Here is a 47,427-nt window from a genome sequence, read left to right on the forward strand (position 1 = left end):
GAGAATAATCACGTTGGGTGCGTTTGAACTCAGTCATCATCACGTTCTCCGGATTTAAGTCAGGAACGTGTCAACGCTATTCAGGACGGGTCAAAGAAAATAAAAAAGGCCGCATTAGCGGCCTTTTTTATTTTCACCCGGAGTCGGCGCTACGCGCCTCGTCCGGGTTACTTGAATATTACAGTACGGCGACGATAGCTTCGCACAGCGGCGCCATGTTGTCTGGGGTCATCCCGGCAACGTTAATACGGCCAGAGGCCACAGCATAAACGCCGAACTCTTCGCGCAGACGCAGAACCTGTTCTTTGGTCAGGCCGCTGAAGGAGAACATACCGTTCTGTTTTGTGATAAAGCTGAAGTCACGGTTAGCACCTTTTTCCTGCAGCGTATTCACAAACAGCAGACGCATGCGCTGGATGCGCTGGCGCATATCGGTCAGCTCTTGTTCCCAGATAGCACGCAGAGCGTCGTTGCTAAGGATAGTCGCTACGACGGATGCACCGTGTGCCGGCGGGTTAGAGTAGTTGGCGCGGATAACGGCTTTCATCTGGCTGAAGGCGCGGTCGGCGGTATCGGTGTCGGCGGTCACCAGCGTACAGGCACCCACGCGCTCGTTATAAAGGCCAAAGTTCTTGGAGAAGGAGCTCGCCACAATCAGCTCTTTGTGCAGCGCAGCAAAGGCACGCAAGCCTTCCGCATCTTCTTCCAGACCGCGGGCGAAGCCCTGGTACGCGAAGTCAAACAGTGGCAGCCAGCCTTTCTCAACGGAGAGCTGTGCCAGCTGTTGCCACTGCTCTAGCGTAGGGTCAATGCCGGTTGGGTTATGGCAGCAGCCGTGGAACAGCACCACGTCACCCGCCTGAGCGTCGTTCAGGCTTGCCAGCAGCGCGTCGAAGTCCAGCGCGTGCTTTTCAGCGCTGTAGTAGTTGTATTCTCGTACTTCGAGGCCCGCAGCACCAAAGACGCTTTTGTGGTTCGGCCAGCTTGGATTGCTGACCCAAACGCGCTTCACGTCGGTGTTTTTAGCAAGGAAGTCCGCCGCGACGCGCAGAGCGCCGGTGCCGCCAGGCGTTTGCGCGGTGCGAGCACGCTTATCGCTAACGATAGGGCTACCTTTGCCAAACAGCAGTTCCTGCGTGCAGCGACCGAATTCAGGAATACCATCAATGCCGAGATAGTTTTTGGTGGTCTCATTTTCCAGCAGATACTGTTCAGCTTTTTTTACGCTGGTCAGAACCGGGGTCTTACCGGTTTCATCTTTATATACACCAATCCCGAGATTGATTTTACCCGGGCGGTCGTCGGCGCGAAACAGATCGGCCAGGCCCAGAATCGGGTCGGCAGGGGCGGCTGTAATGTTCTCAAACATGACGAGGTTCCATTTATTAGTTCGGGGGAAATCCGCTATCAGGTTAACGGCAGATTTACAAAATGCCAACCGTTAGAGACTAAAAGCGCGAAGGTTTTCAAAAGTTACGATCTTCATCTTAGGAACGTAAAAAAGCAGGACCGAAGTCCTGCTTTATAGGCATATAACGAGGAGGGTATGCTGATTAGAACTGATAAGTTGCCATCAGTGCCATCATGTCGTCGTTGCCGTTGATACCGCCAACAACTTGCGTGTAGTTGTCGTTTTTGTTCAACAGGTTGAAGTAGTAGTCTACTGCTACGTTGAAGTTTTTGTTGAAGTAGTAGGTTGCGCCCAGCTGGATGAATTTAGCCAGGTCTGCATCGCCACCAGCAAAGGTGCCTTTAGCATTCGTCACAGGACCCAGGTCTTTACCTTTGGTCTGAACGTAGGAGATTGCTGGACGCAGGCCGAAGTCGAACTGGTACTGAGCAACGATTTCGAAGTTCTGGGTTTTGTTAGCAAAACCAGCGTCACCGTCGATACCGGTACGAGTCATGTTACGGGTTTCAGCATAGGTGGTTGCCAGGTAGACGTTGTTCGCGTCGTATTTAGCACCGATACCCCATGCTTCAGCTTTGTCGCCTACGTTGTCCTGCAGTTTCTGGTGACCAGTACGGCCAGAGTTGCTGTAAGAACCGATCAGGCCGAAACCTTCGCCGAAATCATAGCCCAGAGAGTAACCAACGCCTTCGCCGTTAGAAGTTTTAACGTCGTCACGGTCGTTTTTACCCTGGTACTGGATGCCCATGCTCAGGCCGTCAACCAGACCGAAGAAATCGCTGTTGCGGTAGGTCAGCAGACCGGTACCACGGCTGGTCATGTAGTTGTCAACGTAGTTGCCGCCCCAGGTCATACCGGAGAAGGATGGCGCCATATCGGTGAAGGATTCTACGTCGTAAACGATACCGTAGTTACGGCCGTAGCTGATGCTGCCAGCGTCGCCAGCTTTCAGACCTGCGAAGGCCAGACGGTTTTTGTTTGAAGCGGAGGTACCTTCAGCACCGTTCGCCATGAAGCGGTATTCCCACTGACCAAAACCAACCAGTTGGTCATTGATCTGAGTTTCGCCTTTGAAACCGAGCTGAGCATAGGTGCTGTCGGAGTTTTTAGTGTCGCCGCTGGTGACGAAGTCACGCTCAGCGTTCACTTTACCGTACAGATCCAGCTTGTTGCCGTCTTTGTTATAGATTTCGGCTGCGTTTGCTGCGCCAGCTACCAGCAGGGCAGGGATTACCACTGCCAGGATATTACGCTTCATCATTATTTATTACCCTCATTAGGTTTTTTTTATAGACACTCGCCACTGCCGCCAATTACTTCCGTCAATAAAAATTTACGGAACTATTGATGATAGTTTGGTGTCTTTATGTGTCTGAGAGGCATCTTTCCATTCCAAACGCGCTTTAGCCACTCTGAAAATGCTACAAACATCAAGAATGAGTAACTAAAAGAAATAATGTGTAACATAGTGTGAATTTTAAGGAACTTTGTGAACTATCTCAAAATTCTGACATAGGTGCGGGTTAATTGAACGACCACTTATCTATCAATATGAATTTCTTATCTTTTATTTGTATAACGCCTTTTCTTATCGCTAATGCCCCAGAGACAAATTTTTCGCTATGACCTTCTTTAGCCATCCGGATAGCCGTGTGCCTGCTTAAAAAATATGCTATGGAATTAGTGAAATCTGATCTGCAAAAACATTGTGGTTATTTTTTGTACTTAGTTGTTGCGATGAAATGTGCTGTAACAAAGGTCGCGGTGGAGGGGGTTGATGTTTAAGTTTGTTAAATTAAAAAAAAGATTTCTTTACGCTGGCGGAAAAAAAAAGGCCAGCGCTGAGGCTGGCCTTGAAGAGGCGATAAACTTAGAAGGTAGCGTTACGCGGTGTTCTTGGGAACGGGATCACGTCACGGACGTTCTGCACGCCGGTAACGTAAGCGATCAGACGTTCGAAGCCCAGACCAAAACCGGAATGTGGCACGGTGCCGTAACGACGCAGATCGCGATACCACCAGTAGTCTTCTTTATTAAGACCCATTTCCGCCATACGCGCATCCAGAACGTCCAGACGCTCTTCACGCTGGGAGCCGCCGATGATTTCACCAATGCCAGGCGCCAGAACGTCCATTGCGGCAACGGTTTTACCATCTTCGTTAAGACGCATATAGAACGCCTTGATCTCTTTCGGGTAGTTTTTCACAACGACCGGCGCTTTGAAATGCTCTTCGGCCAGGTAGCGTTCGTGTTCAGAAGAGAGATCCACGCCCCAGTAAACTGGGTTTTCGAACTGCTTGCCGCAGTTTTCCAGGATGGTAACGGCGTCGGTGTAATCGACCTGCGCGAAATCAGCGGTCACGAAACGTTCCAGACGATCGATAGCATCTTTATCTACGCGCTCAGCGAAGAACTTCATGTCGTCCGCACGTTCGGTCAGCACGGCTTTGAAGACGTACTTCAGCATAGCTTCTGCCAGACGGGCGTTATCTTCCAGATCGGCAAACGCCACTTCTGGTTCCAGCATCCAGAACTCCGCCAGGTGACGGCTGGTGTTGGAGTTTTCAGCACGGAAGGTTGGGCCGAAGGTGTAGATTTTCGACAGCGCACAGGCATAGGTTTCACCGTTCAGCTGGCCGGAAACGGTCAGGAAGGCTTCTTTGCCGAAGAAATCTTTGTCGTAATCAACTTTGCCCTGATCGTTGCGCGGCAGGTTTTCCATATCCAGCGTGGAAACGCGGAACATTTCACCAGCGCCTTCGGTATCGGAAGCGGTAATCAGCGGGGTAGAAACCCAGAAGAAACCCTGCTCATCGAAGAAACGATGCAGCGCCTGCGCCAGCGTATGACGTACGCGTGCAACCGCACCAATCAGGTTGGTACGTGGACGCATATGCGCTACTTCACGCAGATACTCAATGCTGTGGCGTTTTGCCGCCATCGGGTAGGTGTCCGGATCTTCAACCCAGCCGGTCACTTCAATGCTGGAAGCCTGAATTTCAAAGCTCTGGCCCTGACCTTGAGAGGCGACGATCTTACCGGTGACAATCACGGAGCAGCCGGTGGTCAGACGCAGCACTTCCTGATTGTAATTGGGCAGAGAATTATTAATAACGGCCTGTACAGGATCAAAGCAGGAACCGTCATAGACGGCGAGGAAGGAAAAGCCAGCTTTTGAATCTCGGCGGGTACGTACCCAGCCGCGCACGGTGACTTCGCTGTCAACGGCTACGCGGCCCTGGAGTACGTCGGCTACAGGCACAACGCTCATAATAGTCTCTCTATTCGTAGTCCAATAAAAAAATCGTTTCCCCGGAACGGCGGGGGATATCTATGTTACCTGTCATCTTCTATCAGACAAGCAGAATTAGCATGGAGAAGGGGTGTTTTAAGAAATAATTAAATAAGAAGGGAGCCATTTGGCTCCCTTTGGTGATTAACTGGCCTTTTTGATCTGCGGAAGATCAAATGCTTTACGTAAAGCGCGAACAAACGCTTTATCGTGACAGATAGTTTTACCCGGGCTGTCGGAGAGTTTTGCTACCGGCTTACCGTTACACTCAACCAGCTTGATAACGATATTCAGCGGTTTAACCTGCGGAATATCGCAGGTTAAACGCGTACCGATACCGAAGCTCAAATTAATGCGCGACGAGAAGTGACGATAAAGCTCAACGGCTTTCGTTAAGTCGAGGTTATCGGAGAACACCAGTACTTTACTCAGCGGGTTGATGCCCAGCTTTTTATAGTGGTTGATGGCTTTCTCGCCCCATTCAAACGGGTCGCCCGAGTCATGGCGCAATCCCTGATAGCGGTTAGCGAATTCGGGACCAAAATCACGCAGGAAGGCATCCATGGTAATACAGTCGGTCAACGCAATGCCGAGCTGTTCTGGATACTCTTCAAGCCACGCGGCCAACGCAGCGCGCTGGCTGGTGGCAAGATCGGGGCTGATTTGCTGATGTGCCTGGAACCATTCGTGCGCCTGTGTCCCCATTGGGGTGAGCGACAAACGGCGCGCCAGATCGTAATTGCTGGTACCGGTAAACCAGGGCTCCTGCTGCAGTCGGCTAACAATCGCCTCCTGTACTTCGCGGGAAAAGCGGCGACGGGTACCAAAATCCATCAACTTGAAAGCGGACATATCGATGTCGGCGGTCAACTGGTTAAAGTCGACCAGCTTACGCTCCAGCATGTCCAGCGCCTGCGGCACACCGTTTTCCGGCGAACGGTAGCGATGAACCAGTTCGCTAATTACCGCCAGCAGCGGAACTTCCCACATGATCACTTCGCGCCACGGGCCTTCAAGGCGAATATTGAGCTTGCCCTTATCGTTGGTGACGGTGACCTGCTGCGGGTCGTAGCGAAAATCGCGCAGCCAGTTCAGGTAATCTTGTTTAAAGAAAGGAAGGCCGGAGAGCCAGTGGTACTCGTCATCCTGCAGGGTGAGTGAACGCATGGCTTCGACTTGTTCGCGAATAGCGTCAGCATAAATGCCCAGCAGATCGTCCCCACGGCAGCGGAATTCAGCCGCTACGTTTACGTCGTAGTAGTGGTGAAACACGGCCTGCTGCATATGCAGTTTGTAGGCATCTGTGTCTAGCAGCGAGTGCAGCACAGGAGAAGCGAATTGTGTCATGGTGAGCAGTAGCATCCTCTCACAGGAGCGTTTAGTACAATAAACAACAGGGGAGAATCGCTGGAGTATACCTTGTTTATCGATTTATTGAACCCCGATCACACCATAAGGCACGAAGAGTCACCATGGCGTTTTGTGCGGTGTGTTACGCAAATGTATCATTTTTCCCTATTTGACTGGAAAAGATGAAGATTCTGCGTAGCGCGTTTAACACAACAGGAATAGACTGGAGGTGACATTTACAAAAGATGCTAAAGGTTTTTTATGACACAACAGCCCCAAGCCAAGTACCGCCACGACTACCGTGCGCCGGACTACCTGATTAGTGATATTGACCTGGCCTTTGACCTGGATGCCGCAAAAACCATCGTGACCGCGGAAAGCCAGGTTTCCCGCCACGCAGCGTCTGATGTACCGCTACGTCTGAACGGTGAAGATTTAACCCTTATCTCTCTTCACGTTAACGGCGAGCCGTGGGACAACTATAAAGAAGAAGAGAACTATCTGGTTATTGCTGGCCTGCCAGAACGTTTCACCCTGAAGATTGTGAATGAAATCAGCCCAGCGGCGAATACGGCGTTAGAAGGGCTGTATCAGTCCGGCGAAGCGCTCTGCACTCAGTGTGAAGCGGAAGGCTTCCGTCACATTACCTGGTATCTTGACCGCCCGGACGTGCTGGCCCGCTTCACCACCAAAATTACCGCTGATAAAACCAAATATCCGTTCCTGCTCTCTAACGGCAACCGCATTGCCGAGGGTGAGCTGGAAAATGGTCGTCACTGGGTACAGTGGCAGGACCCATTCCCGAAACCATGTTACCTGTTTGCGCTGGTCGCCGGTGATTTCGACGTCCTGCGTGATACCTTCAAAACCCGCTCCGGCCGTGAAGTAGCGCTGGAACTGTTCGTTGACCGCGGCAACCTTGACCGCGCGCCGTGGGCGATGACTTCGCTAAAAAACTCGATGAAGTGGGACGAAGATCGTTTCGGCCTCGAGTACGACCTCGACATCTATATGATTGTCGCCGTCGACTTCTTCAATATGGGCGCGATGGAGAACAAAGGACTGAACGTCTTTAACTCCAAATACGTGCTGGCCCGTACCGATACCGCCACGGATAAAGACTATCTCGACATTGAGCGCGTGATTGGCCACGAGTATTTCCATAACTGGACCGGTAACCGCGTCACCTGCCGCGACTGGTTCCAGTTGAGCCTGAAAGAGGGCTTAACCGTTTTCCGTGACCAGGAGTTCAGCTCTGATTTAGGCTCGCGCGCCGTAAACCGCATCAGCAACGTGCGTACCATGCGCGGCCTGCAGTTTGCGGAAGATGCAAGCCCAATGGCACACCCTATCCGTCCGGATAAAGTTATTGAAATGAATAACTTCTATACCTTGACGGTGTACGAGAAAGGGGCGGAAGTTATCCGCATGCTGCACACTCTGCTGGGTGAAACCAACTTCCAGAAAGGCATGCAGCTGTACTTCGAACGTCATGACGGCAGCGCTGCGACCTGCGATGATTTTGTGCAGGCGATGGAAGATGCGTCCAACGTTGACCTGTCCCATTTCCGCCGCTGGTATAGCCAGGCCGGTACGCCGATTGTCAGTGTGCATGACGACTACAACCCGGAAACCGAGCAGTACACCTTAACCATTCGTCAGCGTACGCCGGCGACTGCCGAGCAGGATGAAAAATTCCCGCTGCATATTCCGTTCGACATCGAGCTGTACGATAACGAAGGTAAGGTGATCCCGCTGCAGAAAGACGGGCATCCGGTGCATCATGTGCTGAACGTGACCCAGGCAGAGCAGACCTTTGTTTTCGATAACGTCTACTTCCAGCCGGTACCGTCGCTGCTGCGCGAGTTCTCGGCGCCGGTGAAGCTGGAATATAAATGGAGCGACCAGCAACTGACGTTCCTGATGCGTCACGCGCGCAATGACTTCTCTCGCTGGGATGCGGCGCAAAGCCTGCTGGCGACCTATATCAAGCTGAACGTTGCGCGTCATCAGCAGGGCCAACCGCTGTCGCTACCGGTCCACGTGGCCGATGCGTTCCGCGCGATCCTGCTGGATGAGCACATCGACCCGGCGCTGGCGGCTGAGATCCTGACGCTGCCATCAGCGAGCGAAATTGCTGAGCTGTTTGAGATTATCGATCCTATCGCTATCGCTGCGGTGCGTGAAGCGCTGACCCGTACGCTGGCGACTGAACTGGCCGACGAATGTCTGGCGGTTTATAACGCCAACAAGCTCGATAGCTATCGCGTAGAGCATGCCGACATTGGTAAGCGTTCGCTGCGTAATACCTGCCTGCGTTACCTGGCGTTTGGCGACCGTGAGCTTGGCGATAAGCTGGTGAGCGATCAGTACCATCATGCCGATAACATGACGGATGCGCTGGCGGCGCTGTCTGCTGCCGTGGCGGCTGAACTGCCATGCCGCGACGCGCTGATGCAAGAGTACGATGACAAATGGCATCATGACGGCCTGGTGATGGATAAATGGCTGATTCTGCAAGCGACAAGCCCGGCAGATGACGTGCTGGCAACGGTACGTAAGCTGTTGAACCACCGTTCATTTAGCATGAATAACCCGAACCGTATTCGCTCGCTGATTGGCGCCTTTGCCGGCAGCAACCCGGCGGCGTTCCATGCGGCAGATGGCAGCGGCTATCAGTTCCTGGTAGAAATGCTCACCGTACTGAACAGCAAAAACCCGCAGGTGGCTTCGCGTCTGATTGAGCCGCTGATCCGTCTGAAACGCTATGATGTTAAGCGTCAGGCATTAATGCGTGCCGCGCTGGAGCAACTGAAAGGGCTGGAAAATCTCTCTGGCGATCTGTACGAGAAGATTGCTAAAGCATTAGCTTAACCAGTAGCCCGGACGAGGCGTAAGCCGACTCCGGGAAATTCGGTAGCAATCCCGGCGTCGCGTTTGTACGGCCGGGTTACATTGATGCAAACAAAAACGCCGCTGGGTCTTCCCTGCGGCGTTTTTTTTATCAAACATGTTCGGTGATTCGCACGGAACTGAACGTGGGAACCTGGATATCCCGCCGATGCAGCGCCTGCCAGAATGTCTCCAGCGCGCTGTCCAGACGGTTGTGCAGATTCGGGCTGAACTGCGGCTTATGTTGATAATCGGTCACCTGGCTATCGTCGGCAAACACGCCCTGCAGGATCTCCTGGGCCTTCAGCGCATTCAACACCGGTTTCAGTGCGTAATCCACTGCCAGCATATGCGCCACCGTGCCGCCGGTTGCTAGCGGCAGTACGACTTTGCCTTCCAGCGCACGCTCGGGCAGCAGATCCAGTAGTGCTTTTAATGCGCCAGCGAAAGAGGCTTTATAGACCGGCGTGGCGATAATCAAGCCGTCGGCGTGTGCCAACTGCTCGGTCAAGGTTTGCAGCGCAGGGCTGTCGAAGCGGGCGTGAAACAGATCTTCGGGGTCGAAGTTCTGCAAATGCCAATGGAAAACTTCAACGTCGGCGGCAGAGAGTTTTTCCCGAGCGTACTCCAGCAGGGCGCTGGAGCGAGAAGGAAAACGGGGGCTGCCTGCTAAAGTAATGACGCGCATGGTCTCTCCTTATAACTAAAAACAAACATTAATCTAAAATTGATAACATTTGCATCAGTGTGTCAGAGAGGAATCCGCGGGCGAAATACTTTTTCTGATGATGGATTACCAGAAAATGCATATGCGGAGTGCGGGGGAGGTTGAATAGAAGGAAAACGATTGCGCTTTTTTTGCCACAGGTCAATTCCATTTCTGAGCGTTATCGCACATAATACGCCCCCGGTTTGCACACCGGGAATCCAGGAGAGTTCATGTACTATCCCTTCGTTCGTAAAGCACTTTTTCAGCTCGATCCAGAGCGCGCTCATGAATTAACGTTTCAACAATTACGTCGCGTCACCGGCACTCCGCTGGAAGCACTCGTGCGTCAAAAAGTGCCGGAAAAACCGGTCACCTGCATGGGGCTGACGTTTAAAAATCCACTGGGTCTGGCCGCCGGTCTGGATAAAGACGGCGAATGCATCGATGCCTTAGGGGCGATGGGATTCGGCTCTATTGAGATTGGCACCGTCACGCCGCGTCCGCAGCCGGGTAACGACAAGCCGCGCTTGTTCCGCCTGGTCGATGCCGAAGGGTTGATCAACCGTATGGGCTTCAATAACCATGGCGTTGATAACCTGGTCGAGAACGTAAAAAAAGCGCATTTCGACGGGATCCTGGGGATTAATATCGGTAAAAATAAAGATACCCCGGTTGAGCAGGGAAAAGATGACTATCTGATTTGTATGGAAAAAATCTACGCCTATGCCGGTTATATTGCGATTAATATCTCCTCGCCAAATACCCCAGGCCTGCGTACGTTGCAATATGGCGATGCGTTAGACGATCTCCTTTCCGGTATTAAAAATAAACAATCTGAACTTCAAGAAAAGCACCATAAATATGTTCCAGTGGCGGTGAAGATCGCTCCGGATCTATCTCATGAAGAGTTGATCCAGGTTGCCGACAGTTTAGTTCGCCATAATATTGATGGGGTGATTGCGACCAATACCACATTGGATCGTTCTCTGGTTCAGGGGATGAAAAATTGCGATGAAATGGGTGGCTTAAGCGGTCGTCCATTACAATTAAAAAGCACCGAAATTATTCGTATGCTGTCAGCCGAATTAAAAGGTCAATTACCGATTATTGGCGTTGGCGGTATCGACTCGGTGATTGCGGCGCGTGAAAAGATGGCAGCTGGTGCCTCTCTGGTGCAGATCTATTCCGGGTTTATTTTTAAAGGCCCGCCGCTGATTAAAGAAATCGTTACCCACATCTAGTATTTTTCCTGATAATGTGATCCAGGGCTTTATTTCCAGCCCTGGTTGCATTATATTCCCGTATTGTTGCTTATTTAAACATATTGGTCTTTTATTATTTAAGGCTAAGTAACGCAACGGAAGAATGGGCAATGCATTGGATGCGAATATGACGGGGGAGTAAAATGCGAATTAAACCTGATGATAACTGGCGTTGGTATTATGATGAAGAGCACGATCGAATGATGCTCGATTTAGCCAATGGTATGTTGTTTCGTTCGCGTTTTGCTCGCCGAATGTTAACCCCTGATGCTTTTGCGCCAACCGGGTTTTGCGTTGACGATGCCGCGCTTTATTTCTCTTTTGAAGAGAAATGTCGTGATCTTGTGCTTTCAAAAGAACATCGTGCTGAGCTGATTCTTAACGCCCTTGTCGCCATTCGCTTCCTCAAACCGCAAATGCCGAAAAGCTGGCATTTCCGCGCGCACGAAGAGAGCTGGTCTCCGGTAACCGGCGATGCGGCGGCCGTGTGGCTGAGCGACGATGATAGCCAGGTTAATTTGCTGGTAGTAGAGCCGGGTGAAAATGCAGCCCTTTGCCTGCTGGCTCAGCCGGGTTTGGTATTGGCCGGGCGCACTATGCAGCTTGGCGATCCTATCAAAGTGATGAACGACAGGCTGCAACCTCAGCCGGGGCTGGACGGTTACAGCCTTGAGCAGGCGGTTTAAAGCTTCAGCTTTAGCGCCGTTTTCGGAACGCAGCTACAGCTGAGAATCGTACCATCGTCAGCTATCGCACTCTTTTTCAGCGGGCTCACTTCACCATCCAATAGCGTCACACGACAGCTGCCGCAGATGCCTGCACGGCAGGAGTAGGGAACGCGAATGCCTTGCTGCTCCAGCTGTTCCAGCAAAATCTGCTGATTATTCCCGGTAAAGCGACTGCCTTCCCAGTCAATTTCTACGAGCGCATCCTGCTGTGTTTGCGGAGCCAGCGCTTCGTCGGTTTTCCCCGCACCGTACATGATGGCCGGGCCGATGGTAAGAATTTCTACTTCATCACCCACGCGAACCACGCCGCTATTGCGGGCAATCAGGTTCTGACCGAAATCCACGTCGCCGTTGGCGGGGTTGGTACGAAACGACTGTAGCGTGCTCAGCGGTTCTGCCGCCGGATGCTTTTGCCCTTTTTCCGGGCTGATGGTTGTAAAGATGCAGCGGCTGCACGGCTTTACGACATCGAAGATGACGTCGCCAATGCGCAGCGTTTTCCAGCTGTCTTCTTCCCAGGCTTGTGCACCGGTCACCACCAGGTTAGGGCGGAACTGCTCCATGCGAACGCTGGCGCGGCAGCGCTGCTGTAGGTCGCGCAGCGAGGCTTCGTTGGTCAGCAGGAAGGGAAAACCATCGGCGAATGAGAGCGGCACCGCGTCGTGACGCTTAACGCGGCGGGTAAGATCATCACCCAGCCAGCGAAGTTGAACGTCGCGCTTAAAGAACGGCGTCAGCCACTGATTGATGGCGTCGGGTGCGATACGCGAGGTAAAATGGTTGCCCCATACTTCGGTTGGCGACGGCTGACCGACGAAATCCGCAAAACGGACTAACGCACTGCTGCCGTCGGGCGCGGTGAGGTGTAAACCATCGTGAAGGACCGCAGGGGTAAAACGCACCATCGCCGGGAACTGTCGGGCGGTAATAAAGGTGCCATCAGGCTCGGTGATCATGAAAATGCGGTCAAATGCCATCCCGCTAATATCGGCAAAGGCGTGCGTAAGCCCGATGCCGCGCATGGATTTCACCGGATGTATAAAAAGCCGCGATAATGTAGCCACAACGCTGTCCCTGAGTCGAAAATAAGCCTTTAACTTTATGACATGGGGCGCAGATTGGCTATAATGCGCAACAATTTTCTGCGAGTAAAAGTGACGATATGAATTCTCTGTTTGCCAGTACGGCCCGTGGGCTGGAAGAGCTGTTAAAAACTGAACTGGAAGGCCTGGGCGCCCAAGAGTGCCAGATTGCCCAGGGCGGCGTCCATTTCCAGGGCGACACGCAGCTTCTGTACAAAAGCCTGATGTGGAGCCGCCTGGCGTCGCGCATCATGATGCCGCTGGGAGAATGTAGCGTCTGGAGCGATCTCGATCTTTATCTCGGCGTGCAGGCTATCGACTGGACCTCGATCTTCACCCCTGATGCCACCTTTGCGGTTAGCTTTGGCGGCCTGAACGATAGCATCCGTAACAGCCAGTACGGTGCGTTGAAGGTAAAAGATGCGATCGTCGATGCCTTTACGCGTAAAAATCTGCCGCGTCCAAACGTCGATCGTGACAATCCGGATCTGCGCATTAACGTCCGTCTCAACAAAGAGACCGCCTATATTTCTCTCGATCTGAGCGGCGAAGGCCTGCACCTGCGCGGCTACCGCGATCGTACCGGTATGGCGCCAATCAAAGAGAACCTGGCGGCGGCTATCGTCATGCGTTCCGGCTGGGTGCCGGGCACGCCGCTGCTCGACCCTATGTGTGGTTCCGGCACGCTGCTGATTGAAGCGGCAATGTGGGCCACCGACCGTGCACCAGGGCTGCACCGCGGCCACTGGGGCTTCAGCGGCTGGGCGCAGCATGACGATGCAGTATGGAAAGAAGTCAAAGCCGACGCGCAGACCCGCGCTCGTGCTGGTCTTGCCGCCTATGAATCCCGCTTCTTTGGCTCTGACGTCGACAGCCGAGTGGTTGAGCTGGCGCGCAGTAACGCCCGTCGTGCAGGTATTGGCGAACTTATCACCTTCGAGGTGAAAGACGTGGCGCAGCTGACCAACCCGCTGCCGAAAGGTCCTTACGGTACCGTTATCAGCAACCCGCCGTACGGCGAACGTCTGGAAAGCGAACCGGCGTTGATTGCAATGCACAGCCTGCTCGGCCGCAATATGAAAAACCAGTTTGGCGGCTGGAATTTGTCGCTGTTTAGCGCCTCTCCGGAGCTGTTAAGCTGCTTGCAGCTGCGCGCCGAGCGTCAGTTTAAAGCGAAAAACGGCCCGCTGGACTGCGTACAGAAAAACTATCATCTGGCTGAAACCACCGGCGAGAAACCTGCTTCTCTGGCAGAAGATTTCGCCAACCGTCTGCGTAAGAATCTGAAGAAATTCGAGAAATGGGCCAAACAGGAAGGGATTGAATGTTACCGTCTGTACGACGCTGACCTGCCGGAATACAACGTGGCCGTTGACCGCTACGCCGACTGGGTCGTGGTGCAGGAATATGCGCCGCCGAAAACCGTTGATGCTAATAAAGCACGTCAGCGTCTGTTTGATATTATCGCCGCGACCATCGCCGTACTCGGTATTGCACCGAACAAGCTGGTGCTGAAAACCCGTGAGCGTCAGAAGGGCAAAAACCAGTATCAGAAAATGAACGAGAAGGGCGACTTCATGGAAGTGAGCGAATACAACGCACGCCTGTGGGTCAACCTGACCGATTACCTCGATACCGGCCTGTTCCTTGACCACCGCATCGCCCGTCGTATGCTGGGTGAGATGAGCAAAGGCAAAGACTTCCTGAACCTGTTCTCCTACACCGGCAGCGCCAGCGTGCACGCGGGCTTGGGCGGCGCGCGTTCGACCACCACCGTGGATATGTCACGTACCTATCTGGAGTGGGCGGAACGTAACCTGCGCCTTAACGGCTTAACCGGCCGCGCGCATCGCCTGATGCAGGCGGACGTGCTGGCATGGCTGCGCGATACCGACGAACAGTTCGATGTGATCTTTATCGATCCGCCAACTTTCTCGAACTCCAAGCGTATGGAAGATGCGTTTGACGTTCAGCGCGATCACCTGCGTCTGATGAAAGATCTGAAACGCCTGCTGCGTAAAGGCGGCACCATCATGTTCTCCAACAACAAACGCGGTTTCCGTATGGACCACGACGGCCTGGCTGAACTGGGACTGAAAGCACAAGATATTACCCAAAAAACACAGTCTCAGGATTTTGCCCGTAACCGTCAGATCCACAACTGCTGGCTGATTACCGCAGCCTGAAAGGAATAAAGAATGTCATTAATTAGTATGCACGGTGCCTGGCTGTCGTTCAGCGATGCGCCGCTTCTTGATAATGCAGAACTGCATATTGAGGATAACGAGCGCGTCTGTCTGGTCGGCCGTAACGGCGCGGGCAAATCGACGCTGATGAAGATCCTCAACCGTGAGCAGGGTCTCGACGACGGTCGCATTATTTACGAACAGGATCTGGTTGTGGCGCGTCTGCAGCAGGATCCACCGCGTAACGTGCAGGGCAGCGTCTACGATTTCGTGGCGGAAGGTATCGAAGAGCAGGCGGTTTATCTCAAACGCTATCACGATATCTCGCACCTGGTGATGACCGACCCAAGCGATAAAAATCTGCAGGAGCTGGCGAAGGTTCAGGAACAGCTGGATCACCACGGCCTGTGGCAGCTGGAAAACCGTATCAACGAAGTACTGGCGCAGCTGGGTCTGGAGCCGGATATGGAGCTGGCGGCGCTGTCCGGCGGTTGGCTGCGTAAAGCGGCGCTGGGTCGTGCGCTGGTGAGCGCGCCGCGCGTGCTGCTGCTCGACGAACCGACGAACCACCTGGATATTGAAACGATCGACTGGCTGGAAGGTTTCCTGAAAACCTTCAAAGGCACGATTATCTTTATCTCCCACGACCGTTCCTTCATCCGCAATATGGCGACCCGTATTGTCGACCTCGACCGCGGCAAGCTGGTGACCTATCCGGGTAACTACGACCAGTACCTGCTGGAGAAAGAAGAAGCGCTGCGCGTGGAAGATCTGCAAAACGCCGAGTTTGACCGCAAGCTGGCACAGGAAGAGGTCTGGATCCGTCAGGGCATCAAAGCGCGTCGTACCCGTAACGAAGGCCGTGTTCGCGCCCTGAAAGCGATGCGTAATGAACGCAGCGCTCGCCGTGAAGTGATGGGCAGCGCGAAGATGCAGGTAGAAGAAGCATCCCGCTCCGGCAAAATCGTCTTTGAGATGGAAGACGTTAACTACCAGGTTAACGGCAAAGTGCTGGTGAAAGACTTCTCCGCGCAGGTTCAGCGTGGTGACAAGATTGCGCTGATCGGCGCTAACGGCTGCGGTAAAACCACGCTGCTGAAGCTGATGTTAGGTCAACTGGAAGCGGACAGTGGGCGTATCCACGTCGGCACCAAGCTGGAAGTGGCCTACTTCGATCAGCACCGCGCTGAACTGGACCCGGACAAAACGGTGATGGACAACCTCGCCGAAGGGAAGCAGGAAGTGATGGTTAACGGTAAGCCGCGCCACGTGCTGGGCTATCTGCAGGACTTCTTGTTCCATCCGAAGCGCGCAATGACTCCGGTTCGCGCGCTGTCCGGCGGGGAACGTAACCGTCTGCTGCTGGCAAGACTGTTCCTGAAACCAAGTAACCTGTTGATTCTCGATGAACCAACCAATGACCTGGATGTCGAAACGCTCGAGTTGCTTGAAGAGCTCATCGACGGCTATCAGGGCACCGTGATGTTGGTCAGCCACGATCGTCAGTTTGTTGATAACACCGTCACTGAATGCTGGATCTTCGAAGGCGAAGGGCGCATTGGTCAATATGTCGGTGGCTATCACGACGCGCGCGGCCAACAATCGCAGTCGCGGGCGCAAAAACAGACAAATGATAAAAAAACTGCGGAAGTGGTTCAGCCAAAAGCAGAAACTGTCAAACGAGCAAGCGGCAAACTAAGCTATAACCTGCAGCGCGAACTGGAGCAGTTGCCGCAGAAGCTGGAAACGCTGGAAGCGAATCTGGAAATGTTACAGGCTCAGGTTGCCGATGCATCGTTCTTCAGCCAGCCTCACGACCATACGCAAAAGGTGCTGGCCGATTTGGCTCAGGCTGAGCAGGCGCTGGAAGAAGCGTTTGAACGGTGGGAATATCTGGAAGCGTTAAAAAACGGCGCCTGATTGAGGAGTTTTCATGTGCGAACAACATCATGCTGCACAGCATATCCTATGTCCACAATGTGACATGCTGGTGGCGTTGCCGCACCTGGAGCACCGACATAAGGCCACCTGCCCACGCTGTGGTACAACGCTGACCACCGCGTGGGACGAGCCTCGGCGGCGTCCGACGGCCTATGTGCTGGTTGCGCTCTTTATGCTGCTGCTGGCCAATCTGTTTCCGTTTATCAGCATGAACGTAGCGGGGGTTAACAGTGAGATTGAGCTGCTGGAAATCCCGAGCGTCATGTTTTCTGAAAACTACGCTAGCCTCGGCACCTTCTTCCTGCTGTTTGTACAGCTGGTGCCGGCATTCTGTCTGATTACCATTCTGCTGTTGGTTAACCAGGTGCGCATGCCGCACCGGCTTAAGGCGATTCTGGCGCGTATTCTCTTTACCCTGAAAACCTGGGGCATGGCGGAAATCTTCCTTGCCGGGGTGCTGGTAAGCTTTGTGAAGCTGATGGCGTACGGCGATATCGGCGTTGGCAGCAGCTTCCTGCCCTGGTGTCTTTTCTGTCTATTGCAACTGCGAACCTTCCAGTGCGTGGACCGTCGCTGGCTGTGGGACGACATCGCGCCGATGCCCAAACTTGAACAGCCGCTGAAACCTGGCGTCACCGGTATTCGTCAGGGGTTGCGCTCCTGCGCCTGCTGTACGGCGATTTTACCTGCTGACCAGCTTGAGTGTCCGCGTTGTCACAGCAAAGGTCATGTCCGACGTAAAAACAGTCTGCAGTGGACGATGGCGCTGCTGGTGACGTCAATCATGCTTTATCTTCCGGCCAATATCCTGCCAATCATGATAACCGACCTGCTAGGCGACAAAATGCCGTCGACTATCCTGGCTGGGGTGGTATTGCTCTGGAGCGAAGGGTCGTATCCAGTGGCGATGGTCATTTTCCTCGCCAGTATTATGGTGCCGACGCTGAAGATGATCGCCATCGCCTGGCTGTGCCTGGATGCCAACGGCATGAAACGCAAACACCGGGACAGCGAACGTATGCACCTGATCTACGAAGTGGTGGAATTTGTTGGCCGCTGGTCGATGATCGACGTCTTTGTTATTGCGGTACTTTCGGCCCTGGTGCGTATTGGGGGCCTAATGAATATCTATCCGGCGATTGGCGCGCTGATGTTTGCGCTGGTCGTCATAATGACCATGTTCTCGGCAATGACGTTTGATCCGCGACTTTCGTGGGATCGGGAACCTGAATCAAACCATGAGGAGTCGTAAAAGCATGGAAACCAAGAGTGGGGAGGCGAAGGTGCAGAAAGTGAAAAACTGGTCTCCCGTTTGGATCTTCCCGATCGTAACGGCGCTGATTGGTGCCTGGATCTTATTTTACCACTACAGCCATCAGGGGCCGGAGGTGACGCTTATCACCACCAACGCTGAAGGTATTGAGGGTGGTAAAACGACGATCAAAAGCCGCAGCGTTGACGTTGGGATTGTCGAAAGCACTACGCTGACCGACGATCTAACGCACGTGGAAATTAAAGCGCGACTGAATTCCGGCATGGAAAAGCTGCTGCATAAAGACTCGGTATTCTGGGTCGTGAAGCCGCAGATTGGCCGTGAAGGCATCAGCGGGCTAGGTACGCTGCTGTCGGGCGCCTATATCGAACTGCAGCCGGGTTCTAAAGGTTCTGAACTGAACAGCTATCAGTTACTGGATTCACCGCCGCTGGCACCACCTGATGCGAAGGGCATTCGTGTGCTGCTTGATAGTAAGAAAGCAGGGCAGCTCAGTCCGGGCGACCCGGTGCTGTTCCGTGGCTACCGCGTGGGGTCCGTTGAGACGAGTACTTTTGATCCGCAGAGCCGCACTATCAGTTATCAGTTGTTTATCAGCGCGCCAAACGATCGACTGGTGACCAGCAACGTACGTTTCTGGAAGGACAGCGGTGTAGCGGTTGATCTGACCTCCGCTGGGATGCGCGTAGAAATGGGCTCGCTGTCGACGCTTTTTAGCGGTGGCGTCAGCTTTGACGTTCCGGAAGGTGTGGAACTGGGCCAGCCGATAGCCGAGAAAACGGAATTTAAGCTGTATGACGATCAAAAGAGTATTCAGGACTCGCTCTATACTCAGCACATCGACTATCTGATGTTCTTCAAAGATTCTGTACGTGGGCTGCAGCCCGGTGCTCCGGTCGAATTCCGCGGCATTCGCCTTGGTACCGTAGCGCAGGTACCTTATTTTGTGCCGGGTCTACGCCAGGCATTGAACGATGACTATCGTATCCCCGTGATGATCCGCATTGAACCAGAGCGTCTGGCGAGCGAACTCGGAGAAAAACCTGACGTAGGGGCCCATTTAACTGGCCTTATTCAACGTGGCCTGCGTGGTGCGTTAAAAACGGGTAACCTGGTAACCGGTGCACTTTACGTGGATCTTGATTTCTATCCAAAAGAGAAACCGGTTAAAGAGATGCCTGAGTTTGGTGGTCATCAGATTATCCCAACCGTCAGCGGTGGCCTGGCGCAGATCCAGCAGCGACTGATGGATACGCTCGATAAGATCAACAATCTGCCGCTAACGCCGATGGTTGAACAGGCAACGAACACGCTGAGTGAAAGCCAGAACACGATGCGACGCCTGCAGACGACGCTGGATAATCTGAACAAGATAACCGCCAGCCAGTCCGCTCAGCAGCTACCTGCCGATATGCAGAAAACGCTGCGTGAGCTAAACCGCAGCATGCAGGGCTTCCAGCCGGGTTCCGCTGCCTACAACAAGATGGTGGGCGACATGCAGCGTCTGGATCAGGTTCTGCGTGAGTTGCAGCCGGTGCTGAAAACGTTGAATGAGAAGAGTAACGCGCTGGTGTTCGAAGCGAAGGATAAAAAAGATCCAGAGCCTAAGAGGGCGAAATAATGAAAAAGTGGTTAGTACTGGCTGCAGTCTGCCTGTTGGCAGCCTGCAGCAGCACGGAAAATAAAACCTACTACCAACTGCCGCAGGCAACGGGCACGGTACAGAACAGCGCCAGCGCAAATCAGCGCCTGCTGTGGGTGGAACAGGTCAGTATCCCTGACTTTCTCGCCGGCAGCGGCGTGGTCTACCAGACCAGCGACGTACAGTATGTGATTGCCAGCAATAACCTGTGGGCGAGCCCGCTGGACCAGCAGCTACGCACAACGCTGGTGGCGAACCTCAGTAACCAGCTGCCGGACTGGGTGGTCTCCTCTCAGCCACTAGGCAGTGACCAGGATACGCTTAATGTCTCGGTAAATGGTTTCCACGGTCGTTACGATGGCAAAGTTATCGTAAGTGGGGAATGGCTGCTTAATCATCAGGGCCAGCTGACTAAGCGTCCGTTCCATATCGAACTGGCGCAGCAGCAGGACGGCTATGACGCCATGGTGAAAGTGCTGGCGCAGGCCTGGAGCCAGGAAGCGACCTCGATAGCGCAGACCATCAATCGGTAACCATAAGTAGAATTAATTGTTCTAAAGACCGCCGACGGTGCAAAACCTCGGCGGTTTTTTTATCTCTACGCTCAATTGCTTACTTAACCCACTTCACATTTTTTGTACAAATGTTCTTCTGAGTAGCTCACAAATATGACATTGGTATGAATTCTGCGCATTGACGGGGGAATGGTTTAGCGGTATTCGTATTATGTGGCTGCACACTTTGTAACCACTGTTTTCTTTTCCACCAGACCAAGATATGAGGGAAACGAGGCATGAAGAGACAAAAACGAGATCGCCTGGAGCGGGCACATCAGCGTGGGTATCAGGCCGGGATTACCGGACGACCAAAAGAAATGTGTCCATACCAGACCATTAACCAGAGGTCTTACTGGCTGGGAGGCTGGCGAGAAGCCATGGAGGACAGGGCGGTAGTCGCCTGACACTGTCTCTTTAAAAAGAAACCTCCGCACTGCGGAGGTTTCGCCTTTAGATTCACAACGCTACTCTATCGTCAGTTCCTTCTGACGACAAACAGCATCAGAATGCAGAAGTGTCCTGGAACAGGCCCACTTTCAGGTCGTTAGCGGTATAGATCAGACGACCATCAACCAGCACTTCACCATCCGCCAGACCCATGATCAGACGACGGTTAACAATACGCTTGAAGTGAATACGGTAGGTCACTTTCTTCGCGGTTGGCAGAACCTGACCGGTGAATTTAACTTCACCCACACCGAGCGCACGGCCTTTGCCTTCGCCACCCAGCCAGCCGAGGTAGAAACCAACTAACTGCCACATTGCATCCAGACCCAGGCAGCCTGGCATCACTGGATCGCCGATAAAGTGGCAACCAAAGAACCACAGGTCAGGATTGATATCGAGCTCAGCTTCAACATAACCCTTGTCAAAGTTGCCGCCGGTTTCGGTCATTGAAATGACACGATCCATCATCAGCATGCTAGGAGCTGGCAACTGCGGGCCTTTAGCGCCAAACAGTTCACCGCGACCAGAGGCAAGAAGGTCTTCTTTTGTATAGGATTCGCGTTTATCTACCATGTTTTCAGTAAGCCTTATTTTGAGTTCGGGACGCAGGATAGCTAACACGTGTACGCTGAACAAGTCCGATCAGTTGGAAGCTGAACGATTTAACCAGCGTAACGGCCACGGATAGCGGTAGCGAGGCTCCTGCTGCGTAGCTTGTGCAATGCGTTCCTGAATAGTTTGCAACAGCGTCTGTCCTTCACCGTCCCAGTTCAATTGCATGAGAAGCGGTAGTGCATCGGTCACATCATCAATAGCCCAGATGGAGAATTCTCCGGCCTCTACCGCTTCCTGCACCTCGGTTGCGAGGCTCAGGTGGCGAACGTTAGCGGAAGGGATAATCACCCCCTGCTTGCCGCTCAGGCCGCGCTGAGCGCAGATAGCAAAGAAACCTTCGATTTTTTCATTCAGGCCGCCAACCGGCTGGGCGCGACCAAACTGATCGACAGAGCCAGTCATGGCAATGCTTTGGTTAATCGGCACGTTCGCCAGGGCGCTGATGAGCGCACAGAGCTCGGCCATGGAAGCGCTGTCGCCGTCGACTTCACTGTAAGATTGTTCAAAGGTGATGGAGGCAGAGAACGGCAGTTGTTGTTCCAGATCCAGCTCGGCCATTAAGAAGGCCTGCATTAACATCATCCCTTTGGCGTGAATATTGCCACCGAGTTCGGCTTTACGTTCGACGTCGGTAAACTCGCCGTCGCCGATGTGCACTACGCAGCTAATGCGTGAGGGCTCACCGAATGGGCGAGGGTGACCAGGGAAATCAATGACTGACAGGGCGTTGATCTGACCGATGCATTCGCCTTCGGTTTCAATCAGGATCTGTTCCAGTAGAATTTCGTCCTGCATACGCTCTGCCAGGAACCCTTCACGCCACTGGCGCTGTACCAGCATCGTTTTCAGCTGTTCGGCATTGATAGTACTGTTGGTGGTAAACGGTGAGGCTTCACGTAGCTGACGGCTAATCCACTGCGGGCAGAGTGGCATCACTTCCTGGTCGCCGGTGTAACGGGCGCCTTCCTGCATCAGAAGCGGCCAGGCGTCGGCTGCAAGCCCTGGCAGCGATTTCTCACGTGCCACCCCGGAGACCCACTGACACCATTGTCTGAGTGCTTCTTCGTCCGTCAGTTGCAGGCTATCTTCAAACTCGCTGTACAGCGAGGATTCAGCCAGTTCAGGCTCCATCTCCTGGAAATCCGCCAGCGATTCACGCTCACCGACAAGCATGACCTTAAGCGTTAACGGCATAGAAGGGATGCTCACCGGTAGCGGGCGCGCATCGTCAAAGGTCAGCCAGTCGAAGCGCTGTTGAGTGACGATGTTTTTTAAGCGCATCCACAGAATGGGCTGCGACATTAGCGTGCGCAAAGAGAGGATCAGAATGCCGCCGTTGGCCTGATGAACCAGACCAGGCTGCAGGCTGATTTCGCCATTAAACTGACGAACACAGCCAAAAAGTTGTTCTGCTTCGACCCAGTCAGCAAAAATGATGGGGCAGCGGCTTGCGAAGTTGTCATCTGCGCTACGGGCAGGCTGTACGGTGACTTTGCCACCGATAGCCTGATAATCAACGCCCGTCAGAGCGGATTCATCGCTATTGCGCAGTGAGAGGGCCGTTTGCGAGAGCAGCTGCAGGTACTCTTTTTCTTCTGGTGCTTTGACCAGCAAGAACGGGGAGATCCCCTGTGGATGCAGAAACTGCTCCAGCGCGTAGTGTAAACGAGCCTGGAGTTCGCTGAATAATGCGTCGTTTTCTGAGGCTAAATCAGGCTGGGCAAATAGCGCCTGGTATGCTTCAGTCGCGGGGGCGAGAAAGCGCCGGGAAAGAGTATTTATAGTCAATGTCGCTATTTTTAGTCAGATGTAAAGTGCGTGATTATACCTGATGCCGTTGGGAAGCTCACGGAGAATAGGGAAGTATCTTTGGGCGTCAGCCTTATCCGTATCACAGTTGCAGATTTCTTCTCAGCACATTGAGGAAAAACTGTTATCCTGAAAAGAGTTACACGGTCACACTGAGATCGCAATGAAATATCAACAACTGGAAAATCTTGAAAGCGGCTGGAAGTGGAAATATCTGGTGAAAAAGCACCGGGAAGGTGAGTCCATTACCCGTTACATTGAAGCCAGCGCCGCGCAAGAGGCTGTCGATGTTTTGCTGAAACTGGAAAATGAACCGGTTCTGGTGAATGGCTGGATTGCTCAGCACATGAACCCGCAGCTGGTGAACCGTATGAAGCAGACGATTCGCGCACGCCGTAAACGTCATTTTAACGCCGAGCACCAGCACACCCGTAAGAAATCTATCGATCTGGAATTCGTTGTCTGGCAGCGTTTAGCAGGGCTTGCACAGCGCCGGGGTAAAACCTTGTCTGAAACGGTTGTTCAGCTTATTGAAGATGCCGAGAATAAAGAGAAGTATGCGACAAAGATGTCCAGCCTGAAACAGGATCTGGAGGCGATGCTGGGCAAAGAGAAGTAGGCGATACCGCTGCTTTAACGCCGGTTGCGACAGATTCAGACCAAAAAAAACCCCGCAGAGCGGGGTTTTTTATTAGACGAGAACTTAAGCCTGAGGCTGAGTTACAACGTCTTTGCTACCTTTAACTTCGATCTCTACGCGACGATCTGGTGCCAGGCAGTCGATCAGCGCAGCTTTAGCTTTCACGCCGTCACAGGTGTTGCCAGTAACTGGGTTAGATTTGCCCATGCCACGTGCAGAGATTTTGTCAGCTGGGATACCTTTAGATACCAGGTAATCAACAACGGACTGTGCACGTTTTTCGGACAGACCCTGGTTGTAAGCGTCAGAACCGATACGGTCGGTGAAGCCCAGAACCACTACGGAACCTTCTTTAGGATCCAGGTTGCTCAGCTGGGAGTACATCTGATCCAGAGCCTGCTTACCTTCTGGTTTCAGAGTTGCTTTGTTGAAGTTGAACAGAACGTCAGACTTCAGGGTGAAGTGTTTGGTCTGTACTTCTGGAGCTGGAGCCGGAGCTGGAGCGATTACTGGAGCTGCTGCATCCTGCTGGCCGAAGCGGTAGGAAACGCCTACGCTCAGCATGCCGTTGTCAGGACGTACGCCAACGCTGTTTGCGTCGCCGATGTTGTTAACCCACTGGTATTCCAGACGGGTAGCGATGTCACGAGTAACAGCCCACTCAACGCCGCCAGCGAATACTGGGGAAACGCCGGTGTCGTGGTTGTCACCACCGAGTTTGTTGCTGGAATCAGCACGCCATACCATGCCACCCAGACGGGTATAGATGTCCAGGTCGTCGGTTACTGGGTAGCCCAGTTTAGCGGTCAGCTGTACGCCCTGAGCTTTCAGTGCGCCATTGTTTTCGCTGCCGGTGTATTTCATACGGCCCAGCCAGTCGTAGCCCATTTCGAAGCCAACGTACGGGTTAACCTGATAGCCACCGAACGCGCCTGCGCCCAGCTGACTTTCATGGGTAGAACCGTTGTTGTTCAGGGAGCTGTTGTACCAGCCGGTGTCATGGAACTGGGACCAACCCAGTTTACCGCCCGCGTACCAGGTGTTGTCTTGCGGAGCGGCCTGCGCTACGGAAGCGAAGCCTGCCAGTGCCACTGCAATCGCGATAGCTGTCTTTTTCATTTTTTGCGCCTCGTTATCATCCAAAATTTGCCATGAAGTTCTAAATAGACTCACGGTTAAATCCTTCCACCGGGGGCGTGGCTTAATAAAATACTCAGCAGATAACTGCGGTTAAGCTTGAGCACCCCTGGCGATGTAAAGTCTACAACGTCGTTCGAAACTTACAAGTGTGAACTCCGTCAGGCTTATGAAAAAAAAAGAGTTGTATATGCAATATTTAACAAATGTGTCGAAAAATTAATCGATATAAAATACCGCGAACCGCACCAGACAAGCGTTCTGTCTAAAATCATCCGTAAAATCGCGAAGATAAAAAAACTGCAAAAAAAATCCCAGGAATAATCCTAATTTCACTCAATGATACAAATTTGAGTGAATTTTTAGCCCATTAAATTGTCCTGTTGAGTGAGAGGAAGACTGAACTGGTCGCATAATGAGCACCATCGCGTTCCCTTCTTCCGCAGCATGCTGTAATCGAGCATGTTCTTCTGCTGATAATTCATCCGTCAGCCAGCCGATAACCACGCTATAATTTCCAGTCCGGGATGCCCGAACCATAGAATCAAGCATGTCGTATGAGGACATCTGGCGCAGTTGCATGACTTTCGTGAGCGGTAGACCGGATGACTGTACCCACTCGCGGCTTAACTTTTGTTGCGGCGTTAGCCAAAGCTGCCAGCGGGACTGCTGACCAAGCTGCTGCAGCAATGGTAAGAGTAATAGCTGCGCCATCATTGGCTGATCTTCCCGATAAAGAACTTCGCTGATTAAAGCCGCAGACGGCGCTTTTACAGAGGTAAAAGTATGGGAAGCGGTAGTGGTTGCCGCGGCAGAAGAACGATTTACAACACCAGAAGTATACATAGTTAATCCAGCCCTGTGGGTTACTGTATGAATATACAGTACTACCCCGAAGATTAAAGATCAACCTCATTTTCTGAAAGCAACTCGCAAAAATGCACTCTAAATGCCTCCGATGGCAAATTCACCTTGCCGCGCCGAAAGAACGCGCCTATGTTGCTTATTATGTCTTCCATTAATTAATTTAATGCTTCCATGTCCATGATTATTAAGGATTAATCATGAAGAAAATATCGTATAAACGGATTTATCAGTCCCAGGAATACTTTTCGCTGTTGGGCAAAATCAAGTCACGGGCGCTGTTCGGCGGCTACACCCTTGCCGTCAACAATGCGGTGTTTGCAATGGTTTCTGAAGGGGAACTGTACCTGAGAATGTGTGAGGAGAGCGCGCAATACCAGGCCAAGCATTCGCCTACATTATTAACGTTACGCAAAAGAGGATGTTCACAGCAGTTAAAATATTTCCACGTCGACAGTATGCTTTGGGCCGATCAGCCGACGTTATTACAGCTTGGGCAGTTCTCGCTGGCTGACGCTCGACGTGAGAAAATCCGGAAGGGGCCGCAGAGGATAAAAGATCTTCCCAATCTCTCTTTTCATATGGAGCTGTTGCTGAGTGAAGCGGGCATTAAGGATGTTCGAATGCTACAGCAGATAGGTGCGGAAGAGACGTGGTTAGCGCTTCGTCGCATTCGCAAACAGATCAGTATTAATGTGCTGTTTTCATTGGAAGGGGCGATTGTTGGCGTTCATGCCGCCACGCTCCCGGCGCAGCGGCGCCAGGAGTTGCTGGAATGGGCATTAGCCAATGCCCATTCAACTGATCTTATGCCATAACCTGCTTTTGCAGGCGGCAGATTTCAGGTAACAACGAAATCATCAGGCCGATTTGTTGCAACACTAATGGCTCTTTGCTGTCTGGGCGAGGATCGAGATGTTGGATTCGCGCTGCTAAGTCGCTTAATGCCTGCTGCACCCGTTCCTCATCGGAAGGCTGGTGATGCAGGGCATCGTCGACGTAGCATACCGCATCGTCCAGAAGAGCCAGTATTTCCGCCGTAGCCAGCTTCTCCCTGTGGGCTCCCAGGGCGGAAATATAGCTGGTGAGGGTATGGTTCAGGCACAGTAAACGAAACGCCGTTTCCCGCATTTCGGCTGTCACTCTCGGTTCGCTCGACATATTAGAGACCACGGAAGCTAACTCGGCATCGCGATTATGGGCATCTCGTCGCGCGATTCGATAGGCTAGCCGGTTATCGCGCCCCTGGTGGTATTGTTCAAGAATCGCATCCAGATAGCGGCAGTTGGCATCCACGGCGCGCTCCAGCACGCGAGGAAGGTTGCGGAACTTCCAGTCAGGCCAGATAAAGCTGACGGCGACCCATGCTATACCGCAGCCAATCAACGTATCCACCACGCGCGGCAGCGCCACTTCAAAGCCCTCACCGAGCAGATTAAAACACAGCAGTACCAATAACGTGATAAACATCGTGGCGTGGGCATACTGAACGTTGCGAAACGCAAAGAACAGAACGCCGGTGACCACAATCAGCGCCAATTGGCCCTCAAGCGAAGGTACCAGCCATAGAATCGGCAGCCCAAGCGCCACGCCGACTAACGTACCGATAATACGCAGCGCCAGGCGGTGACGGGTGGCGTTATAGTTGGGCTGACAGACAAACAGGCTGGTGAGCAAGATCCAGTAGCCATGCTCTAAACCGGTGAACTGAATAAACGCATAGCCTGCGCACAGCACCAGCGACATACGCACCGCGTGACGAAAAAGCGCCGACTCCGGCGACATATTGCGGCTCAGGCGTGAGCGAATGTCGGCAAAACCGTGCAGGCTATCGTCCGCCAACAGAGTTTCCGTCTCGCTTTTCGCCTGCGACTGCAGTTGTTCTGACTCGATGGTCGCCAACTGCGCATCAATGGCGCGCAGGTTGTTGAGTAAAAAACCGAGCGCTTTCATCTGTTCCGGCGCGGTGCCGCTGGCGCGAACGCGGTCTAATGCGGCATCCAGATGGGAAAATGCGCGCTCAAACCGGGCATCGTGCTGGTAGGGCGTGCGCAGCAAAATGGCTTTCGCCAGATCCTGACAAGCCATCGACTGCATGGAGAGCAGTCGTTGGAAGCGGAACATCACGTCGCTATAGCGGAACGTATCGCGCAGTGCCTGATACTGGATATGCGATGAACTGGCGCGCTCATGAATATCCTGAGCAACAAAATAGTAGTGCAGCGTTCGACGAGTGCTGCGCTGCCCGCGGTCACCACGCAGACGCGTTAATAAAGAAGCCTTAGTCTGGTTGAGCGTTGCCATTAGCTGCCCATTCGCTAGCGCCAATTCATACAGCGGCGCCTGGTCTTTATCATCCAGGTCCGGGTCAAACAGGCGTGACTTCAGCTCAAGATAGCGGGAAAGCTGTTCATAGCTGCGGGCGAGGTTATCCTGCAACGGACGGATAGGAAAAATCAGGTGGCCGGTTAGCGTCAGCACGTTATACCAGACGGCACCGGCAATCAGCAGCAGTGGTTGTTGATACCAATGCGCATAAAGCGACACACCAAGCATGGTATAAATGGCAATCAGCAGCGCGCCAAAGGCGATGGTTGCATAGCGCTGCCCCAGGCCGCCGAGCAGAATAAAACCGATGGTCGAAATGGTTAAACCCAGAGCAAACATCCACGGCCACGGAAACAACAGTTCGACCGATGCGGAAGCGATAAAGAAGCAGATCAGGGTGATCACCAGGTTGCGCAGTCGCCCGGTGAGTCTGTCATCAAGGTCGGTCAGCGCAGCGGCAACCACACCCAGGGTTAGCGGGATGGTAAGTTTGGCATCGCCCAGCCACCAGGGTAGCGCGGTCGTGCCGACGAGCGCGATAAAGATTCTGGCGTTGTAGAGCCAGGTACTGTTCCATGTATAGCGGCGAAGCAACGGGCTTAGCATAGCGATTAGTCGTCCTGATTACTGAAAACGGCGGCGCGCATTGGCTTCACGTGCCGCTCGTGCTACTTCCACTGGCACCACACGTCGGCCTACCGGCCAAAGGGCTATGGCGGCAATTTTAAAGTTAGCGATACCGACAGGGATACCAATAATAGTAACGCACTGGGCTATCCCAGCGACGATATGCGTCAGGCACAGCCACCAGCCAAACAGCACGAACCAGACGATATTCAGCACGGTTCCGCCCGCGTTCATCACACCGCTTTTGGCGGCGGGGTCCAGTTCGTCAACATGAACGGCTTCGTTACCGTAAGGCAATAACGACAGTTTGGTTATTTCCCAGCAGGAGCGTGTGAGCGGAAGCGTGATAACCAGGATGATGCTGACCAACGTCGCAAATAGCCAGCCCAGCGTTGTCAGAAATCCACCTAACACAAAATTCAAAATATTCAGAACTGTACGCATAAATCCCCTGTGCTGCGTTGTGAATAATAAGACCTGATGATTGTAACGTTTTTTTGCGCTGGAGCACCTATTCTCTGGCGGTTACACTGTGAGGTATCGAAAAAGTCAGGATTCGACACAACATGGAATTAAAAGCAACGACGCTGGGCAAGCGCATGGCGCAGCACCCTTACGACCGGGTTGAGATCCTCAATGCGGGTGTCAGAGTTTCCGGCCCTCAACATGAATATCTCATTCCTTTCAACCAACTCCTTGCGATTAACTGCAAGCGTGGTCTGGTGTGGGGGGAGCTGGAGTTTGTGTTGTCTGAGGATAAAGTTGTGCGCCTGCATGGAACCGAATGGGGGGAGACGCAGCGCTTCCACCGTCATTTAAGCAGCCTCTGGCAACAGTGGGGCGTGGAAATGAGCGAAATCGCAGCCGAACTGCTCGAAAAGCAGTTGGCGATTATCGCCGGCAGTAGCGTGGAAACGCAGTGGCTCACCCGTCAGCAGGCGAAAAAGATACGCGAGCAGATTATGCAGGCGCTGGAAGGCTTGCCGCTGCCGACCGATCGTCTTGAGGCGTTCGATAACTGCCGCGAGCCGTGGCGGCAGTGTCAGGCATGGCTCGCGGATAAAGAGAGCGGCCGCGCACTGCATAATCAGCGTTATACCGATGCAATGCTCGAGCAGTACCACGAATTCTTCGAGCAGATAGAGTCATCGCCGCTAAATGCCTCCCAGGCCAGAGCGGTGGTTAACGGTGAGCGCTCGCTGCTGGTGCTGGCGGGGGCCGGCAGCGGTAAAACTTCCGTGCTGGTCGCACGCGCGGGCTGGCTGCTGGCGCGTGGTGAAGCTTCTGCCGAGCAAATTCTGCTGTTGGCTTTTGGCCGTAAAGCGGCGCAGGAGATGGATGAACGCCTGCAAACGCGTCTGCATACCGATGCTATCACCGCGCGAACTTTCCACGCGCTGGCGCTGCATATTATTCAGCAGGGCAGCAAGAAAGTTCCCGTGGTCAGCAAACTGGAGAATGACGCGACTGCTCGTTATACGCTGTTTACCCAGTGCTGGCAGCAGCAGTGTCGGGAGAAAAAAGCCCAGGCCAAGGGCTGGCGACTGTGGCTCCAGGATGAACTGGGCTGGGACGTTGCCGAGGGTAATTTCTGGGAAGATGAGAAGATCATCAAGCGCATGGGAAGTCGCCTTGATCGCTGGGTCAGCCTGATGCGTATGCACGGCGGCTCTCAGGCGGAGATGATTGCCGGCGCGCCGGAAGAAGTGCGCGATCTGTTTGGCAAACGCGTCAAGCTGATGGCTCCGCTGCTGAAAGCGTGGAAAACGGCGCTGAAAGAAGAAAACGCCGTCGACTTCTCCGGGCTTATCCATCAGGCCATCAATATTCTGGAAAAAGGGCGTTTTGTCAGCCCGTGGAAGCATATTCTGATCGATGAATTCCAGGATATCTCCCCGCAACGAGCCGCTCTGCTGGCGGCGCTGCGCAAACAGAATTCGCATACTTCGCTCTATGCGGTGGGCGATGACTGGCAGGCTATCTATCGCTTTAGCGGCGCGCAACTATCGCTGACGACCGCTTTTAATCACTATTTTGGTGAAGGCGATAACTGTGCGCTCGACACCACTTACCGTTTCAACGGCCGTATTGGTGAAATTGCCAATCGCTTTATTCAGCAGAACCCGCATCAGTTGAGTAAACCCCTCAACAGCCTGACGGCGGGTGACAAAAATGCGGTGACGTTGCTGGAGGACGATAAGCTCGATGCGCTGTTCGATAAGCTCAGCGGCTATGCCACCGAGGAGCAGCGGATTCTGGTGCTGGCGCGCTATCACCATCTAAAACCGGCTGCGCTGGAAAAAGCGGTGACCCGCTGGCCGAAACTGAATATCGACTTTATGACCGTTCATGCCAGTAAGGGCCAGCAGGCGGATTACGTTATCGTGCTGGGATTACAGGAAGGGTTTGATGGTTTCCCGGCCCCCGCGCGGGAATCGATTATGGAACAGGCGCTGCTGCCTGCGCCGGAAGATTTCCCGGATGCCGAAGAACGTCGTTTGCTCTACGTGGCTATCACTCGCGCACGTCTTCGCGTCTGGCTACTGTTTAATGCTAAACAGCCGTCACCGTTCGTCGACATTTTGCAGCAGCTATCGGTGCCGGTGGCACGTAAACCGTAAGATAAGCCGGAGTCGCTGTCGTGACTCCGGGATTAGCGGATGCTTATTTCAGGCGTTCGGAGAGGTAGCGCTGATAGTCAGGGATCAGAATATCGACCGGCTCGCTGAAGTTCGGTGACTGGATAATAAAGTCGGCGGTGGACGCATTGGTGGCAACCGGAATGTTCCAGACGGTTGCCAGGCGCAGCAGCGCCTTAACGTCCGGGTCGTGCGGTACGGCGTTGAGCGGGTCCCAGAAGAAGATCAGAACGTCGATTTTACCTTCAGAAATCAGTGCGCCAACCTGCTGATCGCCGCCCATCGGGCCGCTCAGCATGGCTTTCACTTCCAGACCGGTGGCGCGTTGCACCAGGTTACCGGTGGTGCCGGTGGCGGACAGCGTATGCTGCGCCAGGCAATCCCGGTGGCGCTGCACCCATTTCATCAGCATATCTTTGCAGTGGTCGTGTGCCACCAGAGCAATGTGTTTACGCGCCGGTAAGGTGCGGGTCGTCAATTCCATAAAGCCATTCCCTAAGTGTGTAATCCAGACAGATTACTGCAAGCAAATCAGCCTGCAAGCTCTGAATAGCAAAAATTTGACGCGCGACATCAGCGTGCTCGCGTACACTTAATCTATTAGCCAGGAGGATAATGATGACAGAAAATGATATTGCCAACATTTTGACCAACACCCACACCATTGCACTGGTAGGGGCGAGCGACAAACCTGACCGCCCGAGCTATCGGGTAATGAAATATCTGCTGGATCAAGGCTATCGCGTGATTCCGGTATCACCGAAGGTGGCTGGCGGCACGCTGCTGGGGCAGAAAGGCTACGCCACGCTTGCCGATGTGCCAGAGAAGGTCGATATGGTGGATGTGTTCCGCAATTCCGAAGCCGCATGGGGCGTGGCACAGGAGGCAATTGCGATTGGCGCTAAAACGCTGTGGATGCAGCTTGGGGTCATTAACGAACAGGCGGCTGTGCTGGCACGCAATGCGGGTCTGCAGGTGGTGATGGACCGTTGCCCGGCGATTGAGATCCCTCGTCTGGGCCTGGCAAAATAAAGATTCCCACCGTTATGTCATAACAAAAAACCCCGCAATGCGGGGTTTTGTCATTAACGCGGCGATTAGTTACGCAGCCGCGGTGCCTGTAGCTGTCGGCGGATGGTACGCGCCAGTTCATCCATCGTGGGTTGCTCTGGGTGATCTTCTCGCGGTTCACTGCTCAACTGGGCTTCGGCCAGATAGGTATGCACCGGCTGGCCTTCGTCATCTTCCATTACCACGTGATACCACGGCAAAGCACGAAGCTCGTCGCTTGCCGCCAGATCGTCGGGGTCAGGATCGTCAAGCGAGTAAACCGGGTCGATATCTACCACCACGCCCAGGTAGCCAAGCAGGGAGTGACGCACCTGCTGGCCAATACCGAATTTGCTGGTAATCATCATACTCACCTCCCGGGAAATGGCGTTATCTCTGTATCTCTACATATATAGACACCATTTCGCTTTTCAAGTTACATGACGCGGCAGGCAAATCCTTTCAGGTACAGTCCTTCCGGGTAGGTTGCAATCACCGGGTGATCGGCTGCCTGACGGAACTGCTCTATAAATTGTACATCACGACCGGCATCAATAGCGGCATCGGCGATGATTTTCTGGAATAAATCCGTTGTCATCAGGCCGGAGCAGGAGAAGGTCAGCAGCACGCCACCTGGGTTCAACAGCTGGATAGCCAACATATTGATGTCTTTATAGCCGCGGCAGGCGCCCATCAGCTGGCTTTTGTTTTCGACGAATTTCGGTGGATCCATGACGATCACATCGAACTTCTCACCCTGGTCGCGATATTTACGCAGCAGCTTAAAGACATCGTCGCGCACAAATTCGGCTTTACTCAGATCCAGCTTGTTCAGCTCGACGTTTTGACGTGCTACGTCCAGTGCTTCCTGAGAGGTATCCACGCTAGTAACCTGGCTACAGCCGCCCATCAGCGCGGAGACCGCAAAGCCGCCGGTGTAGGAGAAGCAGTTCAGGACGCGTTTATCCGCCACGTAGCGACGCGTTGCCAGACGGCTGTCGCGCTGGTCGAGGTAATAACCGGTTTTATGGCCGCCCTGGATATCGACCAGCAGCTTCATCCCGTGCTCTTCAATTGGCAGCAGAGCAGGCGGTAGTTCCCCGGTCACTGGCCCTTGAGTCAGCTCCATGCCTTCTTTTTTGCGCACCGCAACGTCGCTACGATCGTAAATCGCACACTGCGGATACAGCGTTTGCAGAGCGCTAATCAGCGCCGCACGCTGGTATTCGGCACCGGCGCTCAGCAACTGCAGCACCAGGAAGGAACCGAAGCGGTCAATAGTCACGCCCGGTAGGCCGTCAGACTCACCGGCGATCAGACGGTAGCTGTCCAGCCCGTCTTTCTGTGCCAGCCAATCGCGCCAGGTTTGCGCCTGCTGAAGACGACGCACGAAGAAGTCGATATCGATAGTTTCATTGGCGTCGAAAGTCCACACGCGAGCGCGGATTTGCGAAGCTGGGGAATATGCGCCGCGGGCTAACCATTTACCCTGATGATCGACAATATCAATGGTCTCACCGAGGCTGGCTTTGCCTTCCATACGTGCAACCGCACCGGAAAAGACCCAGGGATGACGGCGCAACAATGATTTTTCGCGCCCTTTGGCTAACACTAAACGTACACTCATAGTTTTTTATCTGACTATATAGGAAGGGATCAGGCTGCATTTTCCCGACTTCGCTGCACAAATGCAACGAACAGCGGAAGAATGTCAGGACAATTGGCGGTAGAGTGGGAGAAATCGTCTGAACCTTACCGGAGGAGAACCGCATGGATAAATGCGTGATTTGTTGGGTTTACGGCCAGGTCCAGGGCGTAGGCTTTCGCTTTTTTACCCAGCAGGAGGCCGTGCGCCTTGGCTTGCGCGGCTATGCGTTGAACCTGGATGATGGCAGCGTAGAAGTTGTGGCCTGCGGCAATGATGAACAGGTTGAGAAGCTACTGGCATGGCTAAAAGCGGGCGGGCCGCGCAGTGCACGGGTTGATAGAGTTCTGACGGAACCTCATCAACCCGAAAAAGCGTGGAGCAACTTCAGTATTCGCTATTAAATACACTTCACTGGCTTTGGCAGACCCGCGATTTTGGTGGCCTGCTTGGCCGGGCCTTTCGGGAACAGACGATACAGATAGCGGCTGTTGCCTTTCTCTTCGCCGAAGGTGTTCGCCATTGCCTTAACCAGCATACGAATCGCCGGCGAGGTGTTGAACTCCAGATAGAACGCACGTACAAAACGCACGACTTCCCAATGCTCAGGGCTCAGCGTAATACCTTCGTTAGCGGCAATCGCTTCTGCCAGCCCTTCGCTCCACAGCGTGGTGTCTTTGAGATAGCCTTCGCTATCGGTTTCAATTTCGGTGTTTTCGTAGATAAGCATAATATTTCACGCAACAAACAGATGGCGGGAAGTGTAGCAAATAAAAAGGCCCCGCATAAGCGAGGCCTTGAGTCCGTTGAGACGGGGTTAATCGCGGCTTGCGAAGCCCAGAATGCTCAGCAGGCTGACGAAGATGTTGTACAGCGAGACGTACAGGCTAACGGTAGCGCGGATGTAGTTGGTCTCACCGCCGCGGATGATGTTGCTGGTCTCATATAGGATGGCACCGGAAGAGATCAGGATAAACACCGCGCTAATCGCCAGGTGCAGGGCAGGCAGCTGCAGGAAGATGTTTGCCACCATACCAATCAGCACTACCACGATACCGGCCATCAGCATACCGCCGAGGAAGGACATGTCCTTACGGGTGGTCAGCACGTAGGCCGAGCAGCTAAAGAACACCAGCGCCGTACCGCCCAGCGCCATACCGATAACGTCCCCCATGCCCGCAGACAGGTATGCGTTCAGAATCGGCCCCAGGATATAGCCCAGGAAGCCGGTGAAGGCGAAGGCAGACAGAATACCTACCGGTTTATCGGCCGTTTTGTAGGTCAGGAACATTAAACCGTACATGCCAACCAGCGTCAGGATCAGGCCTGGAGACGGCAGCATCAACACGGTGCTGGCCGTGGCGGTAATGGCGGAAAACGCCAGCGTCAGGCTCAGCAGGAAATAGGTATTACGCAGGACTTTGTGTGTGCTCAGCAGCGATGAGCGGTCACGCGATGAAGTAATTATGCGATCCATGAGTCACTCTCTTATGACAGATGTTATTAGTGGCATAGAATAAGAAATCTCTCTTTTATTCCCAAATGGTTTTACCCATCTTTACTCTGCCGAATCAGGGTATTACTGGTCGGTCACAGATTCTATTAATAAAGCCAGAAAGAGCGAGATCAATCTCTTATAGGTTGTTGAAAGCCCTTGCGTTATCACCGCTTCATGTCAAGAGTGAAGAGGGTTATAACGACAAGGCAATGGAAATGAAATTAAAACACAATAACAACATCACGATCGCGCTGCTGGCGCTAGGTTTAAGCGCAGCCGCACAGGCCGCAAACGTACCGGAAGGTACTGCGCTGGCGGACAAACAGGAACTGGTGCGTGGCAACGGCAATGAGCCAGCCTCGCTTGACCCGCATAAAGTAGAGAGCGACGTTGAGTTCAACATCCTCAACGATCTGTTTGATGGGCTGGTGGCGGTGAAACCCGATGGCAGCATTGAGCCGCGGCTGGCGGAGTCCTGGGACAACAAAGACAACACTGTCTGGACGTTCCACCTGCGCCCCGGGATTACCTGGTCCGACGGCTCAGCAATTACCGCGCAGGATGTCGTCTGGAGCTGGCAGCGCCTGGTCACCCCAACCACCGCGTCGCCTTACGCCAGCTATCCCGGGAATATGCATATTGTAAATGCGGCGGAGATCGCTTTAGGCAAGAAAGCGCCGGATACCCTCGGCGTTAAGGCGCTGAACGACACCACTATCGAAGTGACCCTGACGCAGCCCAACTCTGCTTTCCTCGCCATGCTAGCGCACCCATCAATGGTGCCGCTGGATAAAGTGCTGATCGGTCGCTTTGGGGATAAATGGGTGAAGCCAGAGCACTTTGTGGGGAGCGGGGCTTATACGCTGTCGCAGTGGGTGGTCAACGAGCGCATTGTAGCCGAACGCAACCCTCATTATTGGGATAATGCGAAGACCGTGGTCAATAAGGTGACCTATCTGCCCATTCGTTCTGAAGCCTCCGATGTGAACCGTTACAAGGCGGGTGAAGTCGATATCGTTTATACCTTACCGATTAACCAGTTCAGCCAGCTGAAAAAGACGCTCGGCGATCAGGTGGACGTTAAACCTCAACTGGCAACCTACTACTATGAGTTCAACACCACGAAACCACCGTTTAACGATGCCCGCGTGCGTCGTGCGCTGAATATGGCGCTGGATAAAGACATTATCGCCGACAAAGTATTGGGGCAGGGGCAGAGCCCAGCGTGGGTGATTAGCCAGCCAGATATTGGTGGTGTGAAGTTACACGGGCCTGAATACGCCTCCTGGCCACGCGATAAGCGTCTGGCTGAGGCGAAAAAGCTGCTGGCGGAAGCCGGGTTTAATGAAGCGCACCCGCTGTCATTCAACCTGCTATACAACACCTCGGAATCGCATCAGCGTATAGCCATTGCCGCGGCCTCGATGTGGAAGAAAAATCTCGGCGTTGAAGCCAGGCTGCAAAATCAGGAATGGAAAACTATGCTGGATGCGATGCATACCGGTAATTTTGATGTCGTGCGCTACGCCTGGATTGCTGACTACGATGATGCGTCGACATTCCTCAACACTTTCCGTACCGGCGACAGCGAGAATACGGCGAAGTACAGCAACCCGGACTACGACGAGGCACTGCGCGATGCGGCCAGAACGCAAGATGTCGCTCAGCGCGCACGTGACTACCAGAAAGCCGAAGATCTGCTGGCGCGTGATGTACCCGCCATTCCGGTTTATCACTATGTGCGTACGCACCTGGTGAAACCGTGGGTTGGCGGCTTTGCGCCGGATCGCCTTGGAAACTTCTCCACCAAAGATATCTACATCAAAAAGCATTAAGCGGAAATTTGAGGAATAAAGCGTCGTAAAAATAGCCACTTTGTTGTTTTTTCAGACGAATAACCACATTTTGGCTGTTTTTCAGGCAAACGAACGTTTTGGTGCTTTACAGGTCCGTTCGGGATGTTTATAGTGCGCCTCATTGGAAGCGTGGCCGAGCGGTTGAAGGCACCGGTCTTGAAAACCGGCGACCCGAAAGGGTTCTAGAGTTCGAATCTCTACGCTTCCGCCAAATTAGAAAAGGGCTTGTCGAAAGACAAGCCCTTTTTGCGTTTGTTTTGTAGGATATTTTTACTCAACCAGAAGTGGCGCCAGCGAGGGTGCGGCTTTGATTTTATAGCCGTTTACCACAACCTCGTTTTCAATCTTATGTCCGCTGATTAGCTTTTTATCTTTATGGCTTTCTTCGTCGTCTGATATATCTGGTATCTGGGAGTATTTAACCAATAACCTTATGCCTCCATGCTGGGACTGGCAGGAGGCAACCAGGTTTATCTGTCCTTTCTTCATGATCATGCTTTTGCTTTTTCTACGGAATTGCTGCGGGAAGACATTGCCATTTTTCGCAATATTATAGCTTCGGTTTTCCTGTTATTCCCTCCGCTTTATCTCTTGCTGTTTTCAAATCATATATCTGAAATGGAATGGGTGTTTTTATCATTTCTATATTGATCTAAATCAATGCGAGATCATTTTCATAGAAACTTACCATATGTTTTAACTGTTGCGACATTAATGTTCGCGCATTGTACCAATTGTGGTTCATTTTACTGATGTTTCAGTACTATCCACCATGATCGGGTAGTAGAAAATTCTTAAGAATATTCCAATTTCGGACTAAAGATCTGAAAATTTGATATTGTGTCGATCATTATTCTATTATTGCGTGGTAACTACTGTAGTATGAAAAGTGCGCACAGCGATAAACTGAGGGATGATGAGATGGCTGACAGTTTCCAGAATGAAGTGCCAAAGGCACGTATTAACCTAAAACTCGATCTGCATACGGGTGGGGCTAGCAAGAAAACTGAACTCCCCTTGAAATTACTTGTAGCAGGCGATTTCAGTAATGGTCAGGAAACAGCGCCATTATCAGAACGTGGGAAAGTTAATTTGAATAAAAATAACTTTGATGCGGTACTTTCCGAATATTCCCCAAAAATAAATCTAACCGTCCAGAATACGCTTGCTGCCGACGGTAGCGAAGACAATATCAGTCTGACATTCCAGAGCATGAAGGATTTCAATCCTGAACAGGTCTCCCGGCAAATACCGCAATTGAAAGCGATGCTTTCTATGCGAAATCTACTCCGTGATTTGAAAGCTAACTTGCTGGACAACCAGGCATTCCGAAAAGAGCTAGAAAAGATTCTGCTCGACCCGGCGCTAAGTGCAGAGCTCAGAGCCGAACTTTCGGCTCTGGCCCCTAAACAGTCATAACGGTCATGACGATTTAACGGATTAATAAGGAAGATGCTGATGTCTGTAAAAAATGAGAATGTCGCTGGTGGCGAGAGTATGGTGCTGGATCGTCCTGTGGCTGGTGGGGTTTATGCGTCCCTGTTTGAGAAAATTAATCTAAACCCGGTGTCCACGCTAAGTGCGCTTGATATCTGGCAGGATGCACAGGCGATGTCAGATGCGACTGCGGATGAACGTTTAACGGCCGGCATGCAGGTATTCCTGGAGTGCCTTAAAAAGTCGGGTTCAAAGGTTGAAAAACTCGACAAAAACCTGATTGACCATCATATCGCTGAGCTTGACTACCAGATTAGCCGCCAGCTTGATGCTGTAATGCACCATGATGCCTTTCAGGCGGTGGAAAGTCTGTGGCGCGGCGTGAAATCGCTTGTCGATAAGACTGATTTCCGCCAGAACGTAAAGGTTGAGCTACTGGATATGTCCAAAGAAGACCTGCGCCAGGACTTCGAAGACAGCCCGGAAATCATTCAGAGCGGGCTGTATAAACATACCTATATTGATGAGTATGACACACCGGGTGGAGAGCCGATCGCTGCGCTGATTTCCGCTTACGAATTTGATGCTTCTGCGCAGGATGTCGCGCTCCTGCGCAACATTTCAAAAGTGTCTGCCGCTGCCCACATGCCGTTTATCGGCTCTGCCGGCCCGAAATTTTTCCTGAAGGAGTTTATGGAGGAAGTGGCGGCCATCAAGGATATCGGTAACTACTTCGACCGTGCAGAGTATATCAAGTGGAAATCCTTCCGCGAGACGGATGATGCTCGCTATATCGGCCTGGTGATGCCACGCGTGCTGGGTCGTCTCCCGTATGGCCCGGACACTGTGCCCGTTCGTAGCTTCAACTACGTGGAAGAAGTGAAAGGCCCGGATCACAACAAATACCTGTGGACTAACGCCTCGTTTGCGTTCGCTTCTAACATGGTTCGCAGCTTCATTAACAACGGCTGGTGTGTGCAAATCCGTGGCCCGCAGGCCGGCGGTGCCGTGCAGGATCTGCCTATTCATCTGTACGATCTGGGCACTGGCAATCAGGTCAAGATCCCGTCAGAAGTGATGATCCCGGAAACCCGCGAGTTTGAGTTTGCGAACCTGGGATTTATTCCTCTAAGTTATTATAAGAACAGAGATTATTCCTGTTTCTTCAGCGCCAACTCCACCCAGAAGCCGGCTCTGTACGACACCGCGGATGCGACGGCCAACAGCCGTATCAATGCCCGTCTGCCGTACATCTTCCTGCTGTCGCGTATTGCGCACTACCTTAAGCTTATCCAGCGCGAAAACATCGGTACCACCAAGGACCGCCGTCTACTGGAGCTGGAGCTGAACACCTGGGTGCGCACGTTAGTGACTGAAATGACCGATCCGGGCGACGAGCTGCAGGCTTCCCACCCGCTGCGCGATGCGAAAGTTGTGGTGGAAGATATCGAGGATAATCCGGGCTTCTTCCGCGTGAAGCTGTACGCTGTGCCTCACTTCCAGGTGGAAGGGATGGATGTCAATCTGTCGCTGGTTTCCCAGATGCCAAAAGCCAAATCGTAAGGCGAGGGGAAATCAGGGATGAAAATTTACCGCCCACTTTGGGAGGATGGGGCCGCTCTGGCCCCGCAACAGTTCCAGCAGCAGACCCGTTGGAGCGAGTACGTTGCCGACACGGTCGCCCGGATGGTTATTTCTCATCCCTGGGGTGTGATTGCGGCAGAGTTTGATGATGCAGCGCTTGCGCTCTCGCGTCTGAATGCCATCCGTCTGGTCGTGCGTTTTCAGGATGGCACTATTGTTGATACCGAACTGGCGGATAATCTTCCGCCGGTATGTGATTTATCCGCCGCAAACGGTTCTGAGGTCGTTGAGGTGGTTGCAGCACTGCCTCTGCTGAGCGCCAGTGGTGGCAACCTTGATAACGGACAGGACAGTGAACGCCCGCGCCGCTGGAAAGCCGAGCGGGTGGTGGTGCAGGAGCTGGCTGGTTATGAAAGCGGAGAAATTGGCATTCTGCGTAATGCACTCACTCTTCGTCTGTCCAGCCAGGAAAACACAGCATACCTGATCTGCCCGGTGGCCCGCCTGGTGCGTAATGCTCAGGGGCAGTGGAGCCGAGACCCGGCTTTCATTCCACCGATGCTTTCCGTTTCTACAAGCCCGTGGCTGGTTACCGAACTGGGGGATCTGCTGGTTCGTCTGCAGGTTCGTCGTCGTCGCCTGATGGCCATGCGGCGTGAGAGCAATGAGCGGATGGCCGATTTTGCGGTCGCGGACGTCTCCCTATTCTGGCTGCTCAATGCCCTGAACAGCGCCGAACCGGTGCTGACGGAACTGCTGCAAACACCAGGTCGTCACCCGGAACTGCTGTACCGCGAGCTAACCCGTCTGGCCGGTAGTCTGTTGACCTTCTCACTTGAGCAAGACGCTGGGGACATTCCTGCTTATCAGCATGATGCACCGGAACGGGTATTTCCGCCGTTGCTAGCACTGCTCGATAAACTACTGGAAGCGAGTTTGCCGTCACGGGTGGTGAGTATTCATCTGGAGCATCAGGAGCAGATCTGGAAAGGTGCCCTGCACGATGCGCGCCTGCGCGAAGGGGCGGACTTCTACCTCTCCGTACGCTCTTCCATGCCGAACCATGAGCTTCAGACGAAATTCCCGCAACTCTGTAAAGCTGGCAGCTTTGATGATGTTTCAGATGTAGTGAATGTGGCCCTGAGCGGAATGATTATCAAACCTTTGACTCATGTTCCAGCTGCTATCCCATTGCGCCTTGAGAACCAGTATTTCTCACTAGACCTGAGTACTGAGGCGGCTCGCGCAATGCTCGAGATGGGCAATTGTACCTTCTATACCCCGCGATCGCTGGGGGATGTGAAACTTGAACTTTTTGCGGTGCTGCGTACATGAATAAATCCGAACTCAGCCTGATAGAACGTATCTTCTACCCGGGCTGGCTGATGGTCAGCCAACTGCGGGGGGGCCAGGAAGTCCATGACGGTGAGGGTCTTTACCGCCGGGCTTGCCGCCTGGTGCAGGAAGCGAAAATTGCGCTCACGGAGGCAGGTTACAGTGACATCAGTCGTAACCATATGGTGTATGGCGCAAATTCAGGATCGGATGGACGCCTATCTGACGGGCATCGGACTGTACGTGGCGATGTTTGGCGTTGTTATAGACCCATTTTCGGAAACGTCAGAAGGGACAACCGATCATGCATGACATCACTCAACGTAAAATAAAAACCGGCAGCGACCCGCGCATGCTGCCGGATTATGTCTCCCTGCGCGATGAGCTGAGTAAGCTGACGCATCCGGCTCGCCCGGATGTGAACTGGCGATATGCTGAAAAACTCTGCCTCTCACTGTTTGAGCAAAACGGCGTCGAACTGCAAACCGCAGCCTGGTACACGCTGGTGCGGACGCAACTGGCTGGGCTGTTCGGACTCAATGAAGGACTGGCTATACTTGAGGCGCTGATAAACCATCAATGGGGGACGCTGTGGCCGCAACCAGTCCATGCGCGCATGGAAATCCTCTGCAGTCTAAGTCAGCGTTTGCAGCAACGGATGCGCTCGCTCCCGTTACATTACAGCGACCTTAGCCAGCTGTATCGTGCTGAACAACTCCTTACCGACCTGGGGGAGATACTGCAGCGCCTGGAGCTTAAGCATTTGAGCCAGATCGATACGTTGCGTACCCTGATGCACAATAGTGCTGTCCGGCTGGAAAACAGCGATGACGCAACCAGCACCGGGCCAAACATTCAGCCGGGAATTGTGCTGCCAGCGAACGTCATCAATAGAACAGAAATATCAGCAGATTATCAAACAGATAGTAAGCCTGAAGATACGCCAGACCGTGCAGCGAAATGGATATACGTTGCGCAGCCCGAACAACAGGCGAACGTTGACGTTCTGGTGGCAATGCCGGCTCCGGTTGAACAGTGGAAGTCTTTCGCTGCCGGAATGTGCACCATGCTGGTGATAAGCACCTTCGTAGCGTGGGGTTGGCATCATTTTCACCAACCAGACCCGTTACAGACTCAGTTTTCAGCCTCACTGGCGCCATTGCCCGCGCCTCTTACGCCTGAACAGTTGGACATTTTGCGTCAGCAACCCTCATCATCGCACACAGTGATTGCTAAAACTCAGCAGCAGCTTGCCCGGCTGGATAAATTACCTCCTGACTGGAATCTCAGCTACGCCAGAAAACTGACTGAGCAGGTTCAAGTGCTTTGGCCGGAACAGGCTAAGCCCCTGGTACAACAGTGGCAGCAACAACTTAATGCTTCCGCATTACCAGCAGGACAACTCAATGGCTGGAATCAGGGAATGATAACGTTACAAAAACTGAGTGACCGGCTGAACGGGCTTGATGAGCAGAAAGGAAAATACATGACGGTCAGCGAACTGAAGTCAGTTGTATTTTCCATCCGACAGTCTTTTAATCAGTCCGTACCGGCGGAAGAGCAACTGCGCGCTTTGTCGGAAAATCCTGCCGGAGTCCCCCTACCTGCCGCCGCACGGTCTCAACTGGAGATGCATCTGAAACAACTGACTGCCCGCTATGCTGAAATAAAACAGAACAGAGCAGAGTAAATAGCTGTTAGAAAATATATTTCATTCAGTAGGCTATATTAACAATCGTGCTGATGGTCTTCGGTGGCAACAATCATAGATTTCCCTCGGAACCCTGAGCGCCATTTATTGTGGCTCTCAGTTTTTTGATTGAGTATTTTTAAATGAAAGCTGAAACTAACGTAACGGTAACAAGTGAATAATGTCGTTATGTTGGATTCAAAAGGATGTAAGACAACAGTTTACGCTTCCGTAAAATTAGAAAAGGGCTTGTCACAAGACAAGCCCTTTTTGCTTTGTGTCGTCGACTAAGGCTGTGCTTTATCATCAAACGGATCTCACTTCACCTCATCCCAAGTTCCTCGCGAACTATTGATTTTCCCTTAACTAAAATTTATTGGCTTTATTTGAAAAAAACGTAGGTTCATTCCTTATGGAACTATGATTTTATTCACAAATGTCGGTTTACCCCCTACCAAAAATAAGTGTTTAAGCTTTTATTAATTTAAAAATATGATAAGAATAATCCGATCTTGATATCATGCTAACGATCTATATGGGATGTGTTGTTGATGGAAAATAAATATAAAATGACCTTGTTGGCCTTTATGGGCCTTGCGCTGAGTGCATGTTCAACGACTCAACCGCCGAAAACAAAGATTGTGGATACCCGAGTAGTTAAACTCAGCAATGGTTCTAAAATTGACGTTCTGACGCAAAATGCGATCAATGGCGATGTCATCGAAGACACGAATAACTCGCTTAATCTTGTCGCTAAATCTGATAATGCGAAGGTTGTCGCGTTGAAAACGTTGCAGTTTGCTGCGGTGTTGTTGGGTGGGGGGAGCTCACAGGTAGATACATTTAGTAAAGACCAGCTCAAAGGCACCTACGTTGGCAGCGTTCAAAACAGAACGATGGAATACGTCAACCCAGAGCTTGATAAACTTCTGACTAGCGCTGATATCCCTTCTAATGTAAATAAAGAAATTGTCATCCAGCCGTATAAATATAAGCTCTTATACGAAGGCTTAGATACCAGTGACTATACGTTCTTCTACTCTGCCACAATAAAGAGCGGTGATTATTCTCATACGTGCTCGAGCAGCGATCTACTCTCAGCTGAGCGTACCAGGCCTATCGGCGACTGGGAAAAAAATAATTATGAGTTAACGCAAACTGTCGCTAAAAAAATCATCGCGGAGTGTTTCAAAACCATTAACTCACCGGCCGAAAAAACAAAGCTAATCGCTGCACTTAGTTCTACCGGTACGGCGAAGAGCATGTAAGCTGATGTGCATGGGGAAGGGACTCCCCCTGATATTTGAGGCTTTGCTTCTTGCTACCCCGTGACCCCTCGAATAAACCCCTTTACCGCAGCACTCGACTCCTGCGCGCGAAATATCAGCATCAGGTTGGCGTTCAGTTCAATATCATCCAGAGGACGATAGGCCAGGCCTGGAATGTGCACCTGCTGCAGTGGGGCCGGAATTAACGCTACACCCAGTCCGGCAGCAGCAATAGCGAGCACGCTTAGCGTACTGCTGGAGCGCTGCGCAATATGTAACTGGTCGCCAAGCCTTTCTTGCAGCAACAGGCAAAGCCGTTCATGAATATCGTGCGCTTCGTAAAGAATGAGCGCTTCCCCGGCGAGCTGTTCAGGGGAAATGCTTGCGTGAGCGGCCAGTGATCGATCGTCAGCGAAGGCCACCAGAAACGCCCAGCGCCCGATGGGCTGCGCGATAATGCCCGGCGATGCGGTTTTACTGTTATCGGGGGCGTAACCTACATCAAGCTGTCCTGCCAGAATCGCCTCTACCTGCTGTTGAGGGGCCATCTCTTCAATGACCAGTTCAACATCCGGATAAGCACAGTGAAATTCGCGCAGGTCGGTCGTCATCTTGCCGCTAAAAATAGCATTCCCGGCAAAGCCCACCCGCACTCGCCCCGTCTCACCACGTAGCGCCCGCTCGACAGCCTGGCGGGCGTACTCTGCCTGCGCTAATGTTCGTTTGGCCTCTATCAACATGAGTTTCCCGGCTTCGGTAAGCTCAACGCGTCGACTGGTGCGAGCAAATAGCGCGCCGCCGAGTTCAGACTCCAGAGCCTTAATTTGCATGCTTAACGCAGGCTGCACGATGTTTAGCCGCTCGGCAGCGCGGCCAAAGTGGCCTTCTTCAGCAACGGCCAGAAAATAGCGGAGATGACGCAGTTCCATGATGAGCTCTATTAATCATTAATAATGATGAATCAGTTATATCAATATATTTGAATTTACACGTCTTCACCAGCACACTCAACGCACACCCTTACCGGAGAAAACACCATGCAAAATCTGAATAACGATCGCCAACAGCTCAACGATCTGGTCAACGGTTGGATCCATCGCGATCTTGGTGAATGGGCGCAGCTACGAGATCTGTTTCACCCTGATGGCACTATTGAGATCACCTGGTTTGAAGGGCTGGCGGGCGATTTTGTCGATGGGTCGATGCGCATGGGGGCGTCCGACCTGCGCACAAAGCACCTGATTACCTTACCGCGCATCACCTTCAACGCCGACGGTAATAAAGCCACGCTGGAAACTAACGCGGTGATTATTGCCGAGAACGTTAAGCTGAATATCGGTTGTGAATGCCACAATCGCTTTTTCGATCTGGCGGAAAAACGGGATGGGGTCTGGAAACTGTTTCACCGACAGAGCATTTACGATATGGGGACGTTTACCTTCCCGCAGGGCTGCGTGGAGATTGTGCAGAAAGATGTTGCCCGTTACCCGCGAGAATATGCCCCGCTGGCCTATCTGCTGGAGAAAAGCGGCTTCCCGCTTGGCCGGGTCTTCGCCACGCGCGGTAGCGAGCTGGAAGCGAAAATGAAAGCAGAAGGGCAGCGCTGGCTGGCAGCCTGAGGAAGGAGCGTTCCTGCGCGACTGCCGCCGAGGCAGGCCGCGCTGAATGTTCGAAAAATATGCTCTGACGCCGAAATGTTTATGTCGATAGTCATATATTTGCCAGATGTTCCTCATCCTAAAATATAGTCCCTGCGCTAGAGTGGTATTAATTATTACACTGGAATAAGGCAATAATTGTTAAATTTTATGCCTCACTGAGGCACATAAGGATAAGTTCTGTTACGGTCAGCAATGTAAACTGTTTTTTTATTAAAATACCGTGATTATTATGATTTTAGTTAATTTATTTTTGCGCTGCTTCTTTTTATCGCTGGCAACCGGCGCTGCTATTTTATGCCTGCATATCGATGTCAATATTCTCAAAAACAGCCTGTCTGAGGTCTCGCTCACCGAGATTGTTCAGGAGACTATCCTCTTGCTTATCGTCTTGATCCACCTGGTGGCGGCACGTAAGCAACCTGATATGCGTCAATGTAATACCCTGATTGCCGGCTTCTTTATGGCTATGCTGATCCGCGAACTCGACGGTATTTTCGACCTGATCCACCACGGCAGTTGGGTATGGTTTGCACTGGCAGTCAGTATTACTGCGCTTATCTACGCGTTTCGACAGCCGCAACGGGTATTACATCAGCTCACCCTGTATTCAGCAAAACCCACCTTCGGGATTATGCTCGCGGGATTATTGACCACGTTGGTGTTTTCTCGCCTGTTTGGTATGTCGTTGCTCTGGCACTCTCTGTTACAGGATGGCTACGTTCGTGAGGTGAAAAATATGGTGGAAGAAGGGACGGAACTCTTTGGCTATATTCTCTGTCTGGCGGGTTCGGTGGAAATATTCCGTCGGCAGAAACCTGCCCGTCGTTAAATTTCCCCCCAATAAATCATCGCGTTTACGGGCCTCCTGTGGGAGGCCTTTTTTGTGCACAGAAAACCCCCAGCTAGGCTGGGGGTTCCGGAAAGCTTTCAGCTTTAAGCCAGTTATTAAAACCCCTTTTGATTTGTTAAAAC

Annotated in this window: 41 protein-coding genes, 1 tRNA gene and 1 pseudogene; 24 read left to right on the forward strand and 19 right to left on the reverse strand. The window is 52.6% G+C overall.

Annotated elements, in window-relative coordinates; translation table 11 throughout:
* Positions 1–178 precede the first annotated feature (178 nt).
* The 4 genes from ACLGE8_RS21090 to pncB form a co-directional block, all read right to left on the reverse strand.
* A complete protein-coding gene (locus ACLGE8_RS21090; RefSeq protein WP_411001002.1) occupies positions 179–1,369 on the reverse strand; it encodes an amino acid aminotransferase in 1,191 nt (396 codons plus the stop codon).
* Between the two features lie 184 nt (positions 1,370–1,553).
* Entirely contained in the window at positions 1,554–2,672 is a 1,119-nt protein-coding gene (locus tag ACLGE8_RS21095; protein ID WP_411001004.1) for a porin, read from the reverse strand.
* A 609-nt stretch (positions 2,673–3,281) separates the two neighbouring features.
* Positions 3,282–4,682, reverse strand: coding sequence for an asparagine--tRNA ligase (gene asnS / locus ACLGE8_RS21100; protein WP_185666551.1), 1,401 nt, complete (start codon positions 4,680–4,682; stop codon positions 3,282–3,284).
* A 165-nt stretch (positions 4,683–4,847) separates the two neighbouring features.
* On the reverse strand, positions 4,848–6,050 hold the full coding sequence (pncB, locus tag ACLGE8_RS21105) for a nicotinate phosphoribosyltransferase (RefSeq protein WP_411001006.1): 1,203 nt from the start codon (positions 6,048–6,050) through the stop codon (positions 4,848–4,850).
* Positions 6,051–6,314: 264 nt separating this feature from the next.
* Between pncB and pepN the strand changes: the two genes are divergently transcribed.
* A complete protein-coding gene (gene pepN, locus ACLGE8_RS21110) occupies positions 6,315–8,927 on the forward strand; it encodes an aminopeptidase N (protein WP_411001008.1) in 2,613 nt (870 codons plus the stop codon).
* A 130-nt stretch (positions 8,928–9,057) separates the two neighbouring features.
* Here pepN and ssuE read toward each other — a convergent pair whose 3' ends face one another.
* Entirely contained in the window at positions 9,058–9,633 is a 576-nt protein-coding gene (gene ssuE, locus ACLGE8_RS21115) for an NADPH-dependent FMN reductase (RefSeq protein ID WP_411001010.1), read from the reverse strand.
* A gap of 251 nt (positions 9,634–9,884) precedes the next feature.
* Between ssuE and pyrD the strand changes: the two genes are divergently transcribed.
* On the forward strand, positions 9,885–10,895 hold the full coding sequence (gene pyrD, locus ACLGE8_RS21120; protein ID WP_411001012.1) for a quinone-dependent dihydroorotate dehydrogenase: 1,011 nt from the start codon (positions 9,885–9,887) through the stop codon (positions 10,893–10,895).
* 164 nt (positions 10,896–11,059) lie between these two features.
* Entirely contained in the window at positions 11,060–11,602 is a 543-nt protein-coding gene (gene zapC, locus ACLGE8_RS21125; protein WP_333499404.1) for a cell division protein ZapC, read from the forward strand.
* On the opposite strand, the gene ACLGE8_RS21130 is transcribed toward zapC, so the two are convergent.
* Positions 11,599–12,708, reverse strand: coding sequence for a YcbX family protein (locus ACLGE8_RS21130; protein WP_411001014.1), 1,110 nt, complete (start codon positions 12,706–12,708; stop codon positions 11,599–11,601). The genes zapC and ACLGE8_RS21130 overlap by 4 nt on opposite strands.
* A gap of 98 nt (positions 12,709–12,806) precedes the next feature.
* Between ACLGE8_RS21130 and rlmKL the strand changes: the two genes are divergently transcribed.
* From rlmKL to rmf, 6 genes are all read left to right on the forward strand, one after another.
* Positions 12,807–14,912, forward strand: a complete 2,106-nt coding sequence (rlmKL, locus tag ACLGE8_RS21135) for a bifunctional 23S rRNA (guanine(2069)-N(7))-methyltransferase RlmK/23S rRNA (guanine(2445)-N(2))-methyltransferase RlmL (protein ID WP_411001016.1) — start codon at positions 12,807–12,809, stop codon at positions 14,910–14,912.
* A 12-nt stretch (positions 14,913–14,924) separates the two neighbouring features.
* Positions 14,925–16,832: an ABC transporter ATP-binding protein gene (locus ACLGE8_RS21140; protein WP_411001018.1), complete on the forward strand. Its 1,908-nt coding sequence runs from the start codon at positions 14,925–14,927 to the stop codon at positions 16,830–16,832.
* Between the two features lie 13 nt (positions 16,833–16,845).
* Complete coding sequence (pqiA, locus tag ACLGE8_RS21145; RefSeq protein ID WP_411001020.1) at positions 16,846–18,105, forward strand: membrane integrity-associated transporter subunit PqiA; 1,260 nt, start codon at positions 16,846–16,848, stop codon at positions 18,103–18,105.
* A gap of 4 nt (positions 18,106–18,109) precedes the next feature.
* Positions 18,110–19,747, forward strand: a complete 1,638-nt coding sequence (pqiB, locus tag ACLGE8_RS21150; RefSeq protein WP_185666542.1) for an intermembrane transport protein PqiB — start codon at positions 18,110–18,112, stop codon at positions 19,745–19,747.
* Complete coding sequence (gene pqiC / locus ACLGE8_RS21155) at positions 19,747–20,301, forward strand: membrane integrity-associated transporter subunit PqiC (RefSeq protein ID WP_411001022.1); 555 nt, start codon at positions 19,747–19,749, stop codon at positions 20,299–20,301. Before pqiB ends, pqiC begins: the two co-directional genes overlap by 1 nt.
* A gap of 260 nt (positions 20,302–20,561) precedes the next feature.
* Positions 20,562–20,729, forward strand: coding sequence for a ribosome modulation factor (rmf, locus tag ACLGE8_RS21160; protein ID WP_035892402.1), 168 nt, complete (start codon positions 20,562–20,564; stop codon positions 20,727–20,729).
* Between the two features lie 97 nt (positions 20,730–20,826).
* Here rmf and fabA read toward each other — a convergent pair whose 3' ends face one another.
* Together fabA and ACLGE8_RS21170 are read right to left on the reverse strand one after the other, a co-directional pair.
* Entirely contained in the window at positions 20,827–21,345 is a 519-nt protein-coding gene (fabA, locus tag ACLGE8_RS21165; protein ID WP_185666540.1) for a bifunctional 3-hydroxydecanoyl-ACP dehydratase/trans-2-decenoyl-ACP isomerase, read from the reverse strand.
* Between the two features lie 69 nt (positions 21,346–21,414).
* Positions 21,415–23,175 (reverse strand): AAA family ATPase, encoded by a 1,761-nt coding sequence (locus ACLGE8_RS21170; RefSeq protein WP_411001025.1) that lies wholly within the window; start codon positions 23,173–23,175, stop codon positions 21,415–21,417.
* Positions 23,176–23,359: 184 nt separating this feature from the next.
* On the opposite strand from ACLGE8_RS21170, the gene matP reads away from it, so the two are divergent.
* Positions 23,360–23,815, forward strand: a complete 456-nt coding sequence (gene matP, locus ACLGE8_RS21175; RefSeq protein ID WP_333495765.1) for a macrodomain Ter protein MatP — start codon at positions 23,360–23,362, stop codon at positions 23,813–23,815.
* Positions 23,816–23,899: 84 nt separating this feature from the next.
* Here the strand turns inward: matP and ompA are convergent, their stop codons facing one another.
* Together ompA and sulA are read right to left on the reverse strand one after the other, a co-directional pair.
* Positions 23,900–24,955 carry a porin OmpA gene (ompA, locus tag ACLGE8_RS21180; protein ID WP_411001027.1) on the reverse strand — a complete coding sequence of 352 codons (1,056 nt, stop codon included), beginning with the start codon at positions 24,953–24,955 and terminating at the stop codon, positions 23,900–23,902.
* 354 nt (positions 24,956–25,309) lie between these two features.
* A complete protein-coding gene (gene sulA, locus ACLGE8_RS21185; RefSeq protein WP_411001029.1) occupies positions 25,310–25,819 on the reverse strand; it encodes an SOS-induced cell division inhibitor SulA in 510 nt (169 codons plus the stop codon).
* 218 nt (positions 25,820–26,037) lie between these two features.
* On the opposite strand from sulA, the gene ACLGE8_RS21190 reads away from it, so the two are divergent.
* Positions 26,038–26,655, forward strand: a complete 618-nt coding sequence (locus tag ACLGE8_RS21190; RefSeq protein WP_411001031.1) for a TfoX/Sxy family DNA transformation protein — start codon at positions 26,038–26,040, stop codon at positions 26,653–26,655.
* Here ACLGE8_RS21190 and yccS read toward each other — a convergent pair.
* Both yccS and ACLGE8_RS21200 read right to left on the reverse strand, forming a co-directional pair.
* The gene (gene yccS / locus ACLGE8_RS21195) at positions 26,645–28,771 is read right to left on the reverse strand and encodes a YccS family putative transporter (RefSeq protein ID WP_411001033.1); all 2,127 of its coding nucleotides are present in this window, start codon (positions 28,769–28,771) and stop codon (positions 26,645–26,647) included. The genes ACLGE8_RS21190 and yccS overlap by 11 nt on opposite strands.
* 18 nt (positions 28,772–28,789) lie before the next feature.
* Complete coding sequence (locus tag ACLGE8_RS21200) at positions 28,790–29,236, reverse strand: YccF domain-containing protein (RefSeq protein ID WP_411001035.1); 447 nt, start codon at positions 29,234–29,236, stop codon at positions 28,790–28,792.
* Positions 29,237–29,358: 122 nt separating this feature from the next.
* Between ACLGE8_RS21200 and helD the strand changes: the two genes are divergently transcribed.
* The gene (helD, locus tag ACLGE8_RS21205; protein ID WP_411001037.1) at positions 29,359–31,413 is read left to right on the forward strand and encodes a DNA helicase IV; all 2,055 of its coding nucleotides are present in this window, start codon (positions 29,359–29,361) and stop codon (positions 31,411–31,413) included.
* 43 nt (positions 31,414–31,456) lie between these two features.
* Here the strand turns inward: helD and mgsA are convergent, their stop codons facing one another.
* Entirely contained in the window at positions 31,457–31,915 is a 459-nt protein-coding gene (gene mgsA / locus ACLGE8_RS21210) for a methylglyoxal synthase (protein ID WP_185666531.1), read from the reverse strand.
* 134 nt (positions 31,916–32,049) lie between these two features.
* Here mgsA and ACLGE8_RS21215 point away from each other — a divergent pair, with 134 nt between their 5' ends.
* The gene (locus tag ACLGE8_RS21215; RefSeq protein WP_185666755.1) at positions 32,050–32,463 is read left to right on the forward strand and encodes a CoA-binding protein; all 414 of its coding nucleotides are present in this window, start codon (positions 32,050–32,052) and stop codon (positions 32,461–32,463) included.
* Positions 32,464–32,528: 65 nt separating this feature from the next.
* On the opposite strand, the gene hspQ is transcribed toward ACLGE8_RS21215, so the two are convergent.
* Positions 32,529–32,846: a heat shock protein HspQ gene (hspQ, locus tag ACLGE8_RS21220; protein ID WP_220441056.1), complete on the reverse strand. Its 318-nt coding sequence runs from the start codon at positions 32,844–32,846 to the stop codon at positions 32,529–32,531.
* A gap of 71 nt (positions 32,847–32,917) precedes the next feature.
* Entirely contained in the window at positions 32,918–34,108 is a 1,191-nt protein-coding gene (gene rlmI, locus ACLGE8_RS21225) for a 23S rRNA (cytosine(1962)-C(5))-methyltransferase RlmI (protein WP_185666530.1), read from the reverse strand.
* Positions 34,109–34,251: 143 nt separating this feature from the next.
* On the opposite strand from rlmI, the gene yccX reads away from it, so the two are divergent.
* Entirely contained in the window at positions 34,252–34,530 is a 279-nt protein-coding gene (yccX, locus tag ACLGE8_RS21230; protein WP_411001040.1) for an acylphosphatase, read from the forward strand.
* On the opposite strand, the gene tusE is transcribed toward yccX, so the two are convergent.
* Together tusE and yccA are read right to left on the reverse strand one after the other, a co-directional pair.
* Positions 34,527–34,856, reverse strand: a complete 330-nt coding sequence (gene tusE / locus ACLGE8_RS21235; protein ID WP_333499420.1) for a sulfurtransferase TusE — start codon at positions 34,854–34,856, stop codon at positions 34,527–34,529. The genes yccX and tusE overlap by 4 nt on opposite strands.
* Before the next feature lie 87 nt (positions 34,857–34,943).
* Positions 34,944–35,603: an FtsH protease modulator YccA gene (gene yccA / locus ACLGE8_RS21240; protein ID WP_052284078.1), complete on the reverse strand. Its 660-nt coding sequence runs from the start codon at positions 35,601–35,603 to the stop codon at positions 34,944–34,946.
* Positions 35,604–35,839: 236 nt separating this feature from the next.
* On the opposite strand from yccA, the gene ACLGE8_RS21245 reads away from it, so the two are divergent.
* Together ACLGE8_RS21245 and ACLGE8_RS21250 are read left to right on the forward strand one after the other, a co-directional pair.
* Positions 35,840–37,459, forward strand: a complete 1,620-nt coding sequence (locus ACLGE8_RS21245) for an ABC transporter substrate-binding protein (protein ID WP_411001042.1) — start codon at positions 35,840–35,842, stop codon at positions 37,457–37,459.
* 144 nt (positions 37,460–37,603) lie between these two features.
* A tRNA-Ser gene (locus ACLGE8_RS21250) sits at positions 37,604–37,691 on the forward strand.
* Positions 37,692–37,750: 59 nt separating this feature from the next.
* On the opposite strand, the gene ACLGE8_RS21255 is transcribed toward ACLGE8_RS21250, so the two are convergent.
* Complete coding sequence (locus tag ACLGE8_RS21255; protein WP_411001044.1) at positions 37,751–37,969, reverse strand: hypothetical protein; 219 nt, start codon at positions 37,967–37,969, stop codon at positions 37,751–37,753.
* 432 nt (positions 37,970–38,401) lie between these two features.
* Here ACLGE8_RS21255 and tssB point away from each other — a divergent pair, with 432 nt between their 5' ends.
* From tssB to ACLGE8_RS21285, 6 genes and pseudogenes are all read left to right on the forward strand, one after another.
* On the forward strand, positions 38,402–38,899 hold the full coding sequence (gene tssB, locus ACLGE8_RS21260) for a type VI secretion system contractile sheath small subunit (protein WP_411001046.1): 498 nt from the start codon (positions 38,402–38,404) through the stop codon (positions 38,897–38,899).
* A gap of 33 nt (positions 38,900–38,932) precedes the next feature.
* Entirely contained in the window at positions 38,933–40,480 is a 1,548-nt protein-coding gene (gene tssC, locus ACLGE8_RS21265) for a type VI secretion system contractile sheath large subunit (RefSeq protein ID WP_411001048.1), read from the forward strand.
* 18 nt (positions 40,481–40,498) lie between these two features.
* Positions 40,499–41,836, forward strand: a complete 1,338-nt coding sequence (gene tssK / locus ACLGE8_RS21270) for a type VI secretion system baseplate subunit TssK (RefSeq protein WP_411001050.1) — start codon at positions 40,499–40,501, stop codon at positions 41,834–41,836.
* A pseudogene (locus tag ACLGE8_RS21275) lies at positions 41,833–42,087 on the forward strand (DotU family type IV/VI secretion system protein); the annotation flags it as partial. The gene tssK and the pseudogene ACLGE8_RS21275, both read left to right, overlap by 4 nt.
* A 53-nt stretch (positions 42,088–42,140) precedes the next feature.
* Entirely contained in the window at positions 42,141–43,526 is a 1,386-nt protein-coding gene (locus ACLGE8_RS21280) for a VasL domain-containing protein (RefSeq protein WP_411001052.1), read from the forward strand.
* Positions 43,527–44,077: 551 nt separating this feature from the next.
* The gene (locus ACLGE8_RS21285) at positions 44,078–44,794 is read left to right on the forward strand and encodes a hypothetical protein (RefSeq protein WP_411001054.1); all 717 of its coding nucleotides are present in this window, start codon (positions 44,078–44,080) and stop codon (positions 44,792–44,794) included.
* 53 nt (positions 44,795–44,847) lie between these two features.
* On the opposite strand, the gene ACLGE8_RS21290 is transcribed toward ACLGE8_RS21285, so the two are convergent.
* Positions 44,848–45,723, reverse strand: a complete 876-nt coding sequence (locus ACLGE8_RS21290) for a LysR substrate-binding domain-containing protein (protein WP_411001056.1) — start codon at positions 45,721–45,723, stop codon at positions 44,848–44,850.
* A gap of 108 nt (positions 45,724–45,831) precedes the next feature.
* Here ACLGE8_RS21290 and ACLGE8_RS21295 point away from each other — a divergent pair, with 108 nt between their 5' ends.
* Together ACLGE8_RS21295 and ACLGE8_RS21300 are read left to right on the forward strand one after the other, a co-directional pair.
* On the forward strand, positions 45,832–46,413 hold the full coding sequence (locus ACLGE8_RS21295; RefSeq protein ID WP_411001058.1) for a nuclear transport factor 2 family protein: 582 nt from the start codon (positions 45,832–45,834) through the stop codon (positions 46,411–46,413).
* Between the two features lie 271 nt (positions 46,414–46,684).
* Positions 46,685–47,284 carry a transporter gene (locus ACLGE8_RS21300; protein WP_411001060.1) on the forward strand — a complete coding sequence of 200 codons (600 nt, stop codon included), beginning with the start codon at positions 46,685–46,687 and terminating at the stop codon, positions 47,282–47,284.
* The last annotated feature ends 143 nt before the right edge of the window (positions 47,285–47,427 follow it).

The sequence above is a fragment of the Kluyvera sp. 142486 genome, from assembly GCF_046569695.1.
In the GTDB taxonomy this organism is placed as follows: Bacteria; Pseudomonadota; Gammaproteobacteria; order Enterobacterales; family Enterobacteriaceae; genus Kluyvera.

What these genes read in the sequence shown, in the direction of transcription:
- yccA (WP_052284078.1), bottom strand. Translation starts at nt 35,603, where the DNA reads ATGGATCGCATAATTACTTCATCGCGTGACCGCTCATCGCTGCTGAGC.
- ACLGE8_RS21215 (WP_185666755.1), top strand. Translation starts at nt 32,050, where the DNA reads ATGACAGAAAATGATATTGCCAACATTTTGACCAACACCCACACCATT.
- tssK (WP_411001050.1), top strand. Translation starts at nt 40,499, where the DNA reads ATGAAAATTTACCGCCCACTTTGGGAGGATGGGGCCGCTCTGGCCCCG.
- pyrD (WP_411001012.1), top strand. Translation starts at nt 9,885, where the DNA reads ATGTACTATCCCTTCGTTCGTAAAGCACTTTTTCAGCTCGATCCAGAG.
- ssuE (WP_411001010.1), bottom strand. Translation starts at nt 9,633, where the DNA reads ATGCGCGTCATTACTTTAGCAGGCAGCCCCCGTTTTCCTTCTCGCTCC.
- ACLGE8_RS21280 (WP_411001052.1), top strand. Translation starts at nt 42,141, where the DNA reads ATGCATGACATCACTCAACGTAAAATAAAAACCGGCAGCGACCCGCGC.
- ACLGE8_RS21245 (WP_411001042.1), top strand. Translation starts at nt 35,840, where the DNA reads ATGAAATTAAAACACAATAACAACATCACGATCGCGCTGCTGGCGCTA.
- ACLGE8_RS21090 (WP_411001002.1), bottom strand. Translation starts at nt 1,369, where the DNA reads ATGTTTGAGAACATTACAGCCGCCCCTGCCGACCCGATTCTGGGCCTG.
- asnS (WP_185666551.1), bottom strand. Translation starts at nt 4,682, where the DNA reads ATGAGCGTTGTGCCTGTAGCCGACGTACTCCAGGGCCGCGTAGCCGTT.
- tssB (WP_411001046.1), top strand. Translation starts at nt 38,402, where the DNA reads ATGGCTGACAGTTTCCAGAATGAAGTGCCAAAGGCACGTATTAACCTA.
- tusE (WP_333499420.1), bottom strand. Translation starts at nt 34,856, where the DNA reads ATGCTTATCTACGAAAACACCGAAATTGAAACCGATAGCGAAGGCTAT.
- pqiC (WP_411001022.1), top strand. Translation starts at nt 19,747, where the DNA reads ATGAAAAAGTGGTTAGTACTGGCTGCAGTCTGCCTGTTGGCAGCCTGC.
- rmf (WP_035892402.1), top strand. Translation starts at nt 20,562, where the DNA reads ATGAAGAGACAAAAACGAGATCGCCTGGAGCGGGCACATCAGCGTGGG.
- rlmI (WP_185666530.1), bottom strand. Translation starts at nt 34,108, where the DNA reads ATGAGTGTACGTTTAGTGTTAGCCAAAGGGCGCGAAAAATCATTGTTG.
- yccX (WP_411001040.1), top strand. Translation starts at nt 34,252, where the DNA reads ATGGATAAATGCGTGATTTGTTGGGTTTACGGCCAGGTCCAGGGCGTA.
- rlmKL (WP_411001016.1), top strand. Translation starts at nt 12,807, where the DNA reads ATGAATTCTCTGTTTGCCAGTACGGCCCGTGGGCTGGAAGAGCTGTTA.
- tssC (WP_411001048.1), top strand. Translation starts at nt 38,933, where the DNA reads ATGCTGATGTCTGTAAAAAATGAGAATGTCGCTGGTGGCGAGAGTATG.
- ACLGE8_RS21190 (WP_411001031.1), top strand. Translation starts at nt 26,038, where the DNA reads ATGAAGAAAATATCGTATAAACGGATTTATCAGTCCCAGGAATACTTT.
- pqiB (WP_185666542.1), top strand. Translation starts at nt 18,110, where the DNA reads ATGGAAACCAAGAGTGGGGAGGCGAAGGTGCAGAAAGTGAAAAACTGG.
- pepN (WP_411001008.1), top strand. Translation starts at nt 6,315, where the DNA reads ATGACACAACAGCCCCAAGCCAAGTACCGCCACGACTACCGTGCGCCG.
- ACLGE8_RS21290 (WP_411001056.1), bottom strand. Translation starts at nt 45,723, where the DNA reads ATGGAACTGCGTCATCTCCGCTATTTTCTGGCCGTTGCTGAAGAAGGC.
- ACLGE8_RS21300 (WP_411001060.1), top strand. Translation starts at nt 46,685, where the DNA reads ATGATTTTAGTTAATTTATTTTTGCGCTGCTTCTTTTTATCGCTGGCA.
- sulA (WP_411001029.1), bottom strand. Translation starts at nt 25,819, where the DNA reads ATGTATACTTCTGGTGTTGTAAATCGTTCTTCTGCCGCGGCAACCACT.
- helD (WP_411001037.1), top strand. Translation starts at nt 29,359, where the DNA reads ATGGAATTAAAAGCAACGACGCTGGGCAAGCGCATGGCGCAGCACCCT.
- zapC (WP_333499404.1), top strand. Translation starts at nt 11,060, where the DNA reads ATGCGAATTAAACCTGATGATAACTGGCGTTGGTATTATGATGAAGAG.
- fabA (WP_185666540.1), bottom strand. Translation starts at nt 21,345, where the DNA reads ATGGTAGATAAACGCGAATCCTATACAAAAGAAGACCTTCTTGCCTCT.
- yccS (WP_411001033.1), bottom strand. Translation starts at nt 28,771, where the DNA reads ATGCTAAGCCCGTTGCTTCGCCGCTATACATGGAACAGTACCTGGCTC.
- ACLGE8_RS21255 (WP_411001044.1), bottom strand. Translation starts at nt 37,969, where the DNA reads ATGAAGAAAGGACAGATAAACCTGGTTGCCTCCTGCCAGTCCCAGCAT.
- ACLGE8_RS21295 (WP_411001058.1), top strand. Translation starts at nt 45,832, where the DNA reads ATGCAAAATCTGAATAACGATCGCCAACAGCTCAACGATCTGGTCAAC.
- pncB (WP_411001006.1), bottom strand. Translation starts at nt 6,050, where the DNA reads ATGACACAATTCGCTTCTCCTGTGCTGCACTCGCTGCTAGACACAGAT.
- matP (WP_333495765.1), top strand. Translation starts at nt 23,360, where the DNA reads ATGAAATATCAACAACTGGAAAATCTTGAAAGCGGCTGGAAGTGGAAA.
- ompA (WP_411001027.1), bottom strand. Translation starts at nt 24,955, where the DNA reads ATGAAAAAGACAGCTATCGCGATTGCAGTGGCACTGGCAGGCTTCGCT.
- ACLGE8_RS21200 (WP_411001035.1), bottom strand. Translation starts at nt 29,236, where the DNA reads ATGCGTACAGTTCTGAATATTTTGAATTTTGTGTTAGGTGGATTTCTG.
- pqiA (WP_411001020.1), top strand. Translation starts at nt 16,846, where the DNA reads ATGTGCGAACAACATCATGCTGCACAGCATATCCTATGTCCACAATGT.
- ACLGE8_RS21140 (WP_411001018.1), top strand. Translation starts at nt 14,925, where the DNA reads ATGTCATTAATTAGTATGCACGGTGCCTGGCTGTCGTTCAGCGATGCG.
- ACLGE8_RS21285 (WP_411001054.1), top strand. Translation starts at nt 44,078, where the DNA reads ATGGAAAATAAATATAAAATGACCTTGTTGGCCTTTATGGGCCTTGCG.
- mgsA (WP_185666531.1), bottom strand. Translation starts at nt 31,915, where the DNA reads ATGGAATTGACGACCCGCACCTTACCGGCGCGTAAACACATTGCTCTG.
- ACLGE8_RS21095 (WP_411001004.1), bottom strand. Translation starts at nt 2,672, where the DNA reads ATGATGAAGCGTAATATCCTGGCAGTGGTAATCCCTGCCCTGCTGGTA.
- hspQ (WP_220441056.1), bottom strand. Translation starts at nt 32,846, where the DNA reads ATGATTACCAGCAAATTCGGTATTGGCCAGCAGGTGCGTCACTCCCTG.